Source organism: Maribacter luteus (assembly GCF_009674825.1).
Taxonomy (GTDB): Bacteria; Bacteroidota; Bacteroidia; order Flavobacteriales; family Flavobacteriaceae; genus Maribacter_A; species Maribacter_A luteus.
Map to the genome: position 1 here is coordinate 432 of NZ_WKJH01000028.1, position 57671 is coordinate 58102.

The window sequence follows — 57671 nt, forward strand, 5'->3', positions numbered from 1 at the left end:
CAAAGGAGAAGTTGGTGACAAAGGTGAAACTGGAGATAAAGGAGAAGTTGGCGATAAAGGTGAAACCGGAGATAAGGGAGAAACCGGAGATAAAGGTCTAGTCGGAGATAAAGGAGACAAAGGAGATGTTGGTGATAAAGGAGAAACTGGAGATAAAGGAGACAAAGGCGAAGTCGGAGATAAGGGGGAAGTCGGTGACAAAGGTGAAACCGGCGATAAAGGTTTAGTTGGTGACAAAGGAGACAAAGGAGATGTTGGTGATAAAGGAGAAACCGGTAACAAAGGAGAAGTCGGTGACAAAGGTGAAACCGGTGATAAGGGAGAAACCGGAGATAAAGGTTTAGTTGGAGATAAGGGAGAAACCGGTGACAAAGGTGAAACCGGCGATAAAGGAGAAACCGGCGACAAAGGTGAAACCGGAGATAAAGGTCTAGTCGGAGACAAAGGAGACAAAGGAGATGTTGGTGACAAAGGAGAAACTGGAGATAAAGGAGAAGTTGGCGATAAAGGTGAAACCGGAGATAAAGGTTTAGTTGGTGACAAAGGAGACAAAGGAGATGTTGGTGATAAAGGAGAAACCGGCGACAAAGGTGAAACCGGAGATAAAGGTCTCGTTGGTGACAAAGGTGAAGTTGGCGATAAAGGTGAAGTCGGAGATAAAGGAGACAAAGGCGAAGTCGGAGATAAGGGAGAAACCGGCGACAAAGGAGACAAAGGCGAAATCGGTGACAAAGGAGAAACCGGCGACAAAGGTGAAACTGGAGATAAAGGTTTAGTTGGTGACAAAGGAGACAAAGGTGAAACCGGAGATAAAGGTCTAGTCGGAGACAAAGGAGACAAAGGAGATGTTGGTGACAAAGGAGAAACTGGAGATAAAGGAGAAGTTGGCGATAAAGGTGAAACCGGAGATAAAGGTCTCGTTGGTGACAAAGGTGAAGTTGGCGATAAAGGTGAAGTCGGAGATAAGGGAGAAACCGGAGATAAAGGTCTAGTCGGTGACAAAGGAGACAAAGGAGATGTTGGTGACAAAGGAGAAACTGGAGATAAAGGTCTTGTTGGTGACAAAGGAGAAGTTGGTGATAAAGGCGAAGTCGGAGATAAAGGCGAAACCGGAGACAAAGGTGAAGTTGGTGATAAAGGAGAAGTCGGTGACAAAGGTGAAAAAGGTGACCAAGGTGATCCTGGATTGGATATCATCACTAACCTCGTGCAAGACACCTCTTCTGGTATAATCACATATACTAATGAAGAGACCACTTCACAAACAGCAAATGTAGTTTCCTCAGCTGCAAACAATGCAATTAGCGTAGGCCCAGATGGGGGAGCACTTTTACAGACAAAAATTATAGATTGCTATAATACTGCCTCCTATAATTTATCTACCTATTATTCAGCGGTAAGAATCAATACGACCCGAATCAACAGTAGTACCGATGTTTATAGTTTAAACACTTCAAACTACAAATTGACCATTAGTGAAGATGGTGTTTATGAAGTAGAATATACTGTATCTGCAGAAACTGACTATTATACCTATTTTGATGCAAAACTTCAAATTAATGGTACTGACGTTACTGCAAGTGAGATATATGACGGGGGATATCTTAAAAAAGTTTCAGCCTCTAGAAAGCTTTATTTAACTATAACCTCCGGAGATCAATTACAAATCTTGGCAAAAAGAACAAATTCATTTAATTATAATTGGAATGACGTCGATATTATAGCAAATGGCAGTTCAATTACTATAAAAAAATTATATTAGGATGTTCAAAAAAATACTACTGACCATCTTACTAGGCTATACAGCTTTTTCGAATGCCCAAGATGCCGTGCATAACTATGGTGCTATGCAAATACATGGTTCAACTATGGTCGGTTTTCATATGGACTTGATCAATGATGGTGAGTTCGACAAAAATTCAGGATTGGTAGGGTTTTATGGTTTTGATAAATCCATCGTGGTTTCAGGTTCCAATATCCCGGTATTTTATGATGCGGAAATCGCCGTAGACAATGGACTCTATTTGGACACCCAGATCGATGTGACCAATAATGTGAACCTTATTGTAGGTGATGTGATTACACCAAGAATAGATACGAACATTTTTACCAATTTCATGGAGAATGCCTTTTATGTTGGCGAAAATGACGTATCCCTAATAGATGGCTATGCCGCCTTCACGAACAAGGACAATTTTACTTTCCCTGTAGGTGATGATAATAGACTTAGGCCCTTGGGCATAAGCTCGGATGAGATCGACCCCTTGGTCAAATGCGCTTATTTTTATGAAGACCCTAACTCCCCTTCGGTGTTCGGCAAAAGTTTCGAGACCCAAAAAATCGCTTCCGAATACATGTCGGTCAGTGAAAAGGAATACTGGCATTTAGAAGGTGAGGCCCTGACCACAGTTACCCTAACCTGGGACGAACTGAGCAACATTGGAGCCCTGGCAGAATATCTTGGGGATCTTAAGGTAGTGGGCTGGCATAAAGAACAGGACGAATGGGTGAATTTAGGAAATACCAATGTTGAAGGTGGATTGGCAGGAGGTTCCATCACCTCACTACCGTTTATTCCCAATGACTATGAAATATTGACCCTTGGCGGTAATGCCGATAAGGTTGAGCAATTCGACACTATAGAACTTGACAATTATTACATGACCCCGAACGGCGATGGTAAAAACGATTATCTGGTCCTTGACGGTATCGAGGTTTCCCCCAATAATTCCTTACAGATATTCAATAGATATGGGGTTCTGGTCTATTCCAAGGAAAACTACCAAAATGAGTTCGATGGTACTTCGAACAGGGAATCCGTTATTTCCCGCGATATGGGATTATCCACTGGTATATATTTCTATATCATAACCATGCACGACCTTAAACAGCGTCATCAAGGATACCTGTATCTTTCCGTAAAGCAGTAGAGACATTCGAACATGTGCGCCATCTATCCTGCCTTTGCCCCCTTAGGATAAACCAAGTACTCATAATATTTGTTTAATTTTATTGTTTTGGGCATTAAAAAACGATTGAAGCCGTTATTTAATAGAAGTTCAACAAGTATGAATATTTTGGCTTTAAAAATATGGCAACATATTTGCACATAAACGCTTATAAGTCATTTTGGTATAATTAATACAGTATGAAAAGAAGATCATTCATAAAAAAAAGTAGCATTTCAGGATTGGCCTTGACATTGGCCCCCTCCCTTATGGTTGCCAAAGACCGTGAATTCGAGTATTCGGTTTTGGAGTTAATGGGGAAAGAAGACATACAATTATACGGGGAAGGTATTAACCTTAGAAAGGAAGCCCACGATGCCTTTTTGGCCATGAAAAAAGCCGCTTATAGTGATGGTATTGATTTAAAGATCGTTTCCAGTTTTAGAAATTTTGAACGACAGGAACTGATTTGGGAACGAAAATTCATTAGGTACACCGAAGACAACGGCATGCCCCCTCTCGATGCCATTGATAAAATAATAGAGTATTCCACCATTCCCGGAACCAGCAGGCATCATTGGGGTACAGATATTGATATAATCGATGGGTACCGAAAAACCAATGGCGACGTACTGGTACCGGAAAAATTCGAAGCGGGCGGGCCTTTTGAGGATTTTAAGAAGTGGATGGATGAAAATTCAAAAGAATTCGATTTCCATATCGTTTATACCAATGAACCCAAACGACGGGGTTTTAAATATGAACCATGGCATTATAGCTATGCACCTATCTCGATTCCGATGCTTACGGCCTTCCGAAGATTGAATTTAGTGCAATTACTACGTGAAGAGAATTTTTATGGCAGTGAGCATTTTACATCCGGCTTCATCAAAAATTACTTACGTAATAATATTTTAGATATAAATACCGCACTTTTATAGGTTTTTTATATATTGGGCCAACACTGAACAAAACTAACCATGAGAAGAGGCAGTTGGAAAATTAGAATCTTTATTGGCTTGGCCATTGTTGCATTTGCCTTTATTCAAAGATGCAGCAACAAAGAAGAGAACCCATACACAGGAAGGGTACAGAACATTAATATGAGTTCTGAACAAGAGATTGCCATCGGCGTACAAAGTGCTCCTGAAATGGCTGCACAACACGGGGGGCTATACCCAGATGAACGCCTTCAATCCTTGATCGATTTTGTAGGTAAAAAGTTAGTTGACAATAGTATTGCCCGTGAAACCCCGTATGAATACGATTTTCATTTATTGGCCGATGAGCAGACCATAAACGCTTTTGCATTGCCTGGTGGTCAGATCTTCATCACCTATGCCCTATTCTCCCAACTTAACGAAGCACAATTGGCCGGTGTCCTAGGACATGAGATCGGTCATGTTATCGGTAGACATTCTGCCGAACGTATCGCGGACAGCAATTTTTGGCAAACCGTGACCATGGGAGCAACTGTTGGTGCAGATGCCGGGGGTATCGTAGGTAGCATTGGTCAGAACACCCTTTTAAAAAATGGTCGTGGTGATGAATTGGAAAGTGATGACCTTGGCGTTTGGTTCATGATAAATGCAGGATACGACCCTATGGAAATGATAGAGGTAATGAAAATTTTAAAAGCGGCCGCAGGCCCCAATCGAGTACCCGAATTCCAAAGTACACACCCCGATCCGGAAAACCGTATAGAAAAAATCAAGGAAGCCATAGCTAAATATGGTGGATAGTCTTTTTCAGAATTAACACAATTCAATTTGATTTAGACAATATTTTAGTATCTTTGGGCTATACCCAATTCTTTTTATTGCCTCAGATTTAACCCCTTATAGCTTTGATTTACGATCACTTAAACAAAACTATATGGGAACACTATTACATTTTAAGGACATTTACACGGAAGCATTCGAGAATTGCCGCCCGAATTTTGTTGTACTACTATTAAAAGCATACTCCATTTTCTGCGTTTTTATGCTGTCATTGGCGTTTTATGCTTTTATCTATAGGGTAGCTACGGGTTACGATTTTTGATCTTTTAAGATTCACTCTTTTACTTGAACACTATTTGAAGTGAATACATTAAAAAAAAGCACCCCACTTTCGGTGGGGTGCTTTTTTTTGTTCTCAATCTTGAATCAGCTCTGCATTTCCGCATTGATTACCTGTAAAGCCTCTTTTGCATTGGCTAACTCGGCAATTTCAGTAATAGAATGGCCCTTATTCGATTTAATACGAAGGTCAGCCCCATTTTCTATCAAAATCTTTAAGATCTCCACGCGGTTATAACGTGCAGCGAAAATGGCAGGGGTTTTTCCAAGGGATTTCCGATTTACGTCTTCCCCCATGGCAATCAACTTTTTAACCAGATCAACATCCCCCTTCACTATTGCCTTACATAACGTATTAAGTTCTACCGTTCTGAAAGAAGTGGGGTTCACGTTAAAATCCGCATTTTGGTTTTGATGATTTGCCATTGCAGCAGTGACCGTGAGCATACAAGCTGCGGTCGCGATTACGATTGTTTTTCTCATGATGATTGTTTTTTGTACCGGACAGGATCCGATAATGATTGATGAATACTATTAACTTAGTATAAATATAGACTCCAATGCCTTTAAAATGTTTCAGCATTAACTGTTAAATAACTAAATTTTAACAAATTACAACTATTTCCGAAACGATATCAGCATGCTTGTACGTTAAAAAAAAGCCCCTTAAATAACTAGTTAAACTTACCGTAACACCGTATTTTTGCATAAAGAAATTTAATACAATGAATAAAAAAGTAATCTTAATGATTTTAGATGGTTGGGGCACATCCCCTGACCCTAAAGTTTCGGCTATTGACAATGCAAACACTCCTTTTATAGACAGTTTATATACAAAGTACCCGAATGCGGCATTACGTACAGATGGGTTAAATGTAGGTCTACCGGAGGGCCAAATGGGTAACAGTGAAGTTGGGCATATGAATTTAGGTGCCGGAAGAATCGTTTATCAAGAACTGACCAGGATTAATCTTGCGATTGAAAACAACACGTTAAAGGACGAAAAAGTCTTGGTTGATGCATTTAACTATGCAAAAACGAACAATAAAAAAGTACATTTCCTAGGATTATTGAGCAATGGCGGTGTTCATTCACATATAAACCATTTAAAAGGTTTGTTAAGTGCGGCCAAGGACAATAACCTTGATAAGGTATACGTACATGCCTTTACGGATGGCAGGGATGTAGACCCTAAATCCGGAGCTTCATTTGTTGCCGACTTAGAGGATCATATGGCAAAAACCACAGGTAAAATTGCCACATTGACAGGTCGTTATTATGCTATGGATCGTGATAATAGGTGGGAAAGGGTTAAACTGGCCTATGATGTAATTGCCAATGGTATCGGTGACCCAACCGATAACGTGGTCGCAAGTTTAGAATCTAACTATGCCAATGGGGTAACGGACGAGTTTATAAAACCATTGGTTGCCGATAAAAATGGTATCGTTGAAGAAGATGATGTTATAATCTTTTTCAATTTCAGAACGGATCGTGGAAGGGAATTGACCAATATGTTGTGTCAGAACGATTTTCCTGAGTACAATACGACCAAACGAAAATTATATTATGTTACCATGACCAACTATGATGAAAGTTTTAAAGGTATCAAAGTGATTTTCAACAAAGACAATATCACTGAAACTATTGGTGAAGTATTATCCAAAGCCGGCAAAAAACAAATTAGAATAGCAGAAACGGAAAAATACCCTCATGTAACTTTCTTTTTCTCTGGAGGAAGGGAAGAGCCTTTTGAAGGTGAAAGCAGAATTCTAAGAAATTCGCCCAAAGTAGCCACTTACGACTTAAAGCCTGAAATGAGTGCTTATGAGCTTAGGGATGCTCTAGTGGAAGAATTAAAGAAGCAAGAAGCTGATTTTGTATGTCTTAATTTTGCGAATGGTGATATGGTTGGCCACACAGGTATTATGGAAGCCGCTATCAAGGCATGCGAAGCTGTAGATGTATGCGCCAAAGATGTAATCGAAACAGGTTTGGATAATGGATATTCGACCATTTTGATTGCGGATCACGGTAACTGTGAGACCATGATCAATCCCGATGGCTCACCTAATACGGCACATACCACGAATCCTGTTCCGGTAATTTTAATCGATAACGATTTAAAAGAAATAAAAAATGGTGTTTTAGGTGATGTTGCACCGACCATTTTAAAAATGATGGGTGTTGCACAGCCAGAAGCCATGACAAGAGAGTCGTTGGTATAAATCAATACGGTTAAATGCATAATACAATAAAAGACCAACTTGGAAGAACTACGGTTTTACCTAGTTGGCCTTTTCGTATTATATCATTAGTACCATCCGAAACTGAAACACTTGTAGATTTAGGTTTGGAAGAATACTTGGTCGGAATCACCCGATTTTGTGTTCATCCGGGCTACTTAAAAAAAACGAAAACCATTGTTGGGGGAACCAAAAAAGTATCATTTGATAAAATTGCCAAATTAAACCCCAATATTATCCTCTGTAACAAAGAAGAAAACACAAAAGAAATTGTTGAGACCCTTGAAAAAAAGTACGCAGTTCATGTCTCTGACGTAAACAATATAAAGAACGCTTTACAACTAATAAGACAATACGGAATCTTGTTCAATTGCCCAGATAAATCGGCCATTATGGTTTCAGGGATCGAACGAAAACAAAAAAGTTTTGAAGCCTTCATTCTTCATAAACCCAAAAAACGAGTACTTTATTTTATTTGGCAAAAGCCATGGATGCTTGCCGGAAAAGGTACATTCATAGACTATTTATTACAATTGAATGGCTTTATCAACATGAGCCCAGAAAACCCTCGATACCCCTTTATTGACAACGATTATCTAAAAAAAACCAAAGTAGATCTGGCCTTGCTTTCTTCTGAACCGTTTCCTTTTAAAGAGCAACATATCAATGATATTGAAAATACCGGCATAGAAGGAAAGGGAATCTTTGTGGATGGCGAATATTTTTCCTGGTACGGTTCCCGTCTATCATTGGCCTTTGAGTACTTTAAAAGCCTACATTAACACTTTTCACAAACCTTTTAGATTGGCATCATTTGGCTTCCAAGCTTCAAAGTAAATATTTACCTTTGCAACTTATGATTATAGTCAAAACACCCGAAGAAATAGAGTTAATGCGAGAAAGCGCATTGATCGTTTCAAAAACTCTTGGTATGCTTGCATCAGAGGTTAAGCCCGGAGTAACAACATTGTATTTAGATAAATTAGCAGAGGATTTTATTAGAGACCATGGGGCTGTCCCCGGTTTTTTAGGACTATATGATTTTCCTAATTCTCTATGTATGAGTCCAAATGCCCAAGTGGTACATGGTATACCTAACGATACCCCATTAGTTGAAGGCGATATAATTTCCATTGATTGCGGTGCCTTGAAAAACAATTATTACGGAGACCACGCCTATACTTTTGAAGTAGGGGAAGTTACTCCTGAAGTCAAGAAGTTACTCGAGGTAACCAAACAATCTTTATACATAGGAATTAAAGAATTTAAAATTGGTAACCGTGTCGGAGATGTAGGTTATGCCATTCAAAAATTCACCGAAGCCCATGGTTATGGCGTGGTACGTGAGCTCGTAGGTCATGGTTTAGGTCAAAAAATGCATGAAGACCCTGAAATGCCAAATTATGGCAGAAGAGGCCGAGGCAAAAAATTCGTTGAAGGTATGGTTGTTGCCATTGAGCCTATGACCAATATGGGTACCAAAAGAATTAAACAGCTTAAGGATGGATGGACCATTCTTACGGCAGACGGAAAACCAAGTGCCCACTTTGAGCATGATGTTGCCCTTGTTAATGGAAAACCGGAATTACTTTCTACTTTCAAATATATTTATGATGCTTTAGGTATAGTGAGTGATGAAGAGGATGAATTTAGGCAAAAGGAAATTCAATTGTAGGTTAAATCTATCTGTTCAATCGTTCCTGTAGAAAATCAGTATAGGTTCTTCCGGAAGTGATCTTATGAAAAAAATATTCAAATTTTTCCTAAACGCCATTCCGAGACCTTTGCTTATAAAGTTAAGTTATTGGGTAAGACCTTTAGTGGCCTTATGGCTTAGTGGAAAAAGATATACCGACCCGATTGATGGAAAACAATTCAGGGCTTTTTTACCCTACGGATATGAAAACCCCAGGGAAAATGTGCTGTCCCCTTCTACCCTATCACTGGAAAGACACCGATTATTATGGTTGTTCCTTCAGAAGGAAACTGATTTTTTTACGTCGAACTTAAAGGTTTTGCATTTTGCACCTGAGCAGGCTTTCTACAAAAGATTCAGGAACCTTGGCAACATTGACTATACCACCACGGATTTAAACTCCCCATTGGCCGATGTTAAAGCCGATATATGTAACCTCCCCTTTGATGATGATTCCTATGACGTGATTCTCTGTAACCATGTTTTGGAACATATACCTGAGGATGTCAAAGCCATGCAAGAATTATACCGTGTAATGAAACCTGGAGGATGGGGGATTTTTCAAATACCCCAGGATCTGAACAGGGAAAAGACTTTTGAAGACAACAGTATTACCGACCGAAAAGAACGAGCCAAGATATTTGGACAATATGACCATGTACGAATTTATGGGAGGGATTATTTTGACAAACTCCGCGATATAGGCTTCGAGGTCGAAGAAGTAGATTTCAACAAAAACCTGACGCCTGAAGAAATAGACACATATAGATTGGCCAGCACGGAAATTATTCCCTTGGTACGAAAGTCTTAGTTTACGACCAATTTCTGAAAACCTTGGGTCATGAATTCTTGGGTGTTCCCTTCTTCGTCCAAATAAATTATATAAGCCTCCAACGCCTTCTCAGCGGCCAATATTTCTTTGACCTTATCTAACGGCATTGCCATAAATGCGGTAGCATAGGCATCTGCCGTAGCACATGAGTTGGCCAAAACGGTAACTCCCAAAGTACTTGCATTTTTGGTATAACCCGTTTTTGGATCTATGGTATGCACGTATTTTTTTCCCGTTACGGAATCTATCCTAAACTTGCGATAATTCCCGGAAGAAGCCAAGGCCTTATCCTCTAACTGAATTAAAATCTTTAGCCTTCTACCCGTTTCGGCCTGTGGATCATCAATACCAACAACCCAAGGTTTTTGCTTTATTCGGTTAATCCCTTTTCCGACTAATTCCCCTCCGACTTCCAATAGATAGTCCTTGACCCCTTTTTCGTCCATCATTCTGGCCAAACGATCTATGGCATATCCTTTTGCGATGGCATTAAAATCCAAATAGGTATTGGGATATTGTTTTTCTATACGGTTTTCAGGAGTTATACTCACTTTATCCAATCCAACGAATTGCATCAAACTATCTACCGTTACACTATCCATCTCCACTTTCTTCCCTGGACCAAATCCCCAAGCATTGACCATGATACCCACCGTTGGATCAAAGTAACCCTCGGTGTGGGCGTTTATTTCTTTGGATAGATCAAATACCTCACGAAACATTTCATCGACAGTTACACCGGTTTCCCCTTTATTTATTCTTGAAATATCAGAAGTTGGGATATAGGTGGATAATGATTGGTTAACTACTGCGAAAACCGAATCAATCTCTTTTTGATAATCCAATGGCCTGTCAGCGATATAAATAATACTGTAAGATGTACCCAAAGCACCACCAGCATTGGAATTCTTTACAAATTTACCTAGAGATTGACTACAAGAAATGAAGCCCAAAACAAAAATAATCGCGCTTGAAAAAATAACAGATTTCCTTAACTGGAAAAACATTGCTGTTCTTTGCGCTCCCAAACTACTAAATTTCAATAAGTCCATCATATTCAACTAAATATTCCTCATTTAAGTATACAGGTAAACTACGGTCTGACGCGTTATACAAACCTACACCTGCATAATAGACCTTTGCTTTATGCTTTTCGGCATGGTCTTTCATATTCTGCATTAAGCCCAAGTCATAAATTTTTGGGTCTTCGGGAAAAACCACATTGCGTACCACGACAAAATGCAATTCCTTATTTTTTAAACATACAAATTGGGGGTTCTTTTTAGGTTTACTGTTGACGCCCATAAATTCATAACCCTCAGCTTCGAGCTGCCGCCCCACGATGTTCATCGCCAGATTATGTAATTCTTGTGCAGTAAGAGCTTTCATGAATATACCGGTTAAATTAAAAAAACCTGACAGCTTTTGAAAACTGTCAGGTTCGGGTTTTTATTTTTTAGATTTAAAGATTATGGACATTATCCTCCAAAATCATCAAATCGGATATTCTCATCTGGGATACCGAAATCCTCACCCATTTTCTGAACAGCCTTGTTCATCAACGGAGGACCACAGAAATATAATTCTATATCCTCTGGAGACTCGTGCTTGCTTAAGTAATTATCTATAACACAATTATGGATAAACCCTACAAAACCATCCCCAGGTGCATCAATATCAGCTTTTACTTTCCAATTATCCTCTTCCATAGGTTCGGAAAGTGCCAAATAGAATTTGAAATTAGGGAATTCCCTTTCCAACTCATAAAAATGCTCTAGGTAGAACAATTCCCTTTTGGAACGACCACCATACCAATAGGTAACTTTACGGTCGGTTTTAAGGGTTTTGAAAAGGTGATATAAATGTGAACGCATCGGTGCCATACCTGCTCCACCACCTACATATAACATTTCGGCATCGGATTCATTGATAAAGAACTCACCGTAAGGTCCTGATATAATAACCTTATCACCAGGTTTTCTTGAGAAAATATAGGAAGAAGCAATACCAGGATTCACATTCATCCAACCATTGGCTGAACGATCCCATGGTGGTGTGGCGATCCTTACGTTCAGCATGATCTCACGACCTTCCGCTGGGTAAGAAGCCATTGAATAGGCCCTTTCTACGGTCTCTGGATTTTTCATCACTAATGGCCATAGGTTGAATTTGTCCCATTCTGCCTGGAATTTATCCGGAGTCTCATGTTCCTCTGGGTGTGCCGTAATATCAATATCCGAATATTTGATCTCACATTGTGGAATCTCTATCTGGATATAACCTCCGGCTTTATAATTCATATCTTCAGGAATCTCGACAACGAATTCCTTGATAAAAGAAGCAACGTTATAATTACGTACCACGGTACCTTCCCACTTCTTAATACCGAAAACCTCTTCAGGAATGGTAATTTCCATATCCTGCTTAACTTTTACCTGACAGGCCAATCGCGCACCTTCATTCAATTCCCTTTTCGAGAAATGAGGTGTTTCCGTTGGCAAGGCTTCCCCACCACCGGACAGGACATGGCACTCACATTGTATACAGGTACCACCCCCACCACATGCTGAAGGAAGGAATATTTTTTGATTACCAAGTGTTGAAAGTAAAGATCCACCGGATCCAACTTCAATTTTTTTCTCCCCATTAATGGTAATGGTTACCGGTCCTGAAGGTGAAAGTTTTTGCTTGGCAAACAATAGGATTGCGACCAAAGCCAATAATAGAATAAGGAACGAGATTACCGTAATAAGAATTGTTCCGCCTGTACTTGTAGCTAAAATCATTTTTACTTGTTTATAGCGTCATTATATGAGATCTCTTTTTCATCGATCTCCTTTTTATTTTCTTTTTTCCCTACTTCTTCGGTTTTAGCAGCAGTCGTTGTTTCCTCAACAGCGGCCTCTTCTTCGCTACCACCGGTCAACATACCACCAAAACTCTGGAAACCGATACCCATTAAACCGGTAATAATAAAGGTTATCCCCAATCCCCTCAGTGGGGCAGGAACATTTGAATACCTGATCTTTTCACGTATTGCAGCAATGGCCAAGATGGCCAAGAACCACCCTATACCAGAACTAACACCATAATTAAAGGCCAATCCCAATGTAGCGATCTCCCTAGACTGCATAAACAATGAACCACCTAAAATTGCACAGTTAACGGCAATCAATGGCAAAAAGATACCCAATGAGTTATATAATGAAGGTGAGAATTTCTCAACTACGATTTCTACCAATTGTACCATGGTCGCTATAGTAGCGATAAAAAGGATAAAGGATAAAAAGCTTAGGTTATAATCCGCATATTCAGGTCCCAACCAGGCCAAGGCCCCGTCACGTAGTAAATACTGATCCAATAACCAGTTCATAGGCACAGTAACGGCCAATACAAAAATAACGGCAGCTCCCAAACCTACAGCAGTTGCTACTTTCTTTGATACAGCCAAATAGGAACACATTCCCAAGAATACTGCAAACACCATATTATCGATGAATATGGATCTAAAAAATAATTCTATATGCTCTAACATGATATTATTTTTTTAAACTTATTAGTTGTCTTCTATTAACGCTTTATTCCTAGAACGTTGTACCCAGATAATAATACCTACAACGATCAATGCCGCTGGAGGAATAATCATGAATCCGTTGTTTTCATAACCAAAGGCATATAGTCCGGTTTTGTTGATCGGGTTACCCAATACAGGAAAACCAAATAAAGTACCTGAACCTAAAAGTTCCCTAAAGAAACCTACGATTACCAAAATAATACCATAACCAAGGGCATTTCCTATACCATCTAGAAAAGACCTCCATGGTCCATTACCAAGTGCAAAAGCCTCGAAACGTCCCATAATGATACAGTTGGTAATGATCAACCCGACAAATACCGAAAGCGTCTTACTTAATTCATAAGCAAAAGCCTTTAAAACCTGATCTACGATAATCACCAAAGTGGCAACTACGATAAGCTGTACAATGATCCTTATTTTTGATGGAATGATATTTCGCATTAAGGATATAACCACGTTACCAATGCCCAATACAAAGAGAACTGAAATGGCCATTACAACCGAAGCCTTTAACTCAGCCGTAATTGCCAAGGCAGAACAGATACCCAATACCTGAATGGTAATAGGGTTATTATCCGCTAACGGGTCCTTTATTAAATTCGCATCTTTTTTTGAAAGTAGTGCCATATTATTTAACTCTAATCGTTTCTAAATAGTCCTTATAAAGATTTACACTTTCGCTGATCATTGCAGATACTCCATTACCTGTGATCGTAGCTCCGGCAAGTGCATCGACTTCATTATCGTCCTTGATTTCGTTCAAAGGATCATTATTACCCTTTGCCACGGCAATGCCCGCATATTTAGTACCATTTAAAATGGTTTCCCCAGCAAAATCATCCATGAAATAACGTTGCTTAATATTGGCTCCAAGACCAGGTGTTTCACCTGCATGATCAAAATAAACCCCTTGTACCACCATTTGGTCATCTAAAGCCACGAATCCCCAAATAGCGTCCCAAAGTCCTTTTCCACGCATTGGTATGATATAGAAAGTCTTTCCGTCTTTATCCCCAATGAACAAAGGTAATTTCCTTGTTTTACCTTCTTTGGCAGCGGTAGCTTGTTTTTTAAGGTCTATCAAATAAGCCTGATCATCTTTGGTTATCTTGTCCCCTTCTATAATCAATTGTTCTTTGATATATTTTGAAAACTCACCGGCAACCTTTTCCGTAGGTACAAAGCTAACACTACCTTCGCCGACATTCTCATTGACCCCCATGGCATAAAGAATGTTCTGTTGTTTTTCCAATCGTTTATTCTCATCGATCTTTCCACTCAAGGAAGAGGATAAATAGGCCAAAATCGTACCGACGATAACAACCATTATGGCTGCAAAAATTACCGTGTAACTGTTCTTTTCTGTATTAATTGCCATGACTAAACTGTTTCTGCTTTTAGTTCTTCCGCTTTTCCATCCGAATCCTTTGGTAAAATGGTAGCGTTCTTAAATCGTTTTAAACGTTTGTTGATATTGGCTTTAACCACATAGTGATCAATGGTCGGAGCAAATACGTTCATCAATAAAATGGCCAAGAACACCCCTTCTGGGTATGCCGGATTGAAAACCCGTATCATAACTGACATAAAACCGATCAAGAAACCATAGATCCATTTTCCTTTATTGGTTTGGGAACCCGTTACCGGGTCGGTAGCCATATAGACAATACCAAAGGCCAGGCCACCTACCAATAAATGTTTCCAATATTCAAAACTCATTAAACCGTAGAAATTACTGGCTTCGGAAATGATTCCAAAATCAACTACAAGGTTAAAAATGTAACCCATAACCAAAGAACCTATAACGGCACTCAACATTATACGCCAACTTGCTATTTTACTAAATATCAAGAACAACCCTCCTAAAAGAATCAAGAATGTGGATGTTTCCCCAACTGAACCCGGTATAAAACCAAAGAACATATCGGATATGGAATAATTAAGTTCAGCAAGATTGTTTTGGGCCAAAGCACCTAATACCGTTTCACCGGAAATAGCATCCGCAGTCCCGGTTCTTTCAACCGCCTGGTATACCCAGACCTTGTCTCCACTCATCCATGTGGGATATGCGAAAAACAAGAAGGCACGTATAGTCAATGCCGGATTTAAAATATTCATTCCGGTACCTCCAAAAACTTCTTTCCCTATAACCACACCGAATATAACGGCAACAGCCAACATCCATAACGGTGTATCAATAGGAACGATCAAAGGAACCAGCATCCCGGTAACCAAATACCCTTCTTCAACTTCATGGCCCTTGATGACCGCAAAAATAAATTCGACCAATAAACCTACCCCGTAAGAAACAACTACCAATGGTAGAACCTTGATGATTCCTATCCAAAAATTATCCCAGGTCAGGAAATTGCCCCAAACCGATAATTCTCGTGGCACATTATTGGCGGCGTCAATTGCCGCATAATATTGATACCCAGCATTGAACATTGAAAAAAGCAAAACTGGAATCAATGCCATGATCACCATATTCATAGTTCGCTTCAAATCATCCGCACCACGCACGTGTGCACCTGAATGTGTCGTATCATCCGGAGAGAACAAGAACGTATGGATCGCGTTGAACGCAGGTGCCATCTTCTTATCCCTGTAATGATGCTTTAGTATGTGCAGTCTTTTTTTAAAGGTCAGTCTTTTATCACTCATCTCTTAGCCTATTTCTTTATATAATAAATCCAATCCCTCACGAATGATTTTCTGATGGGGCTGCTTGGAAATGCAAATAAATTCAGTTAAAGCAAAATCTTCCGGAGCCACTTCGTAAAGCCCCAGTTGTTCCATTTCATCAAGATCTTTGATCATGCACGCCTTAAGCAATTGCATAGGAAAAATATCCAATGGGAAAACTTCCTCATATTGCCCCGTTACGACAAATGCCCGATGCTCACCATTGGTATTGGTATTTAGATCATATTTCTTTTTAGGGTTTAACCATGAGAATGTCAATGCCCTTGTAGTGGACACCTTATTGAAAACAGGTAGCGCCCATCCGAACATCTCATAATCGTCTCCTTCGGGAATGGCGGTTACGGTGTTGTTGTAATATCCTAAATGCCCGTCCGGTTTACTTTTGGCACCTGTCAATACATCGCCGTTGATTACCCTAAAATTATCATTGTTCACTCCACTACTATATAAGAAAGTAGAGATCTCCGCCCCTATTTTCGTCGTGTAGTATTTTGGGGACTTTACAGACGAGCCACCAAGCGCAACGATACGCTCCGCATTGAACTTTCCGGTCAAAAGCAGCTCCCCGATCATAACCAGATCCTGTGGAGAAACCGTCCAAACAACTTCACCCTTGTTGATAGGGTCCAATTTATTTATCTGGGTACCCACCAACCCTGCAGGGTGCGGACCTGAAACTTTATGTAATTCTATACCGTTCAATCCTGCCAATGGCGAATTTGAACTTGCCCCAACCGAAACATGCACTTTTCCCGGGGTTAATTTACCCAATGCAGTAATGGCAGCCTGCAGCTCTTTTTCCTTACCTTTTAAAACATAGTCACTATCAGCAGCCAAAGGGGCCGTAGTATAACCTGAAATGAAAATCGACTTTGGGTTCGCATCAGGATTCGCTATGATATCGTAAGGTCTTTGCTTAATAAACGGCCAACATCCTGTTTTTAACAAATGCGCCTTAACCTCGGCTGAGCTTGCCTTCCCGGCATCAAAAGTTCCATGTTCAACGATTGCCTGTGTTTTATCGGCAAGTATCTTAAGAGAAAGTATTTTTCGCCTTGCCCCACGTTCAATCTCAACTAACTCACCACTTACCGGGGATACGAACAACATCACCTCATTCGCTTTATTGTAGAACAAAGGTTCGCCAGCTTTAACCTCAGCACCTTGTTTTACCAGCATTTTGGGTGTTATTCCGTGAAAATCTTCCAGGTGTATGGCATAAACGTTGCTTAAAACCGCCTTGGCTGTAGTTTGTTCGGCAGCACCGACCAAGTTAATGTTTAAGCCCTTTCGTATTCTGATGTCTTTAGACATAAATTGTAGACCTTAGGTTAACAAAATTTCGGGCAAAAATAGCATTTAATGGAAAGTAATCATAATTATCTCCTATAAATTTGGGCAATTCATCGATGTAAATTTGCTAGGTATGGTTTTTGTTTACCTTTACCATAAAATACATTGACTAATGCAGCTTTTTCTTAAACGATCCATACTACTGCTAATTACCCCATTTATGTTTGGCCAAACCATGGAGGAAGTCAATCCTCCCGAGAACATAAAATCGATCATTTTCAAAGGGGAAAACGATGACCAGTTCCCTGTTGTTCAAATCGGCGAATCCATTTTTTTGGAATTTGACGACTTATTGGCCAATGAACAGGATTATTACTATAAAATAATTCATTGTGATTATGACTGGAAACCTTCCAGGCTATTAAAATCCCAATATCTAAAAGGCATTGACAACCAACGTATCCTGGACTATGAAAACAGCTACACAACATTACAACCGTATTCCAATTACAAATTGACCATACCCAATGAAAATGTGGGGGTAAAGGTCAGCGGCAATTTTATCCTAGAAGTATACAATAGTGGCAACGACCTGCAGTTCTCAAGAAAGTTCGTAGTCTACAAAGACCTTGTTACTGTAAGTGGGGTCATAAAACGTTCAAGGGATTTTACTTTCCTCAATGAAAAACAGGTAGTTCAGTTTAATTTAAATCCAGGTAGTTTTAAATTGGTCAACCCTAAAAATGAAGTCAAGGTGGCCATCCTTCAAAACTACCATTGGCCAACGGCATTGTTCAACATAGCCCCACAATTTACCATGGGCACTGAACTTGTTTATAAATACGATCAGGAAACCGCTTTTTTTGGAGGGAACGAATATTTGAATTTCGACACAAAGGACCTCAGGGTATCAAGTTCGGAAATATCACATATTGAAATCGGCGATCTATACCAGCATTACCTTTTTCCCGATACGTTCAGGGCAGACAAACCTTACACATATTACCCCGACATTAATGGCGATTTCGTTGTTCGTGCCCTACAAGGGGATGATTCATCACGAGAGGCCGAATATACCGAGGTTCATTTCAGCGTACCCTATAACCCTGTCGTTGGATTGGACAATGTGTATATCTACGGTAAATTCAATAATTATGCCTTGACCCCTGAAAATAAAATGGCCTATAACGAGGACAATGGTATGATGGAGGGCATTTTAAAATTGAAACAAGGATTCTACAACTACAAATATGTTGTTGAACGGGATGATGAAACCGTTGACCTGAATCCTATTTCGGGTAATTTTCATGTTACGGAAAACACCTACCTCATCTTGGTTTACTACCGTAACTTCGGGGATATCTTTGATAGCATCATAGGAGTGGGATCTACCAATTCCCAAAATATCAGCAATTGATGTATATTTATCAACTTGAGTGTTGAATATGGGCAATAAACTGATTTCTTTTACAAAAAAAAGAGACGAACTGAAATACAGGGGAACCACCTGTAAAAATTGCGGGCACCCACTTGAACTTAGTGACAAGTTCTGTCCTAACTGCTCGCAAGCGAACAGTGTTAAGAAGTTGACCCTTCGTGATTTTTTCGATGAATTTTTCGCAAGTGTCATTTCATACGACTCTAAACTCCTAAAAACCCTCTCTGCCCTTTTATGCAGACCAGGAAGAATAACCAAGGATTATGTTAACGGCAAAAGGGTATCCTATACCAATCCGTTCCGGTTTTTATTGAGTTTGGCCATCATCTATTTTTTGGCCATAAGTTTTAATAGCGATTTTTCGCAGTTGGACGACTATGCCATTGACGAAAAAGCCTCTTCGTTCATTGGTGACAACGGAACCCTTAATTTAAATTTTGGGGACAATGAACAACAAAACGAGTTGTCACAAGTAATGGATTCTTTGAAAATAGCGGACAATATCCTTAAGATCTCCGAACGGATAAAGAAAAGGGACTCTATTATTCTGAGCCACCCAACGAGTAGTTTCAACACCTACCAGGACAGTACTTTTGGGAATCGTTTTTCCGGAAAGTACAAAGTCATCAGCCTCCTTATCAATCAAAAAGAGGTAAAATCGTACAGCAAGTTATTGGATGAATACGATATTGAGGACACCAATGAAAACAAGATCGTTTTCAATACGGCCAAGAGCGTAAGCAAGTTTTCCAAGCAACCAGGAAGCTTTTTGAACGAGCTGATTTCAAAACTGCCTTTCGCAACTTTTTTCTTTTTACCTCTATTTGCCATCTTCATTTGGCTGGTTTACATCAGAAAAAAATATACTTATACCGATCATCTCATCTTTAGCTTTCATAATCAGTCTTTGTTATTTATCTTGCTCATTATTAGTTTCTTGGTAGACTCTGTATTTAAGGTGGACAGCAACGGGATCTTTATTACCATTTTTTCCGTCTATCTCTTTATGGCAATGAAAAGATTCTACGAACAAGGAACTCTTAAAACAATAGTTAAATATCTTTTTTTGAACACTATTTTTTTTATTTTAGCTGGCATTTCAGTAATTCTACTGTTCACTGGGAGCTTAATAACATATTAGAATGAGGACGATAACACAAGTAACGAAAGGCATAAAAATATCAGTGAACACAAGTTTTGAAGGTACGTTCTTCAAAAATTACAAAATGCATTTCGCTTTTGGGTATACCATTACCATTGAAAACCAAAGCAAGGACCTTGTTCAATTGAATTCCCGCCATTGGCAAATCTACGATTCCTTGAATGAGATCGAAATATTGGATGGCGAAGGAGTCATCGGCGAAAAACCAGTAATAAAACCAGGAGAGTCGCACACATACAATTCAGGATGTTTATTGGCCTCGACCATCGGAGCCATGAAAGGACACTACAACATGATGAACCTAGAATCTTCCGAAGAGTTCAGGGTTTACATACCCACTTTTAAATTCAGCGCACCTTTTGCCTTGAATTGATTCTCTTTTTACAGAATATTTAGTTTTTTATCCATTCCCAAATAAGTACCTTTGGGCAGTTTTCAATTTAAAAAATACAACTATGGGTAAAGGTTTTTTTCAGGTTCCAACGGCCATTAATGAGCCGATCAAAAGTTATTCTCCCGGAAGTCCGGAAAGAAAAGAAGTACTGGAACAGTATAAAACATATTATAACGGAAACGAGGATATTCCATTTTACATAGGCGACTTAGAAATCAAAACAGGGAAGACCAGAACTATCTCCCCACCACATGACCACAAGCATATTGTTGGCCAATATCATTTGGCAGAAAAACAACATGTTGAAAAGGCCATAAAAAATGCGTTGGCTTCACGCAAAGCATGGGCCGACCTTACTTGGGAGCAAAGAGCGGCAATATTCTTAAAAGCCGCAGAATTGATTGCCGGGCCTTACAGGGCAAAGATCAACGCCGCCACTATGATCGCCCAATCAAAAACTATACACCAAGCTGAAATCGACGCAGCTTGCGAGCTTATTGATTTTCTTAGGTTCAATGTGGAATATATGTCCCAAATCTATGAGGAACAGCCAGATTCTGCCGAAGGTATTTGGAACCGTGTTGAATATCGACCTTTAGAGGGATTCGTTTATGCCATAACACCATTCAATTTTACGGCTATTGCGGGTAATTTACCGGCAAGTGCCGCCATGATGGGTAACGTTGTCGTTTGGAAACCTAGTGATAGTCAAATTTTTTCGGCTAAAGTTGTGATGGATGTATTCAAGGAAGCCGGTGTACCTGACGGTGTCATTAATATGGTATGTGGCGACCCTGTCATGATATCAAAAACAATAATCGACAGTCCTGATTTCTCCGGACTTCATTTTACGGGTTCAACTTTTGTTTTCAAAGAATTATGGAAACAGATCGGAAACAATATCCATACTTATAAAACCTACCCAAGAATCGTAGGTGAAACAGGTGGTAAGGACTTTATCCTCGCCCATCCAACAGCAAAACCCCAACAAGTTGCAACGGCAATTACACGAGGAGCATTTGAATTCCAAGGCCAAAAATGTAGTGCGGCCTCTAGGGTATATCTTCCAAAATCAACATCGAAGGAAATTTTGGAATTGGTGAAAAAAGATGTGAATACTTTCAACAAACCCGGTTCTCCTGAAGATATGACCAATTTTATTACCGCGGTAATACATGAAGGCTCGTTCAATAAGTTGGCAAAATATATTGACCAAGCCAAAAAGGACAAAGAAGCGGAAATCGTCGTTGGGGGCAATTATGACAAATCAAAAGGTTACTTTATAGAACCTACGGTAATACTGACTACTGACCCACATTACACAACCATGGAAACCGAATTGTTCGGCCCTGTCGTAACCGTGTACGTCTATGACGATAATGATTGGTCAGAAACATTGGAGTTAATTGATAACACCTCTGAGTATGCCTTAACAGGTGCCGTTCTATCAAAAGACCGTTACGCTATTGAAGAAGCAACGAAAGCCCTGCAAAATTGCGCCGGAAACTTTTACATAAACGACAAACCGACAGGGGCAGTTGTTGGCCAGCAACCTTTTGGAGGTGCCCGCGCATCAGGTACCAACGATAAAGCAGGTTCTGCCCAAAACCTACTTCGATGGGTCTCACCTAGACTGATCAAAGAAACCTTTGTGACCCCAGAAGACTATAGATATCCATTTTTGGGATAACACCCAATAATTATATCAACAAAAAATCCCTTACCAATAAAATCAGTAAGGGATTTTTTTTATTCCCATTTCCCATCTTTCGAAGGGAAGAAACCGAAAAATTTAAAAAAAGGCTACAATACCTTAAATCACCAAAACACATTTTATAATCATCAGTATATCAGTTAATTAAAAATGTTTTTATAACATTTATTTGGAACTAGGACAATTTGTATGTAAATTTAACGTTAAGTAATTGTAAATTAATAGCATTTTCAATGCGATCTAACTTAAAAATGGAATTATGAAGAGAGATAATAACAATACAGCAACCTCTACAGAAAACATGTTCTCTTATTTAAGTAGAGTACAACGATACATGAAAAAATATGCGGAAAATTGCCGTTATTCTTTCAACTCCATGTTATCGATTTAAAAAATCAGCCTTTAAACTTCATAGGTAAGTATACCACCTTCTTCGTATCATAGAATTCTTCGGTAAAATAATCGGACAATTCAAATATCTCTGCATTTCTGTAGTCTTTCAGCTCCTCTGATAAATCACCACCTTTTAAATAAAGGATACCGTTACGCCTTTCGTGTACGGATTCTTTCTTTATGCGTCCTTTTACCCAATGAACAAAGGTCGGCATAGCGGCAACGGCCCTACTCACAATAAAATCGAATTGGGCGTTCAATTCCTCAACCCTACTGTTAATAGGCGTTACGTTCTGCAATTGGAGACCCTCAACGACCTCTTCAACGACTTTGATCTTCTTTCCAATCGAATCTACCAGTGTAAATTTTGATTCTGGAAAAAGAATGGCCAAAGGTATTCCCGGGAACCCCCCACCGGTGCCAACATCCAATATTTCACTACCTGGTTTAAACGTTTGAACTTTAGCAATACCCAATGAATGCAGTACATGCCGCAAGTATAATTCTTCGATATCCTTCCGGGATACCACATTGATCTTTAGGTTCCAATCTTTATACAATTCTTCCAATTGCACAAACTGATGTTGCTGATTATCAGATAAATTGGGAAAATATTTAAATACTATCTCAGCTTTCATGCTTATCTTTGTATTTGGCAAAAATAGTACTTAAAGAATTCCTAATTAACCAAAAGATTATAATTAATCTATTATCATTGCCTTATATTTACGAAAAGCTTACAACAAATGGATACAAAAACAGTGCGATTCTCAAGAAAAGATTCCACCCAATTTTTCAAAACTTTAAACAAGAGAGTAAACGAATATTTCAAGGAAAACCATAAGAAAAAAACCGGCGACTGGCGATTACATCTAAAAACATTGGTCATGTTCGCTATGTTCCTTACACCTTATTTTTTAATATTGACATTAGGGCTTCCCAATTGGGCCAACTTACTATTGACCGTTGTTATGGGAACCGGAATGGCCGGAGTAGGAATGAATGTTATGCACGATGGAAATCATGGATCGTATTCTTCAAAAAAATGGATCAATAAAATTATGGGAGGTAGTATATACATCCTTGCCGGAAATGTCTATAACTGGCAGGTTCAACATAATGTTCTACACCATACCTACACCAACATTCACGAACATGATGAAGATCTTGAAGCAGGACGCATCTTACGATTTTCCAAACATGCGGAATGGCATAAATACCACAAATTTCAACACTACTATTCCATTTTCCTTTACGGTCTATTGACCTTCAACTGGGCCATTACCACCGACTTTCAGCAAATGTACCGATATATGAAACGTAAACTTTCTTTTGGAAAGTTCCCGAATCCGGTGATCAACTGGAGTACCTTGGTCATTACCAAGACCATTTATGTAACCATTTGGATCGTATTACCCATGCTTATTTTGGATATTGCTTGGTGGAAAATCCTGATTGGATTTTTTGTTATGCATTACGTGGCCGGTGTAATATTGAGTGTGGTTTTCCAATTGGCACATGTCGTTGATGAAGCGGAAACCCCATTGCCCGATGAAAATGGCACTATGAAAAACACTTGGGCCATTCATCAATTGTTCACTACGGTTAATTTTGGAACCAAAAACCGTATCGTGAACTGGTTTACCGGCGGACTTAACCATCAGGTTGAGCACCATATTTTTCCGAATATCAGTCATATACATTACACAAATATTTCGAAAATTGTTAAACAAACTGCAAAAGAGTTCAATTTGCCTTATAATGAATATAAAACTACTAGAAAAGCTATAATTTCGCATTTCAAACACCTGAGGGAGTTGGGAAGAAACCCCAACTTACAGATACAGTAAATTTATACATTAGATGAACAACCATTTATCAGACAGAATTAACAATATGGCCACATCGGCCACATTGGCGATGGCTGCAAAAGCCAGGGAATTAAGAGGCCAAGGCAAGGATATTATTGGATTGAGTTTGGGTGAGCCCGACTTTAACATTCCCGATTTTATCAAAGATGCAGCAAAAAAGGCAATTGACGAGAATTACAGCAGCTATTCACCGGTCGACGGTTATGCTGACTTAAAACAAGCCATATCCAACAAATTCAAAAGGGACAACAATCTTGAGTATGGGCTAAACCAAATCGTTGTATCAACAGGGGCCAAACAATCCTTGGCGAATATAGCCATGATAATGTTGAATAAAGGGGACGAAGTTATTTTACCGGCACCTTATTGGGTCAGTTACAGCGATATCGTAAAGCTTGCAGAGGGTGTTCCCGTGGAAGTATCTACCAGTATAGACACCGATTTTAAAATGACGCCCGAACAACTTGAGGCTGCCATTACACCTAAAACCAAAATGATGTGGTTCAGCTCGCCTTGTAACCCTAGTGGTTCTGTATATAGCGAAGAAGAGCTCAAAGGATTGGCAGAAGTTCTTAAGAAACATCCAAATATTTATGTGGTATCGGATGAAATCTACGAACATATCAACTTTAGGGGTGGCCATGTAAGTATTGCAGGCATTGAAGGTATGTACGACCGTACCATAACAGTAAACGGGGTTTCCAAGGCATTCGCAATGACCGGATGGCGTATTGGATATATCGGAGCTCCTGAATGGATCGCCAAGGCCTGTACTAAATTTCAAGGTCAGAACACCAGTGGCGCCAATGCCATTGCCCAAAGAGCTACGATTACCGCTTTGGAAGCACCAGTGAGCAAAATACAGTTTATGATCGATGAGTTTCATAAACGAAGAGATTTGGTTCTTGGACTATTAGGGGAAATAGAAGGTTTCAACCTCAATGTTCCTGAAGGGGCCTTTTATGTATTCCCTGATATTTCCAGTTTCTTTGGAAAAACCCTGAACGGTACTAAAATCAACGATGCATCGGATTTTGCACTTTATTTATTGGAAAATGCGAATGTCGCCACAGTAACCGGTGCCGCTTTTGGTAACCCTAACTGTATTCGAATATCTTATGCCGCTTCAGAAGACGAATTAAAGGAAGCTATCTCAAGAATAAAAGCGGTCTTATAGAAATACAATCAATATATTTACAAAAAAACAACCCGCAATAGCGGGTTGTTTTTTTATACGTCTTTCCAAAAATACGGAGTCAAGATAATCAGTACGGTAAAAAGTTCCAATCTTCCTAAAAGCATTAGAAAACCGCACCACCATTTTCCCAACATCGGCAATCCGTTAAAATTACTTAGAGGGTGTAGTGACCCCAAAGCAGGACCTACATTACCCAATGATGAAGCCGCGCCACCCACAGATGATTCAAAATCCAACCCCAAGAAACTCAATCCCAAGGAACCGATTATGAACAATAACATATACAACACAAAAAATGCGATTACATTATAAACGATATGCTCCCTCACCGTCTTGTTGTTATAGCGTACGGGAATTACCGCATTGGAATGCAAGGTTCTCTTAAACTCCAGCAAACCGTTCTTTATAATCAAAAGGTGTCGCATTACTTTTATACCACCGGCCGTTGATCCTGCGGAACCACCAAGGAAAAACAAACCAAAAAAGAAAACTTTTACAAATGGGGTCCAGTTCGTGAAATCTGCCGTAACGAAACCAGTTGTGGTAATGACCGAGACCACTTGGAAAAGAGCGTGCCTAAAAGAACTTTCCGCTTCTCCATAAGGCATAGGATGATACTCGGAAACCGGAATATTGGCCTTAAAATAAACCACTAAGGCAACAACTATTGAAAACAATACTATAAAACCGAAATAGAATTTGAATTCCTCATCCCTAAGGATTCTCTGCACCTTTCCCTTAAAAGCAAAATAGCTAAGTACAAAGTTGCTACCTGCCAAAAACATGAAAAGAATTACAATATATTGTATTAACGGCTCATTGTTCCAATAGGCCAAACTAGCATTTTTGGTTGAAAACCCGCCGGTGGACAGGGTGGCCAAGGAATGGTTCAAAGCATCGAAAAACGACATTCCGGCCAATTTCAACAAGATGGTTTCCGCGATGGTATACCCAACATAAATATACCACAAGCGTTTCGCGGTATCGGTAATTCTAGGGTGTAGTTTATCAGCACTTGGGCCGGGTGCTTCGGCCGCGAACAACTGCATGCCCCCAATACCCAATAACGGAAGTATGGCTATCGCCAATACAATGATTCCCATTCCCCCGATCCAATGGGTTAGGCTTCGCCAAACAAGAATACCTTCCGGCAAGACCTCGATATCATCCAAAATCGTAGCCCCTGTTGTGGTATAACCCGATATGGTTTCGAAAAAAGCATTGGTAACATCAGGTATAGCTCCTGAGAACAAGTAAGGCAACATTCCGGAAATCGACATTACGATCCAACCAAAGGTTACGATAATGTACCCTTCTTTTCGTTTTACCTCCTTCTTGTGATTTCTGGTAAAGTACATAGCCGTGGTACCAACGAACATAGATGTAATCGATGCCAAGGCAATATCCAAAGTTGCCCCATCCTTATACACCCCACTCATTATGGCGGCAAAGAGCATAAAAAGACCATTAAAGAGCAACAGTAGCCCCATTAAATGGAAAATAATTTTGGAGTTCAACGACATATTAAAGGAATAAACGTTCAATTTTAGGTATAGCCTCAGGAAGACTACAAACCACTACCCTATCACCTGCCATTATCTTGAACCCTCCAAGGGCAATGATCCCTTTCCCGTTTCTTACAATACCTCCGATAGTAGCTTCACGGGGAAAATCAATTTCCCGTATTACCTTTCCGGCCACCCTCGAAGATGGTTTTACCTCGAATTCAAGAATTTCGGAATTGATATTGTTCAGTCTCATAAGCTCAACGACCTCCCCTTTTCGAATATGCCTGAAAATATGGTTCGCGGCCAATAGTTTTTTATTGATCAATGTATCGATACCAATTGAGTGCGAAAGCTGAAAATAATCCATATTCTCAACCAAAGCTATGGTTTTCTTAATGTTTTTGGATTTGGCAACTAGACAGGACATGATATTGGTTTCCGAGTTACCTGTTACGGCCACAAAGGCATCCATAGAATCCAAACTTTCTTCTTCCAACAACTCAACATTTCTACCATCCCCATTAATAACAAGTGCATTGGGCAGGTCATCGGCGAGATCAAAAGCCTTTTCCTTGTTCTTTTCTATAACTTTAACATTGAATTTCTTGGCACACAAGTCCCTTGCCGTTTTAAAACCAACCTTGCTACCGCCAAGAATCATCACGTTCCTGATTTCTTCTTTCTTTTTATTGGTCAGTTTATACAATTCATCAACGCCCTCCGGAGTTGTAATGAAATACACTTGATCACCTTCCTTGAAGACAGTATCCCCTCGGGGAATTACCGTAAACTGTGTACCCAATCGTTGTAGGGCAATTGGCATAAAATGAAGCTCTGGGAATATTTGGGCCGCTTCTTTGACCATTTTACCCACAAAGGGTGCCTTTTTCTGTAAAGAGACCCCGATCATAATCAATTCGCCCCCCTCAAACTCATACGTATCATTAAAAGCCGACTTGTTCAATAACAATTGTATCTCCGAAGCAGCCAGCTGTTCCGGGGATATCAACTCATCTATTCCCAATTCGGTAAAACGAATAAGGTCTTTATTATGGATAAACTCAGTATTCGAAATCCTTGCGATGGTTCGTTTACACCCCAACTGTTTGGCCAACATACAAAAAGTAATATTGGTCGTTTCCGAAGAAGTAACACCTATAACCAATTCAGATTGATGAACCTCTGCTTCCTGCAATAATGAAATCGACGTAGCATCACCCCTCAATACCTTAATATCCAAATGGTTATCAGCATACATCAAACTCTCTTTCTCCGTATCTATCAGCGTTATGTTCTGAGATTCGTAGGAGAGTAATTTAGCTAGGTGAAAACCCACTTCACCTGCACCGGCAATAATAATTTTCATTGATTACATGTATTGATTTCACAGTTAAGAACATCATATCTTAATTGCTTTTCAAATAGAAATATTTTAAGAAGTAATACGCCTAACAAACAGCCCATTGAATAAATATATGCATAAAATGCGCGACAAAATTACATTTTTTTTAGGTTCATCCCCATTTTAAAGGTTGAATAGTTTAACACCTATACGGTTTCATAATAAAATAAAAGCCAAACTATTACCTAAATCGTATCTTTGCCCAAATTTTTTCAATGACCAAAAAAGTAACTCCATATCAAGATTCAGAACTTGGGAAAAAAGAACAGGTAACCCAAATGTTCGATAAAATTTCGGGAAATTATGACGGACTGAACCGTGTCATTTCATTTGGAATAGATATTAAATGGCGTAAAAGGGTAGTGGCCATCCTGAAGAAGAAAAAACCGGATATGTTATTGGATATAGCAACAGGAACAGGGGACTTGGCCATTAATCTTGTCGATACCGGTGCAAAAAAAATTATTGGTTTGGACATTTCTCCAGGAATGTTAGAGGTAGGTAAGCAAAAAGTACTGGATAAAAAACTGGCCAAAACCATTGAAATGATAGTGGGCGATAGCGAAAACCTTCCTTTTGAGGATAATACTTTTGATGCGGTTACTGTCGCTTTCGGGGTTAGAAATTTCGAAACCCTTGAAAAAGGCCTTGCAGAAATTCGTCGGGTACTGAAACCTAAGGGCACTTTCGTTGTCTTGGAAACCTCGGTCCCAACCAAAACACCTTACAAGCAAGGGTATGGTCTTTACACAAAATACATACTGCCCAAGATAGGTAGAATATTCTCGAAAGATGATTCTGCCTATGCGTATCTTAGTAAATCGGCCTCAGTTTTTCCACATGGACAAGAGTTCAACAATATTTTACGTAAAATCGGGTTTATAGATGTAGTGAACAAACCGCAAACCTTTGGGGTTGCATCTATTTACATAGCCACAAAATAAACTATGAAAAAATTTATATTGATCCTGATCGGAATGACTTTCCTGAGTCAACCGATAATGGCGCAATTTAATGAGGATCCCATCATAAATTTGGAGAATGAGGATGAACCTTTCTTAAATTGGGGATATTATTTAGGTTTTAACCAATACGATTTCAAATTTGATTATAAGAATGATGCCAAACACATTTTGGTCGATAAATCATTTGGATTCAATGTGGGGCTTATTGGCGAAATGCGCATCAACGAATTCTTGGATGTTCGTTTTGAACCGGGACTATTATACAACACCAGAACTTTAGGTTTTCCGGGGTTCACCGAAGAAAGCGATGCGATCAGGGAGGTTAAATCTACCTACATCAATTTTCCTTTACTTCTGAAAGTCAATACCAGAAGATTAGGGAACTGGAAGCCATTTTTAATCGGAGGCGCTTCAGCTTCCATGAATTTAGGGAGTAACGAGGATAGCTTGGATGACAACTCGACCGGTACGTTCCGAATGAAAAAAATGGTCTACAATTATGAATTGGGTTTCGGAATAGATTTTTACTTGGAATACTTTAAGTTTACACCTTCCATAAGAGGTGTCTTCGCCATTACCGACGAACTTGTTCCCGATAACGACCCTGATAGCCCATGGACAAGTAATTTGAACGGCATTCGAACCAGAGGATTATTTATCAACTTCACTTTTGAGTAATGGTGATTATCAGAAAAGACAACTGGCCGATTTGATACCAAATCCCCCCATCACTTTTCCGATCTTCTTATTTCATTCAAAAAAATGGCAGTAGCGGTGGCCACGTTAAGACTCTCCGTTTTTTGACCACCGAATTGTGGAATGGTTATTTTATGGTTTACCAAATCCGCGATTTCCTTAGAGATACCGTTCGCTTCATTTCCCATTACCAGAATTCCTTTTTCGGGCATTTTTGTTACATGTACATTTTCCCCGTTCATAAATGTACCATAAACCGATAGTTCGGAAGATTTTATAAATTGGAGTAAATCGGTATACACTATATTGACCCGGGTAATGGAACCCATCGTTGCCTGTAATACTTTTGGGTTAAAACAATCGACCGTATTTTCCGAACACACCAGTTGCCTAACACCGAACCAATCACAAAGCCTAATTATCGTTCCCATATTTCCCGGGTCGCGAACATCATCCAACGCCAAAATCCATCCTTGTTCCTCTATTGGTTTTACCAAGGGAAATTTAAATACCCCAAGAACTTTATTCGGGTTCTTCAGGTTACTTATACGCTTAAGATCGGCCTCCGAAACCAACTCAACATTTACTTGTTCGGCACTGACCAGATTATTATTAATTGCATACACTTTATGGGCCTCGAAATTGGAGTCCAAAAGCTCCCTAACCGTCTTAATACCCTCTACCACGAACATTCCATGTTGAATTCGGTACTTTTTTTGCTGTAAGCTTTTTATAAACTTTATTTGGCTTTTACCAACCATTGAAATAATGTATTTTTGATTTCTATGAGAATAGTGTTTCGTATTAAAAACCCCAGCGCTAAAATAAGCCTATTATTTTTTGCCATAGCACTTGCCTCATGTAATACCTTGAAGCGGGTAGACGAAAATGAACTGCTTCTTACCAAGAACAATATTTATGCGGATGATGAAAAAGTGAACAATGAGGATATACATAGCCTTATAATCCAGAATCCTAACAGCACTTTATTAGGCTACCCATTAAGATTGAACCTCTATAATCTCGCGAAACAAGATCCAGATTCATCCTTTCAAAATTGGTTATATAAAAAAGAAAAAAGAAAGGATCGGTTGGTGCGATTACTTTCCGAAAAACAAGTCGATAGACTAGGCGAATCTTTTTTGGTCAAAGGATTGAGCGAATGGCTTAAAAACATTGGGGAACCCCCTTCTATCATAGACACTTCCAACACCCGAAGGTCTTTGGAAAGACTAAAGGCCTATTACAGTAGTAAGGGGTACTTCAACAATAACACCACCTATGAAATCGATACACTTAGACGCTCCAAAAGAGCAGAAATCGATTACAAGATCACCCTGGGCAACCCATACATGATCGATGGTATAACGAATAAAATATCCTCGAAAACCATTGATTCCATTTATCAATTACATAAATCCGAATCTTTAATAAAGGACGGAGAACAATTCGACCTTGTTGATTTTGAGAATGAACGCCAAAGATTGACCTCGATTTTCAGAAATACGGGAATACGAAATTTTCAGGAAAGCTCTATCAATTATGCCATTACCAGAGACTCCACTAAGGCAGGGAACGACCAGAAAATGAGTGTCGATATGAATATTGACAACCTAAGACTTAGAAACAACAATAATGTCTCTACTTCTGAATATAAGATAGAAAAGTTCAAAAAAATAAACATTTATACCGACTTTATACTCAATGGCGAAGAAACAGGTAACAATGTTATCGACTATGACGGGTATACCATTTATTATAAAGATAAATTAAGGTATAAACCCAAAACATTGGCCGATGCCATCTTTTTTGAAAAGGACAGTATATATAGGGAAATGAACCGGTCAAGAACCTATAGACAAATTACGAACCTGAACGTTTTCAAATACCCCTCAATAGCCTTTGAGACCGATAGTACACAAACTGGGCTTACGGCCAATATATATTTGACCGAGCGACCCAAGTACTCCCTGGGTATGGATTTGGACGTTTCCCATTCCAACATTCAACAAGTCGGTTTAGCTTTTAGTCCGTCATTACAGGCCAGAAACCTTTTTAAAGGGGCTGAAAACCTAAGTTTAACAGGAAGGTTGAATGTAGGATCGTCCAATGATGAAAGTATAACCGCGACAGACAATCGTTTCTTAAATCTTTTGGAGTTTGGCGCAGACATCAACCTAACCATTCCCCGAATATGGTTCCCTTTTATCAATACCAATAAAATAATCCCGAATTACTCCCTACCCCAAACCAGACTCTCCCTTGGGACCAGTTTTCAGAAAAACATTGGGCTGGACAAACAAACCTTGAATAGTATTTTAGGATATAATTGGTCTCCCAACGACCTTAAGAAACATAGCATTGAACTTCTGAACATACAATATGTAAAAAATGTAAACCCGGATAGGTTTTTCTATGTTTACGAAAACACCTATGAAAGTTTGGACGAAATTGCCGATTCCTATGATGATGCGGACGAATACCCAGAACTTGCGACATATTTTGAGACTTCTGATGACAGTAATAACCCCGAATTGACCATACCCAATGGAGCCAATGATTTTATAGACGCAATTATTGATGGCGATATCTCTTCTTCGAGTGATGACTATGACGATGTTAGAGGTATTAAGGAAAGAAGGGACCGACTTACGGAAAACAACCTGATTTTCGCTACGAATTATACCTACAACACGAATAATAAAGCTGGGATTACCGACAATAGTTTTCATCGGTTTCGCTGGAAAGTCGAAAGTGCCGGAAACTTCCTTTCAGCATTGACCAACATTATTCCTTTTAACGAAAACAGTGATGGGGACCGGTTGGTTTTCAGCGTGCCCTTCTCCCAATACATTAAAACTGAATTCGACTATATTAAATATTGGGATTTACGGCAATCTAAGGTGTTGGCCTTTAGAAGTTTCTTTGGTATCGCCATACCATATGGCAATTCTGACAATATTCCCTTTGTTCGTAGTTATTTTGCCGGGGGCTCAAATGACAACAGGGCATGGAACCCGTATTCCCTTGGTCCTGGAAAAACCGATGAAACCAATGATTTTAATGAAGCTAACCTAAAGTTGGCCTTGAACCTGGAATATAGGTTCCCTGTAGTAGGTGACATTAAAGGGGCGATTTTTGCCGATGCGGGAAATATATGGAACGTTTTGGACAGTGAGGATGACCCAGACAAAACTTTCAACGGTATTGAATCCTTGGCCGATATTGCCTTGGGTACCGGTTTTGGTATTCGATATGATTTTACATACTTCTTGATTCGTGTAGATTTAGGCTTTAAAACCTATAACCCTGCCGAAGAAATTTCAAAAAGATGGTTCAGGGATTATAATTTTGCAAATTCCGTACTACAAATAGGCATAAACTATCCCTTTTAGACCTAATTATTTATTACTTTTGCACTTCACTTTTTAAGAAATCTAAATACTATATAATTATGGCCCATAACATAAAGCCAGGTGTAGCCACCGGAGATCAAGTTCAGGAAATTTTTAATTATGCAAAGGAAAAAGGATTTGCCATACCAGGCGTTAACGTTATAGGTTCTGACACCATTAACGGCGTATTGGAAACCGCAGCAGAGTTAAACTCACCGGTTATCGTTCAATTCTCTAACGGTGGTGCCCAGTTCAACGCAGGAAAAGGATTATCAAACGAAAATCAACGTGCCGCTGTCCTAGGTGCAGTTGCCGGAGCAAAACACGTACATCAATTGGCCGAAGCATATGGTGCTACCGTTATTCTTCATACCGATCACTGTGCAAAAAAATTATTGCCTTGGATCGATGGTATGTTAGATGCCAGTGAAAAACATTTTGCCGAAACTGGAAAACCTTTGTTCAGCTCACATATGATCGACCTTTCCGAAGAACCTATTGAAGAAAATATCGAAATCTGCAAAGGGTACCTTGAAAGAATGAGCAAAATGGGAATGACCTTGGAGATAGAATTGGGAATTACCGGAGGTGAAGAAGATGGTGTTGACAATTCAGACGTTGACGATTCCAAACTATACACCCAACCAGAGGAAGTAGCTTACGCTTATGAAGAGCTTTCTAAAGTTAGCCCTAGATTTACGATTGCTGCCGCTTTTGGTAACGTACATGGTGTTTACAAGCCCGGTAACGTAAAATTGACTCCGAAAATCCTTAAGAACTCCCAAGAATATATCACCAAAAAATACGGTGTTGAACACAATCATATCGACTTCGTTTTCCACGGCGGTTCAGGATCTTCAGTTGAAGAAATTAGGGAAGCAATCGGTTATGGTGTAATTAAAATGAATATCGATACCGATTTACAATATGCATTCTTATCCGGGGTTAGGGATTATGTTCAAGATAAAAAAGACTATCTTCAATCCCAGATCGGCAACCCTGAAGGTGCAGATGAGCCAAACAAAAAATATTATGACCCAAGGGTATGGCTACGTGAAGGGGAAAAAACCTTTGTTGCCCGATTGAAAAAAGCGTTCGAAGATTTAAACAATGTAAATACTTTATAAAAGTAGTTTAACCCAATATGGAAGATATGTCGTTGTGGTTTAAAAGAAAGGAAAAAGGAATTCAGACAGCTACTGAACAAAAAAAGGACACCCCAAAGGGCTTGTGGTACAAGTCCCCAACAGGTAAGATAGTTGAATCCGAAGAATTGGCGAAGAATTATTACGTCAGTCCTGAAGATGATTATCATGTTCGAATCGGTAGTAAAGAATATTTCGAAATTCTTTTCGACGACAATAAATTCACCGAATTGGATGCCAAATTACATGCAAAGGACCCTCTTAAATTTACGGATACCAAAAAGTACACAGATCGCTTAAAAGCGGCCCAAAAGAAAACCGGTCTTAAAGATGCAGTTCGTACGGGGTATGGCAAATCCTTAGGAAAGGATATCGTCATCTCTTGTATGGACTTCAACTTTATCGGAGGTTCAATGGGAAGTGTTGTTGGTGAGAAAATAGCAAGGGGGATCGATTATGCCATTAAGAAGAAAGTTCCTTTTGTCATGATCTCGAAATCAGGTGGCGCCAGAATGATGGAAGCTGCCATTTCTTTGATGCAAATGGCAAAGACCTCGGTGAAATTAGCACAATTGGCAGAGGCTAAGCTTCCATATATATCTTTGTGTACAGATCCAACGACCGGTGGTACCACCGCATCGTACGCGATGTTGGGTGACATCAACATTTCAGAACCCGGTGCATTGATCGCTTTTGCAGGTCCACGTGTAGTCAAGGAAGCCACAGGCAAAGATTTACCTGAGGATTTCCAAACTGCCGAATTTGTTCAAGAACATGGTTTCCTGGATTTTATAACGCATAGAAGGGATTTAAAGAAAAAAATAAATCTTTATATCGATTTGATTCAGAACAATCCAGTTCGTAAATAAAAAACCTTTTTTAACCGAAAATATTATTATCTTTGCGCCCTGATTGAAAATCAATCGGATACATAAAAATCATTAAAAACAATATTGGAATGTATTTAACGAAAGAGATTAAGGCCGAGATTTTTAAAAAACACGGCGGTAAAGAGGAGAACACAGGTTCTACGGAAGGTCAAATTGCTTTGTTTACACATCGCATCAACCATTTGACAGGTCACCTTAAGAAAAACCACAAAGATTATAATACCGAACGTTCATTGGTAAGACTGGTAGGTAAAAGACGAAGTCTTTTGGATTACTTGAAAAAGAAAGATATTGTAAAATATCGTGAGCTTATCAAGGAGTTAGGCATTAGAAAATAAAAATCAAGGGGGAAGCTAGGCTTCCCCTTTTTTATAAAACTGAATTTATTTCAGTACTTATTACCCAAAATCCCTGAATTGAATTCAGGGTAATACAAAAAGCTGCACACAGTTTTTCATTGGTCAAGACACAACAACACAACAAATCCGACCAGAAAGAATGTCGGATAGACCATTGTATAATAAACCTGAAAGAATCAGGTTTTAAATCGAATTTATGATTCCAAAAGTATTTAAAGAGGTCATTGACCTTGGTGACGGTAGGGAAATTTCTATCGAAACCGGAAAATTGGCAAAACAGGCCCATGGCTCTGTTGTTGTACAATCAGGAAAATGTATGTTACTATGTACGGTAGTATCAAATTACAAACAATCTGATGTTGATTTCCTACCCCTAACGGTAGATTATCGTGAAAAGTTTGCCGCTGCTGGTCGTTATCCAGGCGGATTCTTTAAAAGGGAAGCTAGACCCAGTGACGGTGAAGTATTGACCATGAGGTTGGTAGACCGGGTATTGCGTCCACTTTTCCCAAAGGATTATCATTCTGAAACCCAGGTAATGATCCAGTTAATGTCCCATGACGATGAAGTTATGCCAGATGCCATGGCCGGTTTGGCAGCATCTGCTGCAATTCAATTATCTGATTTTCCTTTTGAATGTGCTATTTCAGAAGCAAGGGTAGGTCGTGTTAACGGTGAATTCATCATTAACCCTACAAGGGCACAATTAGAAGAAAGTGACATTGACATGATGATCGGTGCATCTGCCGATTCTGTCATGATGGTAGAAGGTGAAATGGGAGAGATTTCTGAAGAAGAAATGGTCGAAGCCATTAAATTCGCCCATGAAGCCATCAAAGTACAATGTGCCGCACAAATAAAGCTAGCAGAAGCATTTGGCAAAAAAGAGGTTCGTGAGTACGAACCTGAAAGAGAAGATGAGGAATTGGCCAAGAAAATACATGATATGGCCTATGATAAGGTTTATGCCGTGGCCAAAGCCGGTTCTTCAAAACATGAAAGAAGTGCTGCTTTCGCAGAAATCAAAGAAGAAATCAAAGCTTCTTTCTCAGAGGAAGAATTGGAAGATATCGGTGGATTGGTATCCAAATATTATAGCAAAGCCGAAAAAGCCGCTGTACGTGACCTTACCTTAAAAGAAGGTCTACGTTTAGATGGAAGAAAAACCGACGAAATCAGACCTATCTGGTGTGAAGTTGATTATTTACCTTCTACCCACGGTTCATCAATCTTTACCCGTGGTGAGACCCAAGCTTTGGCGACCGTTACTTTGGGAACTTCAAGAGAAGCTAACCAAATAGACATGCCTTCCTATGAAGGCGAAGAGACATTCTACCTTCATTATAACTTCCCTCCTTTCTCAACAGGTGAAGCAAGACCTATCAGAGGTACTTCACGTAGAGAGGTAGGTCATGGTAATTTGGCCCAACGTGCCTTAAAAGGTATGATTCCTGCTGATTGTCCTTACACCGTAAGAGTAGTATCAGAAGTTTTGGAATCTAACGGTTCCTCTTCAATGGCTACGGTTTGTGCCGGTACAATGGCGTTGATGGATGCTGGAGTTCAAATGAAAAAACCGGTTTCCGGTATTGCTATGGGATTAATTTCCGATAGTGAATCTGGCGACTATGCCGTTCTTTCCGATATTTTGGGTGATGAAGATCACTTAGGAGATATGGATTTTAAAGTTACAGGTACCGCAGATGGTATTACTGCTTGCCAAATGGATATCAAAGTAAAGGGATTATCCTATGAAATTCTTGTAAAAGCACTAAAACAAGCCCAAGCAGGTCGTTTGCATATTTTATCCTTGCTTACCGATACCATTGCAACTCCGAATGCGGATGTTAAAGGACACGCTCCAAAAATGGTGACACGTGTTATACCTAATGAGTTTATCGGTGCTTTGATCGGCCCAGGTGGTAAGGTTATCCAAGAATTACAGAAAGCTACCAATACAACTATAGTTATCAATGAAGATCCCGTTACCGAAGAAGGAATCGTAGAGATTTTAGGTACGGGTCAAGAAGGAATCGATGCTGTATTGGCAAAAATAGACTCCTTATTGTTCAAACCTGAAGTAGGTAGCGTATATGAAGTGAAAGTAATCAAAATGTTAGATTTTGGTGCTGTTGTTGAATATATGGATGCCCCAGGAAATGAAGTATTGTTACATGTTTCCGAATTGGCTTGGGAACGCACGGAAAATGTCAGCGATGTAGTGAACATGGGTGATGTTTTTGATGTAAAATACTTCGGTATTGACCCAAGAACACGTAAGGAAAAAGTTTCTCGAAAAGCCCTTTTACCAAAACCAGAAGGTTATGTAGAAAGGCCGCCTCGTAGTAACGACCGTAATCGTGGAAGGGATGATCGTCGCGGAAGGGACAACAGAGATCGTAAACCCAGAAGAGATTAATCGATAAATCGATGTAATACCAAGCCCTGACGATACCCGTCAGGGCTTTTTTTATGCATTTTGGTAAATAATTTGAACCCTTTTGTAACATTTGAATCTTTTTTACGTATAAGTATATGCAGTCTATGCAAATTGAACTTAAATACAGTAGATGAGACAGCTTAAGATTACAAAACAGGTTACCAATAGGGAAACCGCATCTTTGGACAAGTACTTGCAAGAAATCGGCAAAGTGGATTTGATTACAGCAGATGAAGAAGTAGAATTGGCACAACGCATCAAGGCAGGCGACCAGATCGCTCTTGAAAAACTCACAAAGGCCAATCTTCGATTCGTGGTATCGGTCGCCAAACAGTACCAGAACCAAGGACTTACGCTACCCGATTTGATCAATGAAGGAAACTTAGGATTGATTAAAGCGGCACAACGATTTGACGAAACGCGTGGATTTAAATTTATCTCATACGCCGTATGGTGGATTCGTCAATCCATATTACAAGCACTGGCAGAACAATCCCGTATCGTTCGTTTGCCTTTGAACAAAATCGGATCTATTAACAAAATAAACAAAACCTTTGCATTTTTGGAGCAAGCACATGAAAGAATGCCTTCTGCCGAAGAAATTGCCAAGGAATTGGATATGACCGTTGAGGATGTTAAACAATCCTTGAAAAACTCAGGTCGGCACGTATCAATGGATGCCCCATTGATCGCTGGTGAGGATTCTAACTTATACGATGTACTTCGTAGTGGGGAATCCCCAAATCCTGACAGGGAGTTATTGCACGAGTCTTTACGCACCGAAATAGAGCGAGCTTTGGAAACCTTAACACCAAGGGAAGCCGATGTCATTCGTCTTTACTTTGGTTTGGCAGGGCAACATTCAATGACCTTGGAAGAAATCGGTGAAACCTTTGACCTTACTAGGGAAAGGGTGCGTCAAATCAAGGAAAAAGCGATTAGACGCCTAAAACACACTTCAAGAAGTAAGATCCTAAAAACCTATTTAGGATAAACAATTGCAATTCCTATTATGTTAAATTCTCCTTAAATTGGAAAGTTGGCATATATATTGTAATTTTATAGTTAACAACAGTTTATCATGACTGTTCGTTTTTTGATTGATGAATAAACTCCGGCTGATTACCGGAGTTTTTTCATTTTACACCATTTCTCAAATCATTTCTTAGCCCAATTAACCTTGATGTCATTTTACACCCTCCCTCCATTGTTAATGAATTCATAAATCACATTTTATGTAACATTAGTAGCTTTTTACAAGCTCGCTTAGCGGCTACCTTTAAATTCAATTTTTAGTAATCCAATAAAATATATAAGAAATGGAAGAACAAATGGAACAAGCTATCAGCATGCCAAGAATTGGCGATGCAGCTCCAGAATTTAAAGCGATCACCACACAAGGCGAAATCAATTTCCCAGCTGATTATAAAGGGAATTGGGTCATACTTTTTAGTCACCCTGCAGATTTCACCCCTGTTTGCACATCAGAATTCATGACGTTCGCAACAATGGAGGAAAAATTCAATGAAGCGAATTGCAAACTTGTAGGTCTTTCTATTGATGGTCTTTATAGCCATATAGCATGGCTGCGCACAATAAAAGAAAAAATAGAATACAAGGGAATGAAGGATGTCGAGGTCAATTTTCCATTGATCGAGGATATTACCATGGATGTCGCCAAAAAATATGGAATGATCCAACCTAATGAAGATTCAACGAAAGCGGTAAGGGCCGTGTTCTTCATTGACCCCAAGGGAATCATCAGAACCATTATTTATTACCCATTAAGCCTAGGAAGGAATTTTGATGAACTTTATAGGGTGATCATAGCGCTACAGACTGCCGATGAGTTCGATGTGGCCACACCTGCGGATTGGTACCCAGGAGATGATGTAATCATTGGGCCAGCCGGTTCATGCGGCACGGCCAAGGATAGAATGGAAGATGGTGATATCGACTGTAAAGACTGGTTCTTCTGTACTAAAAAAATGGACAAGGATATGGTGTTGAACAGAGTTCTTAAAAAGTAAAAAACACCATTTTATCTTAACAAACATAAGGCAACCGCTAATATTTCGGTTGCCTTTCTGTTTTCTAATAAATAATACAATTGGATTTCGTGGGATGAATCGCCCCCGATGGGTTTCATTTTGCTTTACAAACCACTACATTTGTCTTAATCAGTCAATAAAAATGAGTAACGAGCAACCCAACAACCCCTTACACGGTGTAAAACTAACGGATATCCTAGAACATCTTACCAAAAATTATACATGGGAAGAGCTGGCCAACCAAATAAACATCAATTGCTTTAAAAACAACCCGACCATCAAATCATCACTGCGTTTTTTGCGCAGAACGCCATGGGCCAGGGAAAAGGTCGAACGTTTTTACTTACACTCAATTCAAAAATAAATGCCATTCAATATCGTTCTTATTGAACCTGAAATCCCTAATAACACCGGAAACATTGGTCGTTTAGCCTTGGCTTCGGGATCAAACCTCCATTTAGTCAAACCCTTCGGATTCGAAATTGATGACAAAAGATTAAAACGGGCAGGATTGGATTATTGGCCCCATATTTCCCTCTATATTTATGATAGTATAGAAGATTTTTACAAAAAACATAACAATAAAAACCTCGTTTACTTATCCAGCCACGGCACCAAAGACCATTGGTCCATAGAATATGAAGATGACATGTTCTTTGTATTCGGAAAGGAATCGGTAGGTCTTCCTGATTCCATAACCAAAAACAATATCGACAAACTATACAGAATACCACTTTACAGTCCGCATGTGAGAAGCCTTAATTTAGCCAACGCTGTTAGCATAACCGTCTATGAAGGTTTAAAACACATATAATCCGCAACTAAAGTAAATCCTCCCAAATTAAAATAGCTGAAAAACAAGGCTATCGTTTAATTCACAAAACAATCCGAATTTAAGATAATGCAGCCCTTGTTGAATACCATGGCAAATCCTTACTTTTGCATAAATCCTTGCATAACGTATTATGAGCAACATAAAAATAGCCCCCTCTCTTTTAGCAGCCGATTTTGGCAACTTGCAACGCGACGTTGAAATGGTGAACCAAAGTGAAGCCGATTGGCATCATATAGATATTATGGACGGGGTTTTCGTACCAAATATCTCTTACGGAATGCCCGTTGTCAAAGCGATTAAGGAACACGCTACAAAACCATTGGATGTTCATTTAATGATCGTTGACCCTGACAGGTATATAAAAACCTTTGCCGAATTAGGGGCAAGTGTGCTTACCGTACATTATGAGGCCTGCAATCATCTTCATCGCACATTACAGGCCATAAAGGCCGAAGGGATGAAAGCCGGAGTTGCCATTAATCCGCATACCAATATAAGCTTATTGGAAGACACCATAAAAGACATTGACGTAGTATGCCTAATGAGTGTGAACCCTGGTTTCGGCGGACAGTCTTTCATCGAAAATACTTACGAAAAAATCAGGTCATTAAAGGCCATGATTCTAGGAAAAAGGGCAAAAACAAAGATTGAAATAGATGGAGGCGTTACCTCTAAAAATGCCAAAGCCCTCGTCAATGCCGGAGCCGATATATTAGTGGCCGGGAGTTTTGTGTTCAAAAGTGACAACCCAACACAAACCATACATGAACTTAAGGAAATCGTACACGAATGAACCATTATGATATAGTAATTGTAGGTGGCGGACCTATAGGTATTGCCTGCGGATTGGAAGCCAAAAAGAATGGGTTGAATTTCCTTATCATTGAAAAGGGACCCATTGTAAATTCCCTTTTCAACTACCCTGTTAACATGCAATTTTTTTCTTCTTCGGATTTATTGGAGATTGATGGTATTCCGTTTATCAGTAACGAAGCCAAACCGAAAAGAAATGAAGCCTTGGAATACTATCGTCGTATCGTTACGAGTAATGACCTTAATATGCACCTTTTTGAAAAAGTGGATAATGTAACCAAAACCAATGATGGTTTTAAGGTACGAACCGATAAAAAAACATATACATCTTCACAGGTAATCATAGCTACCGGTTTTTATGACATACCCAATTTATTGGGTATTCCCGGGGAAGAACTTAATAAGGTTTCCCATTATTATAAAGATCCCCATTTTTACGCCAATCAAAAATTAGCCGTAATCGGAGCAAGTAACTCCGCCATCGATGCAGCATTGGAATGTTATCGAAAAGGTTCGGAAGTTACACTGATCATACGACAGAATGAAGTTGGACAACGGGTTAAATACTGGGTACGACCAGATATCATCAACCGAATTGAGGAAGGAAGTATAAAAGCTTATTTTAACTCAAGCGTTCAAGAAATAAAACCTGGATCGCTAATCGTAGATACTCCCGAAGGCACGATTGAGTTGGAAAATGATTTTGTTTTGGCACTTACCGGATACCAACCAAATTTCAGTTTTCTTGAAAAATTAGGGGTTCAACTTTCCGATGATGAAAAAAAGCTTCCTCAATACAATAAGGAGACCATGGAAACGAATGTAGAAGGACTTTATCTTGCCGGGGTCATTTGTGGCGGTATGGAAACACACAAATGGTTTATAGAAAACTCGAGGATACATGCACCGATGATTATAAATTCCATTTTGGCGAAAACAAAAAATTGAAATATATAGATTGACTTGATGATGCCTTCCTCTAGTAAAATTCCAACACTTCTCGATAGATATCTTGGCTCTTAGCCGTTAGCCGTTAGCCGTTAGCCGTTAGCCGTTAAAATCAATAAAATTAGAATTTGGAATTGGCTCCCTCCCTTCCCTACAAGACTCCGCCTTGAAAGTCAAAAAGCCACAAAATCATACCGGGATTGGCTCCCGCCCTTCCCTACAAGGCTCCGTCTTGAAAGTCAAAAAGCCACAAAATCATACCGGGATTGGCTCCCGCCCTTCCCTACAAGGCTCCGCCTTGAAAGTCAAAAAGCCACAAAATCAAAAAAGCAAGCTTTATGATTTTGCTTGCTTTTTGACTTATTCGTGACCCCGGAGGGATTACAAATTACCATATCCAATCATAACCAACTTTAGCCCACCTTACTTCTAATACTCTGCTTATTACTAATTTAAGGTAAGTTTAGCAAAAACATATCAATATTTACGAACCTTCCGCAACCTTCTTACTTCAAAAAAAAGTGACACAAAAAGTGACACATTTTTGAAAGTGTGTCACTTTTTGATTAACATTGAATAAAGTTTTACAAAATGGCTAAATTGACCTATAAAATACGAAAGGCAAGCAACAAATCCGGCATTATTCAATTACACTTCAATTACGGCACAAAATCCAGACTTAGATACTCCACTGGACTCAAGGTTCAAAATATTAAAAACTGGGACACCAAAACCATGCGGATAAAAAATATGGTCGCGGAATTAGACAAGAACTACATCAATAACAAATTGGATGACCTGCAACACCAATTAAATAAAAAATACACCAAGCTACTTGAAAAACAAAACACTGCCATAAGTAATGACATACTTATTGATTTTTGTGATCAATTCTTCCAAAAAACCAAAGATCAAGAAGGAAACACTGCAATTGAACTTTTACCCTTTTATGATTGGTTTATTGAAAACTACTCAGTTAAGCCATTAATTAGCTCATCAAAGCCCCTCCAGAAAGGAACAGCCAAAACCTATAGAAATGCTTATTGCATTATAAAAAGATTTAATGACACCGTTTATAGAGTACGTTATGACAAAATCAATTATAAATTTTATAACGATTATCTCAATTGGTTATATGAGCAAGGATACTCAACCAACTATATAGGTACACAAATAAAAATCCTCAAAACAATCTTGATTGCAAGTCATGAACTCGGGTACCACACCAATACTGAGTGCCGCAAAAAATATTTTAAAAAACCTACCGAGGTAATAGACCACATCTTTCTTAATACCGAAGAACTGAAAAGAATAAAAAAACTGGATTTATCCGATTTTAAAAACATAAAGACTAAAACTGGTGTTTTTCTCACCAAAGACAAAATGGATAGAGCCCGCGATCTATTTCTAATTTCCGCAAACACTGGCTTAAGGGTAAGCGACTTTAATAAGCTTGAAAAAGACAACATAATTACAGTCGATAACAAAAAATACTTCCAGTTAACCACTAAAAAAAATAACAAGCCAATTATAATACCAATTAATTCTACAGTGATTGAAATTCTCAATAAACGGAATGGAGAACTTCCCAATAAAATGCCAGAACAACATATCAACTATGCTTTAAAGATAATCGGTGAAAAATCTGGGATTGATACATTGGTTAAGATTACAAGAACAACTGGAGGAATTAAAGAAACCGAAGAATACAAAAAACACCAATTAATCACCAATCATACAGGAAGAAGATCATTTTGTACCAATGCCTATTTGTCCGGCATGCCTGCAATTGATATTATGGCCATTAGTGGACATTCCTCTGAAAGGGTATTCTACAACTATATAAAGGCGAATAATCTTCAAAGAGCTATGAAGATTTCGGAAAATAAATTTTTCTCTTAAAAAGCTAAATCACCCTATTAAATTACAGCTGTCCCTGCTCAACTTGGCATGGTAGGACTCTACCTAATTTCCTTCCTAGAGGGTTAAATTGTTGGTTTACTGTTTTTTTTTGATAAATATTTAACTGAATATTTAAGTAGATAAGGGTGGGTAGGGAATATGGTAGTCTAATACCCTTTTACTAGGGTTTTCTATGTGAACAAAAGAAATATAGCAAAACAATATCGGGTAGTCTCCTACCTGCCTTCTGCCCTAGTAGGTTAAACTGTTGGTATACAATTTTTTGAATAAATATTTACTTGCACATTTATATAGGCAAAAGTGGGTAGGTAAAAGGGTAGTCTAATACCCTTTTCTTTGGTTTTTCCTTGAGGATTTATGAGTTTAGGCAAAACTTCATGGGGTAGGTCCATACCCAAATGGTAGTCATTTAAGTAGTAGTTTTTAATAATTGATTAAAGATTGGACTTTTTCTTAAATCCTCTAAGTTCTTCTTTGTTAAACGAGTGGTAGTATGGTAAGGAAACTGGAAACCGGAAACAAATTAATCAAGAGTCAATGATAACAGGCGTTAGACGTTATTAAATATCTAAACTAAGTTTCCAAATCTTTAAGTACCTCGATTAGATTGGAAACTTAAACTAATGACCAAATCTGCCAAGTAAGTAATGTTTATAGGGTATTTCAGAGATTGGTTTCCGGTTTCCAGTTTCCTGAACTCTTATTGTTCCATAACTTTGATACTTGACCCTTGGAGATTCCTGTTAATTCCACTACTTGTTTTTGAGATGCGTTATTCCGTTTAGCTCTTTTAATCAATTCTTTATTGAAGATCTTATCATCAATGTCTTTATTTTTTAAACCTATTACTATTTTGAAATTGATAAAATAAAATTCATTGATAAGGATGGCTAAATCGACTGTTTTAGCAGTTATTTTAGATTGGTAATCCTTGTTTATGGAATTACTCATTAAATGGACCAGAATAATAAGTTTATATATGCTTATCTGCATTTTAGCATTGTATTCCTCTTGTAGACTAGGAAGGCTATCTTTTTTGTAAATAAGCCTTTGAAGATAATCGTTTAACATATCCTCCGCATCTTTTTCGAACGGAATCGTGAAATCCTTTTTTTCACTTTCCATGTGTTTTCGGTAATCCAAGAGGGTTTTGAGAGAATTATTGTAGTTGTCAATTACAAATTGAGCAATAAATCCTTTAGACAGTTTATTGTTGCTGGTCAATGGTGTTGTAAATAATATTCTATCGATAAAGCCACTTTCAAGATTACCGTTGGCGAACATTTTTGGAATGAACTGATGCTGAATCGACCCCAAAATTGTAGGGTATGATTTGGGCATCCTATAACTTTCGGTTGTCTTTCTACCTACGTCGATATGATGATTTGTGAATCCCTGAAGTAAAAACGATCTCCAATTTGCCCCTTCATTATTGTTATTGTTGCCCATTTTTTCGATTAGTCCATACAACTCATCAACAAATAAACCTATGGAGTATGGGTTCTGGTAATGAGTAAACATAGCCGCTTCTATTGTGGCATTTTGAATCAATAATTGTTTTCGTTTGATATTTATTATGTTGTGGTCAGAATTGACATTGTCATTAGCCTCTTTTTTTTCTTTTTGATACTTAACATATCCTTCGTTATCAAAGTCATTTAGTTTGTTTGTGGCAAGAGTCATAGCTGGTGATTTTGAATCACCTCTACTACCAATTAGGGCAAAATATAGATTAGCATAGTTTTCATAATTATTGTGCTCAACTTTGAATGCTAAACCTGCGGCATTACTAAAAGCGAATAGAATTGAAGTCAACATATATTCTTTTGGTATTCTTTTATGCAAGAAGGCGTTTTCAATAATTTCGCGATACACGGATGGTAATTTATCAATTATCTCTTCTAATTTTTTTTGGGCAAATCTTTTGTTTTGGTCCGACTTCTCGTTTAATGGTAGTTTGTTGTATGTCATGGATTGAAATTTTCAAGTTGAACTTTGATGCCTTTCGATACTTCTTCTACAGACCAAGCGTTTCCAAAAAAGGCATTTTTATTTTTACTAATAGATAACAATTCAATAAGTTTTTTGACCACCTCACCCTTTTCTTGGAAAGAAATCAACTGCTGTTTATCCAATTGGCCGCCTGCATGTTCTAGTAATGAACACCTTAATCGGTTGTTCATTTTGTTGGTTATATCTTCAATAATATTTTCAAATGGAGTATCAATAATTTTATGCAGCTCTTTATGTGGTATTGGATTGTCAATCGTTGTTTGGTACTTTTCTAATAATAAACCAAGACAATAAGCATATAGGTTCGCAAAATATTTATTACGATTAAATGATTCATCTAGGGTAGTATTAATATAGTCTAGGATGCAGTTAAATGCATTTTTATCCTGATTGTTGACCTCTAGATGAGTGCCTTGTAATCGTATTGAAAGATGTTCAATTGCTTGATTAAGATTCATAATAATTATTTTATAGACTTATTCTGTTTAAGAATACCAAGCTTTATTTTTCTTATCGCTTGAGAGGGTTTTCAGGTTTCCTCATGAAACATTCTATAGCTTTTGATTACCCCGGAAATTCATGATTCTCTGGAACGTTCCATTGTTGCAATAATATCCTCTCGTTTATACCGAACCCTGTTACCAATTTTAAACGGCACCAATATGCCTTTCTTGGACCATTCATGTACAGTCACCAGAGAGACCCCTAGAAATTTGGCCACTTGTTTCCTATCTAGAAATTCGGGTGGTTCTTTGGAAGTTAGCCTTTGCTCCAAGGCTTTGATTTTTTGTTCGACCCCGTCCAGGATGGAACGAGTCAAATCACTGGCACTTACGTTTTCTAATTGTGTTATTTTTTTTACCATGACATATAATATTTAATGTTCATGGCAAATATGTGAAGTTGGTTATTCTAAAAAAATGGAACTTTATTCTTTTAAAATGTAATTAAATTCAAAAGGTATATCCTACTTAATCCTCTTCCTATCAACATATCGTTTCATTCTACTGCGATATGCAGAACCATCAGATAATTTTGTATCACTTTTTATTATTGCTTTGTATTTCGATCTCAGAAAATCAATAAATTTTGCGGTGGTAGCATTTCTTTTAATAAAAGTTATATCTTCTTTATATAAAGAAAAGAATGCTTCACAAACCCCCTGAAACCCCCTTTTTATAGCATTTCCATTTCTATCCAGAGCATCAAACTCTTCGAGCACATCATTGAACACTTCTTCCGCTTTTAAATCCTTAAATATTTCAGAATAATATTTATCCTCTGGAAATTGGCCTATATCATTACTTTTAGTTGTTAAATTTTGGGATAACATATTGTTACCTTTATTTCGCAATCCTTTTATTAGGTGCAATAGCCTAAATGAAGTTTCATAATCAATCCATTGTTGCAAATTGATTAAAACAAAAGGATAATCCGTATCCCTGGCGGAATTTCTGTCCGACAACCGCTCCTTATTTAAATCCCATAAATCATTCTGTTCATTTATAAACCAAATAGCATCGAATCTGTGTTTTAATCCACTATTAGTGCTCTTTCTATATTCAGAATCATAGTACAGTCGTCCCTCATGGTTACTCAACAAATTATGGTAATAGGCTAACTCAATTTTCAAAAAATCAACTAGAATTTCCATTGAACCGAAATCAAATTGTTGTAAGGTCTTAGACCTAAACATTTCGACATTTCCAATTACACTGGCTAAGATTGAAACCATGTTATTTGAGATAACCTCTTTTTTATAATCTTCGGACCATACAAGAATCCTATCCCCAACTTTAATTCCGTGTTTGCGTTGAAATGCCGTAATCTCCATTTTAGACATTTTATCGAACTCCAAATCCGGATGAAGAACATCTAAAGAAAACCGTGTATCTTCTTCAAAATAGGCCTTTTGCTCAGATTGTAATTGCCCTATGAGGTGGTCTATAGATTTTAGAATATAATTCTTTAACCCAACTATATCTTGTTCTTTTTGCATCAATTAACATAACTATTTCCAAAGCCTACAACTTCATCCCGTACAACCTTTCATCCAATTCCTGCCAATTTGGGATAAACCTTGAAAGTTCAGCCCAAAATTCTTTTGAATGGCTCTTTATCTTAGTGTGAACCAGTTCATGAACTATAAGGTAGTCAATTAAGCTGTAAGGTAGTTTCACAGCATCAATATTTATAATAATATCATTGGAAGGTGTGCAGCTTCCCCACCGTTTGTTTAATTTTCGAATTTTGAGATTATTATATTCCAACCCAGTAACTTTTGCTAATTTCTTGATTCTTGGAGTGATTTTCTCTTTGGCTTTGGCTCTCAAAAAGGTTTCAAAGGCATTCTTTAATTCCTCTTGATTGTTTAATGATTTAGGCAATGAAACTTTAAATTTAGATTCTGTAAAGTCTATTATAACTTCATCAATTTCATTGTTCACAAATACCTCTACATAGTATTTTCTTCCTAAGTACTGTACTCTTGAACCTGTTACAATATCATCGTCACTAATGGAACTTACCAAGTCCAATTTATCCAGTATCCATTTTGCCTTTTTTAAGATAAGTTTTTCCGCTTTCTCGTCAGAAATAGATTTACCTTTCAATACCACACCATCACCTTTATCTACCGTGATATAGTGTGATTTGAGTTTCTCCTTTTCCTTAAAGGAATACGCTATGGTTTTATTTCCGTATTGTACGCTAGGCATCCTTGTTCTTTATTAATACTTCCACCATTTCCTTGGCTTTCAGTTTAGCATCTTCACGTTCTATCTTGGCTGTGGTCAAGTAGCGTCTAATCTTGTTTTCAATATCTTTTTTCACCTGTCCTTTTCGTTGCCATCCCACAATATCCAATTCCCCTTTTATAAGGTCAAATATCGTCTTTGTAGCGTCTTCCGCATCTTCTCCGAACAACAACTTCATAGAGTCATAAACAGCTCTCTCTCGTTCAGTTTTAAAACCTTTTTCTTCTCCTTCTTTTTGTTGTTCGATAATCTCGTCCTGTATCTCCGTATAGGCTTTTAGTAATTCTAATTGTGTGATCCGTTGTTCTGTTTTTAGCTTCAACAGTTCATCAAGTCGCTGTGCCAAAGGTTTATAGAAGTCTGGATTTTTATCTAAGCCAACTTTTATTGTATGTTTTAAGTTATTTCGCATCTTCAACTCTTTGGTGGCTGGTGATGCGTTCATGATTTCCTCCTTAAACTTATCCTTATCAATAATTGAAATAGGCGTTTCCAGTAAACTTTCAACTCCTTCTGCCTTCAAATGTTCATCAATCATAGATTGAAGCATCTTGCTTTCGTCTTTGGTAATTTTCAACTCTTCATCTTCTGGATATGCGTTTCTCGCCCTTAACTTTATCTCATTGAAGAGTTTAAAATCCCCTTGATACTTTAATGCTTTGGTATTGGGAAGGACAATATTAATCGACTTATTGAAATCCTTTAACAAGACCTTGAAATCGTCACGTTTGTTGATAGGTTCAATGAACCTCACAGCGGCATCAATAAAGTTCTCTCGTTCATAGTTTCTGTCAATCTTCATAGGTTTAAAGAAGTCGACCAGCTTGGTATGGTTCATAACCAACTTAGGAAACTCTTCATTGATGTTCTTTAAGATATCATCTGGTCTAATATCACCTGAAAAGATTTCCAATGCTTGAATCAAATACGCTGTGATACCGTTATAATCCACAATATAACCAGCATTCTTTCCTTTTCTGGAACGGTTGACCCTTGCAATAGCTTGCAACAAGTTATGTTCCTTTAATGGCTTGTCCAAATACAAACAAGATGCTATAGGTGCATCCCAACCTGTCAACAGCATATCCGATACAATCATGAAAGCTGTATTATCAAACTTCTTTTTGCCAGATTTCTCCTTTTCCGCTACGTTCCCAAAGGGTAACTTAAAATCATCGGTGGCATCCTTGATATCTTCAGGTGGTACGACCAAGACAGGTCGTTTATCATTGGGGTTTTCCTTGTTCCATTCTAAGGTCTCATAGTAGCTTTTTGCAATACCGTCCGACTTTGGAGAACCCAAACTAATCACCACCTTAGATTCAAAATTGTGATAGCCTTGTGCTTTAAGGGACTCCAATACTTCTTGATATTTAATTGCTGCCTCCCTGCCACTACAGACAATCATGGCTTTATGACCATCAGGAAATATCTTATCCCTATAATGGTCAACCACGTGTCTACCTATGGCATCAATGCGCTCTGCCGATAATTGGTATTTGCGTAAGGCTTCCCTTTTAAGTTTATCTTTCTTCTCTTCTGAAAGATGACCAAATTGCTCTTCAAACTCTTGGTCTAGTTCCTCTTTTTTAACATCTAGTTTTGCTATTCCCTCGTCATACAACAACTCAACGGTTGCACCATCCGCCACAGATTCCATGATAGTGTATACATCGATATATTCACCACCATAAAACTCCGCTAAGGTTGATTTATCTTCTTTAGAAATGGGTGTTCCCGTAAAGGCAACAAATTTGGCGTTGGGTAATACGGTGCGCATAAAAGATGCTAGAAAACCATAATGACTGCGGTGTGCTTCATCCACTAGAATGTAAAGATTCTCCTTTTCGGATAGTTCTTCCAGTTCTATTTCTACTCGTTCTATTTCGACCCATTTCCCCTTTTGAAGTTCTTTGGTAACCTTGGTGAGGATTTTATCGTTGATATGTTTTTCAATCATCAGATTCCCACGCTCCTCTAACTCTGTTTGGTCGGTTGAGGTAGTAGCATCTTTATCCGTTTCTTGAAACTTCTGCAAGGTAGTTGTGATGATTCCCCCGTAATCGTTGCGCAATAATTTGTCCAGATGAACCACAGAAGAGGCTTGGTTCACGTTCTTGAAACCTACATTTTGAAAGGTAGTGGTAATCTGTCTGTCTAAGTCTTTACGGTCTGTCATTATCAGTACCGTAGGGTTGTCAAAACCGTATTCAGGTGCTTGCAGTTTACGGGTTACATACGCCATTGTTAGGGACTTGCCAGAACCCTGTGTGTGCCAAACCACACCACCTTCACCCCCTTGTAAGCGTGCAATGGTTTTGTTGGTGGCTCTTAGTTGCTGGTATCTAGGCAGCTTTTTAATGGTACTACCTTCTTCCAATTCAAACAATACAAAGTGCCGAATGATATCCAACACCCTGTCTTTCTTAAATAGTGCCAAAATGAGTTTGTCTTGGTCTTTCTTGGCTTGGTTGATGATATCAGTATCTTCCTTACTAGTCTTAAAGACGGAATAAAACTGCTGTGGAGAGTTAATTGCTCCATACCTACCACCAATATCCCAAATACCTGCACAAATTTGATTGTAGTGAAACAACTTTTCAGAGTTTTCTTGGTAATATTTTAAATCGCTGTAGGCTTTGTCCCAAGCATTTTGCGCTGTGGGGGACTTACACTCGATAACACCAATAGGTAAGCCGTTGATATATACCACCAAATCTGGTATGGAGTGTTGATACCTACCATGATACTTCATCTGGTTGACCACCAAAAAGTCATTATTCTCAGGGTTTAAGTAATCTATAAAGTGAACCACTTTAAATTCTTCAACCCCATCTATGGTCTGCTTTAAAGTAAATGTACCCCCTTTAATGAGTTCCCAGACCTTTTCATTGATTTCCATTAAGGACGCCCCATTCACGGTTGTTATCTCGTTATATGCTTTATTGAGATTGTTATCGTTAATCCAAGTGTTTAGCCTTTTGATAGCTGCCAACAGCCTGACTTTTAATATGACCTCAGTGATATCTGTTCTTTCATCTTGTTGTCTGGCATCTAAGTACTGATATCCCATCTGTTGGAACAATTGTATGGCGGGCAGTTCGCTATGGGTATATTCTGGAGAATGGTTCATAATTTAATTATATCGGACAGTTATTGGACAATTATCGGACATTATGTTGTTATTTATTGCTTTTTGTCCGATAACTTATATTGAGTTCCTCGCTTTTCTCCAATTTTGACAACTTTTCCTTCCTCTATCAATTTATCTATAGACCTCTTTAATTTTTTCTCATGGATCTCAGACCCCACTCTAGTGTGAATATCCGACTTTGCTGCCGGTGCATATATTTTTAAATCTTCTAATATTAAATGCTCCAATCGATGAGGCTCAATTTTCTTTAAATCTGTTTTACCTTTAAAATCTACTTCTTTCAGCAACTTAGGGTTAACAAAATACTCAGTTCCTTTTGTTTTACCTTTACTTAAAACAATATCGTTTTTAAGTAAGTTACCCATCCAATACTTTAGGGAATCGTTGTTTCTTAAGCACAATTTATTTGACAATGCAATAGACGTTAAGACACCACTTTGAGCAATTAAGCCTAAAGTGATAATTTCTTTTTGGTTTAAGTTAAACTCATCATTAACATTAGACATTAATCTAACTACCTCTTTACTAATAATTTGTTTTTTCAAAGTTACAATAACTCTATCGTCCCATTCTTCAACAATAGGTTCTGGCTTACCGTTAAACAACTGTATTTCGAAAACCTTATCATATCCACTACCTTCTTTTTCTATTAATTTTAAGTCATGAAATATTTTAGATAGATGTTGATTACGTTGTACAGATTTCGAAATAATATTAGATGGTGTAACCCCCAAAGGTAACCTCCCAGGTGAATGCACTTCTAATCTATCATGATATAAATTAATAAAAATGTCACCTCTCATTGTATACACTTTATGCACTAAAGCGTTTGCTATTATTTCTCGAATAACTTCAATATCATAATTAGGAATTGTTTTCCTAAAAATTCCATCTGATATTTCTACGGACTCCTTCCAGTCTGGTAAAGCAATTATTTCGTTTAATAACTCTTTTGGGTTTTTACTAAAATCATCCCAAAGTCTTTTGTTTATCTTGTTTCCATTTTCATCGAACTTAATAAACTGTATTGTTGGTGCATAATGCAATAGAGCCCTATCTTTTCTACTGCCAAACCACAAAACCCCTAAGTTTGTTAAATATTCGTTTGACGTTAATAGATAATACTCCAAAAGCTCTTCTCTAGACATTTCTTTTACAAACTGACTAACACGTTCCGAGTTTATTATATCAGCCAATATGGCATCTCTCATTTGGTAATCTGCTTTCTCTAATCCTACCTTACGTACTACTTTTTCTTCCCATACAAAAGCTTGTTTATCTGCAGCAACTCTACTCATGTCTTCTGGCAAAAGAGGTCTACATTCATCTCCAACACGCATATAATATTTACCACTAGAGGTACAAGCTATGGTTTGACTGCTTCTTAATACTTTTAGATTAATATATTCACCTCCATTTTCAGCTGTTTCAATTGAGGAAATAATACCCACATTAATAGTCAACTGTGGTATTGTTTTGTTTAATTTGTCCACTAGTTCTTGTTTAATTTTTTGGGAAGCTTCTGGCAATTCTCTTTCATCTTCAATACCAATATGTATTTCGCCACCTACCCCATTGGCAAAGCAAACACAATCTTTAGCTAGCTCCTGCCAGTTAGCAGACTTGCCTTGTATTAGTTTTATAGACTTTTTATCAAAATGACTATTCTCTTCCATAATTAAACTTTCTTATAAACTACACTTTTACCCGAACCCTACCAGTTAACAACTGCTGCATTAATCCTTGCTTTAATTCTTGGTAGCTATTTTTCTTAATTGACAAAACCTCTATTTTCTCATCGACAGTATTTAGTATTGTGCATATTTCATCTTGTTCTTCTTTTTCAGGGAAAGGTATGTCAAATGACCTTATTTGCTGAAAATTCAACCCTTCTCTATTGCCCCCCGCCTGAAATTTATTAATTGCATTCACTCCAAACGAAGAGTTTAATAATTGAGATAAATAATGTGAATTAAGAGTTGAATTTGTTCGAATTATACAGACATGTTGATTAACATTTCCTTCTCTAAAATCATTAGGCAGTACACAACTTCTACCAATTGAAGCACCGGTTATATTGAGCAGGACGTCATTTGCTAGGAGTTTAGAGTTATTCATAGAATTGTGTATTTCCTTTGATATAAATACCACATCGGAAAGTTTTAATTTTCCTCTTAACACATTTTGACTTCTTATGAATATAATTCCTTTATCAAGGTAAGATTCACTTCCGCCTCTGGGCGTTTTTCCACTACCTACTTTTGAAACTAATTTACCTAGTTTCACAACCTCCCAACTCTTAGGAATCTTACCCAAAGGAGAATCTTTAAACTCGGTATGACCTATGCCTTTGGTCAATAAACGTTGCATTAAGCCTTTTTTGAGTTCTTGGGTTTCGGTAATCTGTTGGTCTATGACTTCAATTTTAGCATCAACCGTGCTAAGTATTTCGCCTATTTTTTGTTGTTCTGGGAGAGGGGGGTAAGGAATCTTAACTCCTTTAATGTCATTACCATTTATAGCAGTAAAAGTACTTCCTTGCTCTAATGCTTTCCATCTTGTTTCGTATGATAAGAGAAATTGATACAGAAATTCATTATCAACATTTTTTGGTTTGATAGAACATACCCCACGTCCTATACATGCGTGATGGGTTGATTTTGCGACAGCACCAACAGGTGCTCTAACTGTCATTAAAGTATCTCCAACATCACATAACTTTGTTGGTTCAGAAGTCCATTGACGAGGTGAAGATTTCCTGTTCTTTATATCGGCATTACCTTGAATCAAAAAACTTCCAATACCGTCTTCATTATAAGAAGTCGATGACGGGGATTGACCCATTGTAATAATTGATACGTCTCCTAATGTTTTATTTTTCCAGACATGTTCTTCGCTATTGGTCATACCTCTAACTCTTTTAAAAACCCTGCTAACTTCTTATCAATATCAGCCTCTTTCTCTTCCAATGCAGCTAACTTTTGGTGTACTGCTTGGATATCCACTTCGGGTTCTGGTTCGGAGGTGTCAATAAACCGTGAAATGTTAAGGTTGTAATCGTTCTCGGCAATTTCAGCAACATCAACAATGCGCATGTATTTGTCAACATCCACAGCACCATCGTAAGCTGTTACAATTTTACTAACGTGCTCTTCCAATAATTCATTTTGGTTTTTACCATCCTTGAAATCGCTACTGGCATCAATAATGGTAACCTTGCCTTTCTGCGCTTCGGTTTTGTTCTTGTTGATAATCCAAATTGAAGCAGGTATTCCTGTGTTATAAAACAACGCACTTGGCAAGCCTACAATGCCTTCCACCAAATCGCCTTCTAATAAAGCTTTTCTAATTTTACCTTCATTACCGCTTCTGAACAGCGTACCATGAGGCAAAACAACGCCAGCTTTACCATCTTGTTTAAGCACAGCAATCATATGTTGTAAGAATGCTAAATCGGCATACCCTCTAGGTGGTATTCCGTATTGAAAACGTCCGTAAGGGTCGCTTACTTTTGTATTATAATTAGGAGATATTTTCTTTTCTTTTCCATTTTTGTCCAGCTTTACTTCAATGGAGTTTTCGGCTGGCGTCCACCATCCACCCTGTGAGAAGGGTGGGTTGGCAATTACCCTATCAAATAGCATTAATTCGTTATTGTCATTCTTATGCTGTGGTGTCGTCAACGTATCACCCTTTCTAATATCGGCATCCATAAAGTTATGGAGCAGCATATTCAGCTTACCTATTGCCCAGGTACCCAAGTTCTTTTCTTGTCCAAAAAGCGAAACATTTACGTTGTTACCCACTTTACCATTAGGTTTCTGTGCAATGTATCTGGCAGATTCAATCAACATACCCCCTGAGCCACAGGTAGGGTCATATACCTTTTGTTTGGGTTCTGGTTTAATCAACTGTACTATGAGTTGTACCACCCCTCTAGGTGTATAAAACTCACCACCTTTCTTGCCAGCATCATCCGCAAACATCTTAATCAGATACTCATAGGCATCCCCTAGGAGGTCATTAGATTCTAGGTGGTCATTACGCAATGAATGTTGGTTAAAGTGCCTTAACAAACGTTGTAACAACTCATCTGACAGCTTCTCTTTATCACCAAACTTGGTGGCGGTCATAACCCCCTCTAACGAGGTGTTCTCACGCTCTATAGCTGCAAAGGCTTTGTCCAATGCAATACCAATGTTTTCGGTATGTTTCTTTATGTTTTCCCAACGTGATTCTTCTGGCAGCTGAAAATAGGTTTCGTCTTCGGCTTCTGCTCTGGAAACTCCCTCATGCCGCATAATGTTTTCAACTTCTTCTTCAAAAACATCATTGGAACGTTTTAGGAACAACAATCCGAAGATGTAGTTTTTGAAATCCGAAGAATCGATACTTCCTCTTAATATGTTTGCGGAATCCCACAGCCAGCTTTCTAGGGTGGATAGGTTTAGTTTGTTATTTGTCATAAAATGTTATGTAGAACATATTTATTTTCAAATGAATGAAATATAAAAGCGATCAGATTTTTTTTAGTATCTAAAAGTAAAAAAATGATGGTATAAAAGCTATTTACGCCAATAAAAAAGACAGCTGTTTAAGCTGTCTTTAATTTAAAATAAAAAGTCATGAATATTATTGCCTAGTCCAGACCTCGTAGGTGTAAATATTATCTCCACCAGCATCAACACATGGGTCATCTACTCCTAAATTCATTAAATCACCCTCAAACTCCACTTCAAAAATCTCACTTTCAGGTTCACCATTAACTGTATAATTTGTTTGGTAAAAACCATCTCCCAAATTTTCCCATGTACCCATTTGGTCTTCGTAATCTACTAAAACTCCATCTA

Annotated in this window: 53 protein-coding genes (1 of these 53 only partly in view); 30 read left to right on the forward strand and 23 right to left on the reverse strand. The window is 38.4% G+C overall.

Going from position 1 to position 57671, the window contains the following annotated elements; genetic code table 11:
- From GJ691_RS16320 to GJ691_RS19600, 5 genes are all read left to right on the forward strand, one after another.
- The coding region (locus tag GJ691_RS16320) for a hypothetical protein (RefSeq protein WP_425481748.1) at positions 1 to 1762 on the forward strand (1762 nt) is incomplete at its 5' end.
- A gap of 1 nt (position 1763) precedes the next feature.
- Positions 1764 to 2930 (forward strand): T9SS type B sorting domain-containing protein, encoded by a 1167-nt coding sequence (locus tag GJ691_RS16325; RefSeq protein WP_154368836.1) that lies wholly within the window; start codon positions 1764 to 1766, stop codon positions 2928 to 2930.
- Positions 2931 to 3148: 218 nt separating this feature from the next.
- The gene (locus tag GJ691_RS16330) at positions 3149 to 3889 is read left to right on the forward strand and encodes a M15 family metallopeptidase (RefSeq protein ID WP_154368838.1); all 741 of its coding nucleotides are present in this window, start codon (positions 3149 to 3151) and stop codon (positions 3887 to 3889) included.
- Positions 3890 to 3928: 39 nt separating this feature from the next.
- Positions 3929 to 4690 (forward strand): M48 family metalloprotease, encoded by a 762-nt coding sequence (locus GJ691_RS16335; protein WP_154368841.1) that lies wholly within the window; start codon positions 3929 to 3931, stop codon positions 4688 to 4690.
- 133 nt (positions 4691 to 4823) lie between these two features.
- Positions 4824 to 4991, forward strand: a complete 168-nt coding sequence (locus GJ691_RS19600; protein ID WP_179955156.1) for a DUF6747 family protein — start codon at positions 4824 to 4826, stop codon at positions 4989 to 4991.
- 104 nt (positions 4992 to 5095) lie between these two features.
- Here the strand turns inward: GJ691_RS19600 and GJ691_RS16340 are convergent, their stop codons facing one another.
- Complete coding sequence (locus tag GJ691_RS16340) at positions 5096 to 5491, reverse strand: ankyrin repeat domain-containing protein (protein ID WP_154368843.1); 396 nt, start codon at positions 5489 to 5491, stop codon at positions 5096 to 5098.
- Between the two features lie 242 nt (positions 5492 to 5733).
- Here GJ691_RS16340 and gpmI point away from each other — a divergent pair, with 242 nt between their 5' ends.
- The 4 genes from gpmI (at position 5734) to GJ691_RS16360 (ending at position 9761) form a co-directional block, all read left to right on the forward strand.
- Positions 5734 to 7236 carry a 2,3-bisphosphoglycerate-independent phosphoglycerate mutase gene (gene gpmI / locus GJ691_RS16345; protein ID WP_154368845.1) on the forward strand — a complete coding sequence of 501 codons (1503 nt, stop codon included), beginning with the start codon at positions 5734 to 5736 and terminating at the stop codon, positions 7234 to 7236.
- A 14-nt stretch (positions 7237 to 7250) separates the two neighbouring features.
- Positions 7251 to 8036 carry an ABC transporter substrate-binding protein gene (locus GJ691_RS16350; protein ID WP_154368847.1) on the forward strand — a complete coding sequence of 262 codons (786 nt, stop codon included), beginning with the start codon at positions 7251 to 7253 and terminating at the stop codon, positions 8034 to 8036.
- Positions 8037 to 8110: 74 nt separating this feature from the next.
- On the forward strand, positions 8111 to 8929 hold the full coding sequence (gene map, locus GJ691_RS16355) for a type I methionyl aminopeptidase (RefSeq protein ID WP_154368849.1): 819 nt from the start codon (positions 8111 to 8113) through the stop codon (positions 8927 to 8929).
- A 64-nt stretch (positions 8930 to 8993) separates the two neighbouring features.
- Positions 8994 to 9761: a class I SAM-dependent methyltransferase gene (locus tag GJ691_RS16360; protein ID WP_154368851.1), complete on the forward strand. Its 768-nt coding sequence runs from the start codon at positions 8994 to 8996 to the stop codon at positions 9759 to 9761.
- On the opposite strand, the gene GJ691_RS16365 is transcribed toward GJ691_RS16360, so the two are convergent.
- From GJ691_RS16365 to GJ691_RS16400, 8 genes are all read right to left on the reverse strand, one after another.
- On the reverse strand, positions 9758 to 10837 hold the full coding sequence (locus tag GJ691_RS16365) for an FAD:protein FMN transferase (RefSeq protein WP_246200211.1): 1080 nt from the start codon (positions 10835 to 10837) through the stop codon (positions 9758 to 9760). The genes GJ691_RS16360 and GJ691_RS16365 overlap by 4 nt on opposite strands.
- Positions 10815 to 11171 (reverse strand): Na(+)-translocating NADH-quinone reductase subunit F, encoded by a 357-nt coding sequence (locus tag GJ691_RS16370; RefSeq protein ID WP_154368853.1) that lies wholly within the window; start codon positions 11169 to 11171, stop codon positions 10815 to 10817. The genes GJ691_RS16365 and GJ691_RS16370 overlap by 23 nt, the downstream gene beginning before the upstream one ends.
- Positions 11172 to 11260: 89 nt before the next feature.
- A complete protein-coding gene (gene nqrF / locus GJ691_RS16375) occupies positions 11261 to 12568 on the reverse strand; it encodes an NADH:ubiquinone reductase (Na(+)-transporting) subunit F (RefSeq protein ID WP_154368855.1) in 1308 nt (435 codons plus the stop codon).
- Positions 12569 to 12570: 2 nt separating this feature from the next.
- Positions 12571 to 13317 carry an NADH:ubiquinone reductase (Na(+)-transporting) subunit E gene (gene nqrE / locus GJ691_RS16380; protein ID WP_154368857.1) on the reverse strand — a complete coding sequence of 249 codons (747 nt, stop codon included), beginning with the start codon at positions 13315 to 13317 and terminating at the stop codon, positions 12571 to 12573.
- A gap of 21 nt (positions 13318 to 13338) precedes the next feature.
- Positions 13339 to 13986, reverse strand: coding sequence for an NADH:ubiquinone reductase (Na(+)-transporting) subunit D (locus GJ691_RS16385; RefSeq protein WP_154368859.1), 648 nt, complete (start codon positions 13984 to 13986; stop codon positions 13339 to 13341).
- 1 nt (position 13987) lies between these two features.
- A complete protein-coding gene (locus tag GJ691_RS16390) occupies positions 13988 to 14737 on the reverse strand; it encodes a Na(+)-translocating NADH-quinone reductase subunit C (protein ID WP_154368861.1) in 750 nt (249 codons plus the stop codon).
- Between the two features lie 2 nt (positions 14738 to 14739).
- On the reverse strand, positions 14740 to 16023 hold the full coding sequence (locus tag GJ691_RS16395) for an NADH:ubiquinone reductase (Na(+)-transporting) subunit B (protein WP_154368863.1): 1284 nt from the start codon (positions 16021 to 16023) through the stop codon (positions 14740 to 14742).
- Between the two features lie 3 nt (positions 16024 to 16026).
- Positions 16027 to 17379, reverse strand: a complete 1353-nt coding sequence (locus tag GJ691_RS16400) for a Na(+)-translocating NADH-quinone reductase subunit A (RefSeq protein WP_154368865.1) — start codon at positions 17377 to 17379, stop codon at positions 16027 to 16029.
- Positions 17380 to 17530: 151 nt separating this feature from the next.
- Here GJ691_RS16400 and GJ691_RS16405 point away from each other — a divergent pair, with 151 nt between their 5' ends.
- From GJ691_RS16405 to GJ691_RS19850, 5 genes are all read left to right on the forward strand, one after another.
- The gene (locus tag GJ691_RS16405) at positions 17531 to 18775 is read left to right on the forward strand and encodes a type IX secretion system plug protein (RefSeq protein WP_154368867.1); all 1245 of its coding nucleotides are present in this window, start codon (positions 17531 to 17533) and stop codon (positions 18773 to 18775) included.
- Positions 18776 to 18803: 28 nt separating this feature from the next.
- Positions 18804 to 19937 (forward strand): DUF3667 domain-containing protein, encoded by a 1134-nt coding sequence (locus GJ691_RS16410; protein WP_154368869.1) that lies wholly within the window; start codon positions 18804 to 18806, stop codon positions 19935 to 19937.
- A gap of 1 nt (position 19938) precedes the next feature.
- Entirely contained in the window at positions 19939 to 20331 is a 393-nt protein-coding gene (apaG, locus tag GJ691_RS16415) for a Co2+/Mg2+ efflux protein ApaG (protein WP_154368871.1), read from the forward strand.
- An 82-nt stretch (positions 20332 to 20413) separates the two neighbouring features.
- On the forward strand, positions 20414 to 22042 hold the full coding sequence (gene pruA / locus GJ691_RS16420; protein WP_154368873.1) for an L-glutamate gamma-semialdehyde dehydrogenase: 1629 nt from the start codon (positions 20414 to 20416) through the stop codon (positions 22040 to 22042).
- A 283-nt stretch (positions 22043 to 22325) separates the two neighbouring features.
- Positions 22326 to 22457, forward strand: coding sequence for a hypothetical protein (locus tag GJ691_RS19850; protein ID WP_281351271.1), 132 nt, complete (start codon positions 22326 to 22328; stop codon positions 22455 to 22457).
- 4 nt (positions 22458 to 22461) lie between these two features.
- Here GJ691_RS19850 and rsmG read toward each other — a convergent pair whose 3' ends face one another.
- On the reverse strand, positions 22462 to 23097 hold the full coding sequence (rsmG, locus tag GJ691_RS16425) for a 16S rRNA (guanine(527)-N(7))-methyltransferase RsmG (protein WP_154368875.1): 636 nt from the start codon (positions 23095 to 23097) through the stop codon (positions 22462 to 22464).
- Between the two features lie 108 nt (positions 23098 to 23205).
- Between rsmG and GJ691_RS16430 the strand changes: the two genes are divergently transcribed.
- Complete coding sequence (locus GJ691_RS16430; protein ID WP_154368877.1) at positions 23206 to 24309, forward strand: fatty acid desaturase family protein; 1104 nt, start codon at positions 23206 to 23208, stop codon at positions 24307 to 24309.
- 13 nt (positions 24310 to 24322) lie between these two features.
- Positions 24323 to 25507 carry a pyridoxal phosphate-dependent aminotransferase gene (locus tag GJ691_RS16435; RefSeq protein ID WP_154368879.1) on the forward strand — a complete coding sequence of 395 codons (1185 nt, stop codon included), beginning with the start codon at positions 24323 to 24325 and terminating at the stop codon, positions 25505 to 25507.
- 53 nt (positions 25508 to 25560) lie between these two features.
- Here GJ691_RS16435 and GJ691_RS16440 read toward each other — a convergent pair whose 3' ends face one another.
- Positions 25561 to 27051 carry a TrkH family potassium uptake protein gene (locus GJ691_RS16440; protein WP_154368881.1) on the reverse strand — a complete coding sequence of 497 codons (1491 nt, stop codon included), beginning with the start codon at positions 27049 to 27051 and terminating at the stop codon, positions 25561 to 25563.
- A gap of 1 nt (position 27052) precedes the next feature.
- Positions 27053 to 28402, reverse strand: coding sequence for a Trk system potassium transporter TrkA (gene trkA, locus GJ691_RS16445; RefSeq protein WP_154368883.1), 1350 nt, complete (start codon positions 28400 to 28402; stop codon positions 27053 to 27055).
- Between the two features lie 251 nt (positions 28403 to 28653).
- On the opposite strand from trkA, the gene ubiE reads away from it, so the two are divergent.
- A complete protein-coding gene (gene ubiE / locus GJ691_RS16450) occupies positions 28654 to 29382 on the forward strand; it encodes a bifunctional demethylmenaquinone methyltransferase/2-methoxy-6-polyprenyl-1,4-benzoquinol methylase UbiE (protein WP_154368885.1) in 729 nt (242 codons plus the stop codon).
- Between the two features lie 3 nt (positions 29383 to 29385).
- Positions 29386 to 30081 (forward strand): type IX secretion/gliding motility protein PorT/SprT, encoded by a 696-nt coding sequence (gene porT, locus GJ691_RS16455; RefSeq protein WP_154368887.1) that lies wholly within the window; start codon positions 29386 to 29388, stop codon positions 30079 to 30081.
- Positions 30082 to 30131: 50 nt separating this feature from the next.
- Here porT and GJ691_RS16460 read toward each other — a convergent pair whose 3' ends face one another.
- The gene (locus GJ691_RS16460; protein ID WP_154368889.1) at positions 30132 to 30860 is read right to left on the reverse strand and encodes a TrmH family RNA methyltransferase; all 729 of its coding nucleotides are present in this window, start codon (positions 30858 to 30860) and stop codon (positions 30132 to 30134) included.
- A 24-nt stretch (positions 30861 to 30884) separates the two neighbouring features.
- Here GJ691_RS16460 and tamL point away from each other — a divergent pair, with 24 nt between their 5' ends.
- From tamL to GJ691_RS16520, 12 genes are all read left to right on the forward strand, one after another.
- Positions 30885 to 33494: a translocation and assembly module lipoprotein TamL gene (gene tamL / locus GJ691_RS16465; protein ID WP_179955157.1), complete on the forward strand. Its 2610-nt coding sequence runs from the start codon at positions 30885 to 30887 to the stop codon at positions 33492 to 33494.
- A gap of 59 nt (positions 33495 to 33553) precedes the next feature.
- The gene (gene fbaA, locus GJ691_RS16470) at positions 33554 to 34621 is read left to right on the forward strand and encodes a class II fructose-bisphosphate aldolase (RefSeq protein ID WP_154368891.1); all 1068 of its coding nucleotides are present in this window, start codon (positions 33554 to 33556) and stop codon (positions 34619 to 34621) included.
- Between the two features lie 26 nt (positions 34622 to 34647).
- Positions 34648 to 35508 (forward strand): acetyl-CoA carboxylase, carboxyltransferase subunit beta, encoded by an 861-nt coding sequence (accD, locus tag GJ691_RS16475; RefSeq protein WP_154368893.1) that lies wholly within the window; start codon positions 34648 to 34650, stop codon positions 35506 to 35508.
- An 89-nt stretch (positions 35509 to 35597) separates the two neighbouring features.
- On the forward strand, positions 35598 to 35867 hold the full coding sequence (gene rpsO / locus GJ691_RS16480) for a 30S ribosomal protein S15 (RefSeq protein WP_154368895.1): 270 nt from the start codon (positions 35598 to 35600) through the stop codon (positions 35865 to 35867).
- A 217-nt stretch (positions 35868 to 36084) separates the two neighbouring features.
- Positions 36085 to 38307: a polyribonucleotide nucleotidyltransferase gene (locus GJ691_RS16485; protein ID WP_154368897.1), complete on the forward strand. Its 2223-nt coding sequence runs from the start codon at positions 36085 to 36087 to the stop codon at positions 38305 to 38307.
- A gap of 151 nt (positions 38308 to 38458) precedes the next feature.
- Positions 38459 to 39322, forward strand: a complete 864-nt coding sequence (locus GJ691_RS16490; RefSeq protein WP_013304569.1) for a sigma-70 family RNA polymerase sigma factor — start codon at positions 38459 to 38461, stop codon at positions 39320 to 39322.
- Positions 39323 to 39647: 325 nt separating this feature from the next.
- Positions 39648 to 40358 carry a peroxiredoxin gene (locus GJ691_RS16495; RefSeq protein WP_154368899.1) on the forward strand — a complete coding sequence of 237 codons (711 nt, stop codon included), beginning with the start codon at positions 39648 to 39650 and terminating at the stop codon, positions 40356 to 40358.
- A 163-nt stretch (positions 40359 to 40521) separates the two neighbouring features.
- Positions 40522 to 40743, forward strand: coding sequence for a VF530 family protein (locus GJ691_RS16500; RefSeq protein ID WP_154368901.1), 222 nt, complete (start codon positions 40522 to 40524; stop codon positions 40741 to 40743).
- Positions 40744 to 41193 carry a tRNA (cytidine(34)-2'-O)-methyltransferase gene (locus GJ691_RS16505; RefSeq protein ID WP_154368903.1) on the forward strand — a complete coding sequence of 150 codons (450 nt, stop codon included), beginning with the start codon at positions 40744 to 40746 and terminating at the stop codon, positions 41191 to 41193.
- A gap of 151 nt (positions 41194 to 41344) precedes the next feature.
- On the forward strand, positions 41345 to 42007 hold the full coding sequence (gene rpe, locus GJ691_RS16510; protein WP_154368905.1) for a ribulose-phosphate 3-epimerase: 663 nt from the start codon (positions 41345 to 41347) through the stop codon (positions 42005 to 42007).
- Positions 42004 to 42975, forward strand: a complete 972-nt coding sequence (locus tag GJ691_RS16515) for a YpdA family putative bacillithiol disulfide reductase (protein WP_154368907.1) — start codon at positions 42004 to 42006, stop codon at positions 42973 to 42975. Before rpe ends, GJ691_RS16515 begins: the two co-directional genes overlap by 4 nt.
- Positions 42976 to 43725: 750 nt before the next feature.
- Positions 43726 to 44877, forward strand: coding sequence for a tyrosine-type recombinase/integrase (locus GJ691_RS16520; RefSeq protein ID WP_179955158.1), 1152 nt, complete (start codon positions 43726 to 43728; stop codon positions 44875 to 44877).
- Positions 44878 to 45561: 684 nt separating this feature from the next.
- Here the strand turns inward: GJ691_RS16520 and GJ691_RS16525 are convergent.
- The 10 genes from GJ691_RS16525 to GJ691_RS16570 form a co-directional block, all read right to left on the reverse strand.
- Positions 45562 to 46869: a DUF3987 domain-containing protein gene (locus GJ691_RS16525; protein ID WP_154368911.1), complete on the reverse strand. Its 1308-nt coding sequence runs from the start codon at positions 46867 to 46869 to the stop codon at positions 45562 to 45564.
- Positions 46866 to 47369, reverse strand: coding sequence for a hypothetical protein (locus GJ691_RS16530; protein WP_154368913.1), 504 nt, complete (start codon positions 47367 to 47369; stop codon positions 46866 to 46868). Before GJ691_RS16530 ends, GJ691_RS16525 begins: the two co-directional genes overlap by 4 nt.
- 119 nt (positions 47370 to 47488) lie before the next feature.
- Complete coding sequence (locus GJ691_RS16535; protein ID WP_154368915.1) at positions 47489 to 47776, reverse strand: helix-turn-helix domain-containing protein; 288 nt, start codon at positions 47774 to 47776, stop codon at positions 47489 to 47491.
- 102 nt (positions 47777 to 47878) lie between these two features.
- The gene (locus GJ691_RS16540; protein WP_154368917.1) at positions 47879 to 48910 is read right to left on the reverse strand and encodes a hypothetical protein; all 1032 of its coding nucleotides are present in this window, start codon (positions 48908 to 48910) and stop codon (positions 47879 to 47881) included.
- Positions 48911 to 48935: 25 nt separating this feature from the next.
- Positions 48936 to 49628, reverse strand: coding sequence for a M48 family metallopeptidase (locus GJ691_RS16545; RefSeq protein ID WP_154368919.1), 693 nt, complete (start codon positions 49626 to 49628; stop codon positions 48936 to 48938).
- Positions 49621 to 52800, reverse strand: coding sequence for a type I restriction endonuclease subunit R (locus tag GJ691_RS16550; RefSeq protein ID WP_154368921.1), 3180 nt, complete (start codon positions 52798 to 52800; stop codon positions 49621 to 49623). Before GJ691_RS16550 ends, GJ691_RS16545 begins: the two co-directional genes overlap by 8 nt.
- 53 nt (positions 52801 to 52853) lie before the next feature.
- Positions 52854 to 54497 carry an ATP-binding protein gene (locus tag GJ691_RS16555; RefSeq protein ID WP_154368923.1) on the reverse strand — a complete coding sequence of 548 codons (1644 nt, stop codon included), beginning with the start codon at positions 54495 to 54497 and terminating at the stop codon, positions 52854 to 52856.
- Between the two features lie 19 nt (positions 54498 to 54516).
- Positions 54517 to 55728, reverse strand: a complete 1212-nt coding sequence (locus GJ691_RS16560; RefSeq protein ID WP_154368925.1) for a restriction endonuclease subunit S — start codon at positions 55726 to 55728, stop codon at positions 54517 to 54519.
- Positions 55725 to 57287 carry a type I restriction-modification system subunit M gene (locus GJ691_RS16565; protein WP_154368927.1) on the reverse strand — a complete coding sequence of 521 codons (1563 nt, stop codon included), beginning with the start codon at positions 57285 to 57287 and terminating at the stop codon, positions 55725 to 55727. Before GJ691_RS16565 ends, GJ691_RS16560 begins: the two co-directional genes overlap by 4 nt.
- Positions 57288 to 57453: 166 nt before the next feature.
- Positions 57454 to 57671 carry the end of a hypothetical protein gene (locus GJ691_RS16570; protein WP_154368930.1) on the reverse strand. It continues 244 nt past the right edge of the window, so the window shows 218 of its 462 coding nt (coding positions 245–462); its start codon lies beyond the right edge, outside the window — the gene reads right to left on this strand; its stop codon occupies positions 57454 to 57456.

What these genes read in the sequence shown, in the direction of transcription:
- fbaA (WP_154368891.1), top strand. Translation starts at nt 33,554, where the DNA reads ATGGCCCATAACATAAAGCCAGGTGTAGCCACCGGAGATCAAGTTCAG.
- GJ691_RS16400 (WP_154368865.1), bottom strand. Translation starts at nt 17,379, where the DNA reads ATGTCTAAAGACATCAGAATACGAAAGGGCTTAAACATTAACTTGGTC.
- GJ691_RS16385 (WP_154368859.1), bottom strand. Translation starts at nt 13,986, where the DNA reads ATGGCACTACTTTCAAAAAAAGATGCGAATTTAATAAAGGACCCGTTA.
- GJ691_RS16350 (WP_154368847.1), top strand. Translation starts at nt 7,251, where the DNA reads ATGCATAATACAATAAAAGACCAACTTGGAAGAACTACGGTTTTACCT.
- GJ691_RS16340 (WP_154368843.1), bottom strand. Translation starts at nt 5,491, where the DNA reads ATGAGAAAAACAATCGTAATCGCGACCGCAGCTTGTATGCTCACGGTC.
- GJ691_RS16365 (WP_246200211.1), bottom strand. Translation starts at nt 10,837, where the DNA reads ATGATGGACTTATTGAAATTTAGTAGTTTGGGAGCGCAAAGAACAGCA.
- GJ691_RS16500 (WP_154368901.1), top strand. Translation starts at nt 40,522, where the DNA reads ATGAGTAACGAGCAACCCAACAACCCCTTACACGGTGTAAAACTAACG.
- GJ691_RS16505 (WP_154368903.1), top strand. Translation starts at nt 40,744, where the DNA reads ATGCCATTCAATATCGTTCTTATTGAACCTGAAATCCCTAATAACACC.
- GJ691_RS16395 (WP_154368863.1), bottom strand. Translation starts at nt 16,023, where the DNA reads ATGAGTGATAAAAGACTGACCTTTAAAAAAAGACTGCACATACTAAAG.
- GJ691_RS16370 (WP_154368853.1), bottom strand. Translation starts at nt 11,171, where the DNA reads ATGAAAGCTCTTACTGCACAAGAATTACATAATCTGGCGATGAACATC.
- GJ691_RS16360 (WP_154368851.1), top strand. Translation starts at nt 8,994, where the DNA reads ATGAAAAAAATATTCAAATTTTTCCTAAACGCCATTCCGAGACCTTTG.
- rpe (WP_154368905.1), top strand. Translation starts at nt 41,345, where the DNA reads ATGAGCAACATAAAAATAGCCCCCTCTCTTTTAGCAGCCGATTTTGGC.
- gpmI (WP_154368845.1), top strand. Translation starts at nt 5,734, where the DNA reads ATGAATAAAAAAGTAATCTTAATGATTTTAGATGGTTGGGGCACATCC.
- accD (WP_154368893.1), top strand. Translation starts at nt 34,648, where the DNA reads ATGTCGTTGTGGTTTAAAAGAAAGGAAAAAGGAATTCAGACAGCTACT.
- GJ691_RS16410 (WP_154368869.1), top strand. Translation starts at nt 18,804, where the DNA reads ATGGGCAATAAACTGATTTCTTTTACAAAAAAAAGAGACGAACTGAAA.
- ubiE (WP_154368885.1), top strand. Translation starts at nt 28,654, where the DNA reads ATGACCAAAAAAGTAACTCCATATCAAGATTCAGAACTTGGGAAAAAA.
- GJ691_RS16555 (WP_154368923.1), bottom strand. Translation starts at nt 54,497, where the DNA reads ATGGAAGAGAATAGTCATTTTGATAAAAAGTCTATAAAACTAATACAA.
- map (WP_154368849.1), top strand. Translation starts at nt 8,111, where the DNA reads ATGATTATAGTCAAAACACCCGAAGAAATAGAGTTAATGCGAGAAAGC.
- GJ691_RS16330 (WP_154368838.1), top strand. Translation starts at nt 3,149, where the DNA reads ATGAAAAGAAGATCATTCATAAAAAAAAGTAGCATTTCAGGATTGGCC.
- GJ691_RS16495 (WP_154368899.1), top strand. Translation starts at nt 39,648, where the DNA reads ATGGAAGAACAAATGGAACAAGCTATCAGCATGCCAAGAATTGGCGAT.
- GJ691_RS16405 (WP_154368867.1), top strand. Translation starts at nt 17,531, where the DNA reads ATGCAGCTTTTTCTTAAACGATCCATACTACTGCTAATTACCCCATTT.
- GJ691_RS16520 (WP_179955158.1), top strand. Translation starts at nt 43,726, where the DNA reads ATGGTCGCGGAATTAGACAAGAACTACATCAATAACAAATTGGATGAC.
- GJ691_RS19600 (WP_179955156.1), top strand. Translation starts at nt 4,824, where the DNA reads ATGGGAACACTATTACATTTTAAGGACATTTACACGGAAGCATTCGAG.
- trkA (WP_154368883.1), bottom strand. Translation starts at nt 28,402, where the DNA reads ATGAAAATTATTATTGCCGGTGCAGGTGAAGTGGGTTTTCACCTAGCT.
- GJ691_RS16460 (WP_154368889.1), bottom strand. Translation starts at nt 30,860, where the DNA reads ATGGTTGGTAAAAGCCAAATAAAGTTTATAAAAAGCTTACAGCAAAAA.
- GJ691_RS16530 (WP_154368913.1), bottom strand. Translation starts at nt 47,369, where the DNA reads ATGAATCTTAATCAAGCAATTGAACATCTTTCAATACGATTACAAGGC.
- nqrF (WP_154368855.1), bottom strand. Translation starts at nt 12,568, where the DNA reads ATGATTTTAGCTACAAGTACAGGCGGAACAATTCTTATTACGGTAATC.
- GJ691_RS16335 (WP_154368841.1), top strand. Translation starts at nt 3,929, where the DNA reads ATGAGAAGAGGCAGTTGGAAAATTAGAATCTTTATTGGCTTGGCCATT.
- GJ691_RS16550 (WP_154368921.1), bottom strand. Translation starts at nt 52,800, where the DNA reads ATGAACCATTCTCCAGAATATACCCATAGCGAACTGCCCGCCATACAA.
- rsmG (WP_154368875.1), bottom strand. Translation starts at nt 23,097, where the DNA reads ATGAAAGCTGAGATAGTATTTAAATATTTTCCCAATTTATCTGATAAT.
- GJ691_RS16325 (WP_154368836.1), top strand. Translation starts at nt 1,764, where the DNA reads ATGTTCAAAAAAATACTACTGACCATCTTACTAGGCTATACAGCTTTT.
- GJ691_RS16525 (WP_154368911.1), bottom strand. Translation starts at nt 46,869, where the DNA reads ATGACATACAACAAACTACCATTAAACGAGAAGTCGGACCAAAACAAA.
- GJ691_RS16435 (WP_154368879.1), top strand. Translation starts at nt 24,323, where the DNA reads ATGAACAACCATTTATCAGACAGAATTAACAATATGGCCACATCGGCC.
- pruA (WP_154368873.1), top strand. Translation starts at nt 20,414, where the DNA reads ATGGGTAAAGGTTTTTTTCAGGTTCCAACGGCCATTAATGAGCCGATC.
- GJ691_RS16485 (WP_154368897.1), top strand. Translation starts at nt 36,085, where the DNA reads ATGATTCCAAAAGTATTTAAAGAGGTCATTGACCTTGGTGACGGTAGG.
- GJ691_RS16390 (WP_154368861.1), bottom strand. Translation starts at nt 14,737, where the DNA reads ATGGCAATTAATACAGAAAAGAACAGTTACACGGTAATTTTTGCAGCC.
- GJ691_RS16515 (WP_154368907.1), top strand. Translation starts at nt 42,004, where the DNA reads ATGAACCATTATGATATAGTAATTGTAGGTGGCGGACCTATAGGTATT.
- apaG (WP_154368871.1), top strand. Translation starts at nt 19,939, where the DNA reads ATGAGGACGATAACACAAGTAACGAAAGGCATAAAAATATCAGTGAAC.
- GJ691_RS16560 (WP_154368925.1), bottom strand. Translation starts at nt 55,728, where the DNA reads ATGACCAATAGCGAAGAACATGTCTGGAAAAATAAAACATTAGGAGAC.
- GJ691_RS16565 (WP_154368927.1), bottom strand. Translation starts at nt 57,287, where the DNA reads ATGACAAATAACAAACTAAACCTATCCACCCTAGAAAGCTGGCTGTGG.
- GJ691_RS16545 (WP_154368919.1), bottom strand. Translation starts at nt 49,628, where the DNA reads ATGCCTAGCGTACAATACGGAAATAAAACCATAGCGTATTCCTTTAAG.
- rpsO (WP_154368895.1), top strand. Translation starts at nt 35,598, where the DNA reads ATGTATTTAACGAAAGAGATTAAGGCCGAGATTTTTAAAAAACACGGC.
- GJ691_RS19850 (WP_281351271.1), top strand. Translation starts at nt 22,326, where the DNA reads ATGAAGAGAGATAATAACAATACAGCAACCTCTACAGAAAACATGTTC.
- nqrE (WP_154368857.1), bottom strand. Translation starts at nt 13,317, where the DNA reads ATGTTAGAGCATATAGAATTATTTTTTAGATCCATATTCATCGATAAT.
- GJ691_RS16430 (WP_154368877.1), top strand. Translation starts at nt 23,206, where the DNA reads ATGGATACAAAAACAGTGCGATTCTCAAGAAAAGATTCCACCCAATTT.
- tamL (WP_179955157.1), top strand. Translation starts at nt 30,885, where the DNA reads ATGAGAATAGTGTTTCGTATTAAAAACCCCAGCGCTAAAATAAGCCTA.
- porT (WP_154368887.1), top strand. Translation starts at nt 29,386, where the DNA reads ATGAAAAAATTTATATTGATCCTGATCGGAATGACTTTCCTGAGTCAA.
- GJ691_RS16440 (WP_154368881.1), bottom strand. Translation starts at nt 27,051, where the DNA reads ATGTCGTTGAACTCCAAAATTATTTTCCATTTAATGGGGCTACTGTTG.
- GJ691_RS16540 (WP_154368917.1), bottom strand. Translation starts at nt 48,910, where the DNA reads ATGCAAAAAGAACAAGATATAGTTGGGTTAAAGAATTATATTCTAAAA.
- GJ691_RS16490 (WP_013304569.1), top strand. Translation starts at nt 38,459, where the DNA reads ATGAGACAGCTTAAGATTACAAAACAGGTTACCAATAGGGAAACCGCA.
- GJ691_RS16535 (WP_154368915.1), bottom strand. Translation starts at nt 47,776, where the DNA reads ATGGTAAAAAAAATAACACAATTAGAAAACGTAAGTGCCAGTGATTTG.